Origin of the sequence: Hoeflea sp. TYP-13, assembly GCF_040932035.1 — a bacterium.
Taxonomy (GTDB): Bacteria; Pseudomonadota; Alphaproteobacteria; order Rhizobiales; family Rhizobiaceae; genus Hoeflea_A.
On sequence record NZ_JBFRBB010000003.1, the window covers coordinates 61,256 to 118,926 of the forward strand.

Consider the following 57,671-nt stretch of genomic DNA (forward strand, 5'->3'; position numbering starts at 1 on the left):
ACGGCCGTTCTTGCGAGCGGCGGCTGAAAAGCCTTCCGCCTCGACAACGTCGATAAAGGCGCGGATGCGTGTCAGCGTGTCCATCGGTTCATCCCGTCTTTTGCAATTGTGTTGATGATTTCGCGGCCGATTGCGAGCAGCGCGAGATCGGATCCCTTCGGGCCCATGAGCGACAGGCCAAAGGGGGCGCCATCGACCGATGCGACCGGCAGGGTCAGTTGTGGATGTCCGGTGAGGCCGGACAGACACAGGAGCCGTAAAGCCCGTTCGCGATAGTCCTGGACGTCGTCAAACGATGCTGACGCCAGAGGCGCGGCGCCGGGCACAGTGGGCATGATGATCAGACCGTCATCGCCAATAAGTTCTCCAACTTCATCCGCAAAACGCTGCCTGTTTGCACTTTCCCGCTTCAGGTCGGCATCGTTCATTGCCTTGCCATAGGCGAAACGCTCTTTCACACCCGGACCAAGATTGCGGTTTCCGGCACTTATCCAGGCGCCGTGCGCCTGCCACGCCTCATAGGACTGGATTTTGCGGAAGCACCAGTATCGCTGTTCGATATCGAGCGAGGAAAGTTCCGCCTTGGCGGCTGTGCCGATTATGTCTTCCGCAGCCCGGGCGGCGGCCTCGTAGGCGTTGAGCTCGGCGGTGCCGGCCAGCAACGCCTCCTGTTCGGGAAGCCGCAGGACACGGTCAGGCACGGCGCCCGATCTCGGCAGAAGGAGCTCCGCGATCTCGATATAAAGATCGATGTCACGCGCAAACCAGCCGAACGTATCGAAACTTTCCGCCAGCGGCATAGTGCCTTCAAGCGATATCAGGCCATGTGTTGCCCGTAGTCCGACAAGGCCGCAATAGGATGCCGGCGCCCGTATTGAACCGCCTGTATCCGAGCCGGTTGCCATGTCGGCAAGTCCGCCCGCGACCGCTGCGGCGGAACCGGAGGACGAACCGCCCGTCATCCGGTCGGGCGCCGCCGGATTGATAGGGCGCGGATAATGGGCGTTGTCGCCGGTCAGTGAAAAAGCGAGTTCCTCGGTCTGGGTCTTGCCGATGAATTCGGCGCCGGCGTCCAGCAGGATCTGGATCGCGGCTGCGGTTTTGCGTGCCGGCTCGGCTTCGGCGAGTTTGTGCGGATTGCCGCAGCCGGTTCTGTAGCCGGCTACATCAAAGATATCCTTGACCGCCAACGTGCGGCCCGAGAGCGGCCCGTCCGGTCTCGGCTCAATAATCGGGCCGTCGGCGTCAATGAACGCGTTAAACTGATCGGTTCGCACCAGATTCATGTTTATTGTCTCATGTTTATGAACTTAACCGTGGAAGTTGTTCATTTTTTCGTAAATACACACGCTTGTCCATACAGATTGGATAAAAAGCGCTTGATTGTGACGGCCTGAAGCCTTATGTGGCTGTTGCCCAAAGTCGCACGTGCCTGTGGGTGTCCGCCGACCCTCGATAAGGTGAGGGTATCGGTAAGGTACCTGGAACTAACCCCTCCAGTCGGTTTGTCGGCCAACCGCCAAATCGAGGACATCTTGAAGCAACGACGGTGCGGGCCTTTATGGTGTCTGCCGGCTGTCCAAAGGCCGGGGTTACTGCAGAGGCACACCCTCATTGCCGGAAGTGCGGATGGGAACTCCCAACCAATCCAAGGCAGACAAAGCAGGAGCGCGCGGACCGTTAAAGGCCCGTGGTTCCATCGTCGCATCGAACATTCGTTGCGGAGCCGGTTTTTCCACCAACCGGGTCCCTGGCAGGTGATCGAATGCCCTTTGTCATCCGGAGAAATCCGGATCTGATTGGGAGAACCCGATGACTACTGAACGCATTATCGACTTTCTGAACACCCGACGACCGGATGGTCCTTGCCTCGTTGTTGACCTGGACGTTGTCCGCGACAATTTCACCGCATTCAAGCGGGCACTGCCCGGCAGTGCGATCTACTATGCGGTGAAGGCAAATCCGTCGCCGGAGATCCTGCGCATGCTTGCTTCCATGGGTTCCAATTTCGATGCCGCCTCCGTGACGGAAGTCGAAATGGCGCTTGAAGCCGGCGCGACGCCGGACCGCATTTCATTCGGAAACACCATCAAGAAAGAGCGCGATATTGCCCGCGCCTTTGCACTCGGTGTGCGGATGTTTGCCGTCGATTCGAAAGAAGAGGTGGAGAAGGTTGCCCGTGCCGCACCCGGCACGCGCGTATTTTGCCGTGTGCTGACCGATTGTGAAGGCGCCGAATGGCCGCTGTCGCGCAAGTTCGGCTGTGCGCCCTCCATGGCGTCCGACGTTTTGCGCTTTGCCCATGCGCTCGGGCTCGAAGCCTATGGCGTTTCCTTCCATGTCGGCTCCCAGCAGACTGATCTTAATGCATGGGACGGGGCGCTTGCCGATGCGCGCGGCGTATTCGACAGCCTCGCCTCCGACGGAATCATACTCAAAATGGTCAATATGGGCGGCGGTTTTCCGACCCGGTACCTGAAGGATATTCCGACGGCGGAAGCCTATGGCCAGGCGATTTTTCAGGCGCTCAGCCGCCATTTCGGCAACCAGATCCCCGAAACCATCATTGAGCCGGGCCGCGGCATGGTGGGCAATGCCGGTGTGATCAAGGCGGAAGTGGTTCTGGTGTCCCGCAAGGCCGACAACGACAATCTGCGCTGGGTCTATCTCGATATCGGCAAGTTCGGCGGTCTGGCTGAAACGATGGATGAGTCCATCCGCTACCCGATCCGCACGGCGCGCGACAATGACCGCTTCGAGCCTTGTGTTCTTGCCGGACCGACTTGCGACAGCGCGGATGTGCTCTATGAAAAGACGCCCTATCCGCTGCCGGTGTCGCTGACGATTGGCGACGAGGTGCTGATCGAGGGAACGGGCGCCTATACGACGACCTATTCGTCCGTGGCGTTCAACGGTTTCGAGCCGCTGAAGAGTTACGTCATTTAGTCCTCACTGCGGCGCCCTCGCGGGCGCTGCCTTTTATTGTCCTCACGCATGAGCGCGGCTTGGCCGCTGTTTTTCGCTCGCGGCCGTACGCCGCTGCGCGGCTGGCCTGCGCGGGGCGCGCCGCATTTGCGGAGACGGCCGGTCGGCCTTGCGAAGCGCTGTGCGCTTCGATCCTTGTTTTCGCTTAAGGCTGTCACGGGAAAAGACTACGGTGCGTAGCACCGCAAGCGTGACCGCGCGTCGGGCCATGTGGCCCGCCCCGTCCGGAGCCAGCGCCGAAGGCGCGTTCGGCGTGAGGACAGAAACAACGACGGCAGGCTAGCCGCGAGCGAAAACAAAGGACGAAGGCGCGTTCGGCGTGAGGACAGAAATAACCACGGCACTACAACCGCGAGCGATAAAAACTTTTCTGCCGCTGGCGCAATCACTGCGATGTAAAATCGCCTCCGGCCTGGACGCCGAGCTGCCGCTTGACGGCATCGATATCGCCGAGAACCCAGAGTTCGGTTATCTGCTCTCCGTCGGTCGTGAAGAAGGCGGCACCCGACCAGGTGATTTTTTTGCCGGTTGGAGCGATGCCGTAGAATGTCCCGTTGTGCGTGCCGACAAATTCCATGCGGGCGACTGCGCGCTGTCCTTCGGTCACGATATCCTGGATATTGCAGATGAAATCCGGCAGGGATTTTCGCACCGCGCGCAGATAGAGAATAAAGCCTTCCGGTCCATTGTGTTCAGGTCCCAACGAGCCGCGAAAAACAAAATCCGGGTGCAGAATCTGCCGCGCCACGAGTTCGTTGCCCGTATTCCAGACTTCAAGATAGAACCGCTCTATGAGCCGCGTGGGTGTCGTTGTCATGCCCTTTGCCCCAAAAATTCTCCGCTCAAGCGGACAGATCGACGATACCGCAATCGCCGGTTTCTGTTCCAAATGCCAGTTGCAGACCTTTTTTATTCCAATTCAGGCAAGTAACAGCACCCTTGCCGCCGCGGCGAAGCAGGCCTTCCTTCTTGTCGGAAAACCGGGCGGCCAGGATCATGCCATCCGAATAGCCGATGGCAACAACATCATCGGCCGGGTGGCAGGCAACACAGGTCACCATGGAATCACCGCGTGTTCCGAGTTCCAGCGGGGCCTTGCCCATCGGGCCGTCCTTGCCGGTAAACGGCCAGACGATCGCCGCCGGTGCGCCGGAAGAAGCAAGCCACTTGCCCTTGGCGCTCCAACTGGTCGATTTCACCTTGGCGGGATAACCGGACATGCGCATGTGCTTGCCGTCCTTCAGGCGCCAGCCATGCAGCGCATTTTCCTGCATGCAGGAAACGACATAATTGCCATCGGGAGAAAAGACGACCTGGGTGTGCGCTCCTTTCCATTCGAGATCGAGCGGAGGCGCGCTGGCGCCTGCCCAATGCAGTGAAACGCCATTGTAGCGGGCAGTTGCTATGCGCAGACCCTTTGGCGCGAAGGCAAGGCCCTCAACGGTTCGTTGTTCCTGAAATTCGGCAAATGAGCCGTCGCTCCTGCGCACAATCGCAGTTCGCCCGGTGGCGTAGGCGACGGCTCCTTGCGGCCCGGCGGCAATGCAGTTGATCCATTTTCCGGGGTTTTCGGCCAGCGTCTCGGTGTTGCCGTCTGCCGTCAGCCGGCAGATTTTTCCGTCTTCGCCGCCGGTCAACAGTCCGTCGCCCTGGAGGTCGCGCGTCGCGCATAACAGGCCGTCATGCGGTTCGGCGGATTTGTGCCCGTGATCGAGCCAATGCACGGACCCGTCGGCGAGTGCAAAAAAGGGAACGTCGCCGAGAAAATCGGCGGCTATGCAATGACCCTCAAGGTCCAGCGGTGCGATTGTCGGCATCTCGCTCTAGGCCTGACAGGCTTCAAAAGTGCGTTTCAGCTTTTCATCGTCGAGATCGCGGCCAATGAAAACGATGCGGCTTTCGCGTTTCTCATCGGGCTTCCACTGGCGTTGATGATCGCCTTCGACGATCATATGGATTCCCTGAACCACATAACGCTCATCGTCATCGTCAAAGGCGATGATGCCCTTGAGCCGCAGGATGTTCGGTCCGTCAATCTGGGTGGTCTTCTGGATCCAGGGGAAAAACAGGTCCGGTTTGAGCGGGCCGGCCTTCAATGAAATGGATTGCACGGTGGTGTCGTGTATGTCGGCGGCGTGGCCATGATCATGGTGATGATGGTGGTCGTGATCATGGTCATGGTCACAGCCGGGGCCACAGGCGTGGTCGGGATGATCGTGATCGAGAAACTGCGGGTCGTTATCAAGTGCCCGCTGCAGATCGAAGGCGCCGCGGTCCAGAATGTCAGCAAGGGCGACGCCAGCCCGTACCGTCCTGTGAATGCGGGCAGACGGATTGATCGCGCGGATGGTTTCCTCGAGGCCGAGCAGTTCGTCCTCGGTTACAAGATCGGTCTTGTTCAACAGAACCACATCGGCAAAGGCAATCTGGTCTTCCGCCTCGCGACTGTCTTTCAGACGCAGTGGCAGGTGCTTGGCATCGACCAGCGCGACAACGGCATCAAGCCGTGTTTTTTCGCGCACATCGTCATCCATGAAAAAGGTCTGTGCAACCGGTGCCGGATCTGCAAGTCCCGTGGTTTCGACGACAATGGCGTCGAAACGCCCGGGGCGGCGCATTAGGCCCTCGACAACGCGGATGAGATCACCGCGTACCGTGCAGCAAACGCAGCCATTGTTCATCTCGTAGATTTCTTCGTCCGATTCGACGATCAGGTCGTTGTCGATGCCGATTTCGCCGAATTCATTGACGATGACCGCATAGCGCTTGCCATGGTCTTCAGACAATATCCTGTTCAACAGCGTCGTCTTGCCCGAACCGAGATAACCGGTAAGGACCGTGACCGGGATGGGATTGGCGGCTTCGCTCATGTGCGGCTCCTGGAATTTGCAACCGCATATAGGTTATTGCAGACGCAGGCGCCAGCTATTTGGCGCATGCGTTCAATCAAAATGACCGAGATCGAATGCGTGAACGTCCTCCAGCAATTCAATCAAACCCTCAACGCTATGGTCCAAGAGCGCCTTGCCCTTGTGCGCCGTCGCCGAAAGGGCGTTCCCGGTTGCGCCTTCTTCGTTGAGATCGGACATTTTCCAGCCGAAGGCGTGCGGACCATAGGCGCGCAAATGGGTGGCGGAACGGGCCAGTGTTTCCTGGAAGGAGCCAAAATCCGCCGCTTTGGCGATATCGACCAGGTCCGGATGCAGAGCCAGCATGACGGATGTCTCGATTTCGCCGGCGTGGATCCCGATGGCTTTTTCATGCGATGAAATCGTGCTTCCAGGCAATCCGAACCGGGTCCAGCTGGTCGCCACCGCCAGCATGTTGAAACGGATCCGCGCTTCCGTTGCAACAATCGTCATGAGAGGCGAGTTGCCTCCATGCGCGTTGAGCATGACGAATTTTCTGATGCCTTTCCGGTTCAACATTTCGGCAATGCCGATCCAGCGGCTGACAGCTTCGTCCCAGGTCAGCGTTCGCGTGCCGGGGACATCCATATGTTCAACCGAATACCCCACCGGTTCCGCCGAAAGGAAGGTGACGGGAAGATGATCCGGTAATGATGCAGTACACGCATCCACAATGCCTTGCGCAATCAGCGTGTCGGTCTCAAACGGCAGATGCGGGCCGTGTTGCTCATGGGCACCGAGTGGCAGGACGGCGATCCAGCCCCGGCGCTCTTCTGCTGCAAGGTCAGGATCGTTGTCGTCCCAATATCGGGCGGGAAATACCATTGAGCGGTCGGCCTCCGGAGGTTCCTCGAAAACAGGCAGGGCATGTGGATCCGGTATTGATCCTGAAATGCAGCCTATTTCGAACCGGCGTCCGTTTCAAACCGTGAGCGGTGTGTTTTCGGGCGGATTGCGCAATGTTCCAAATATTGCGTTCCAGTCGTGCGGCCGGCATGAGATCGCATCGTTTTGTTTCGGCGACACCAGGCTCCGGGTAGTGTGATTTTGAATTAAGGCCTCCAGGCGCTATATTTAGTTGCCTGACTATCCCTGTGCGCTGCAGGTGGATAAGGAGGCCGCCATGGCCAAGAAGAACAAAGCCAATGATGACAAGAAGAACTCGGAAGATAAGCTTGAGCTTTTCTCCCAGTTGGCGGCTTCGGCGCGTTATTCGCGAACACTGTTATCCCGGCAACTGCTGTCCAGTGGCCTATATGCCGGTCAGGATGCTGTGATTCTCGCGCTGGATGCCCAAGACGGGCTGTCTTTATCTGCAATCGCCGATCAGCTTGGCGTGCGTGCGCCAACGATGACCAAAACGATTAACCGGCTCGCAGCGCAGGGCTTTGTCGACAAAAAGGAATCAAAGACGGATGCGAGGCTGTCGCATGTCTATTTGACCCCCGCCGGCCACGAGGCGGTGAAATCCGTGCGCAAGGCGATCAGGAAATCGCAGAAAATAGCTGTCCAGGAAATGAGCGCAAAGGACGTGAAATCCCTGATCAGGCTGTTGAAGAAAGTGGAACAGAATATCGCTTCCGCACTTGGTTGAGTGTGTGCGGTACCCCTCTCTTTAAAAATTTTAATTTTCAATTTAAAACAGGCAAAATGGTCAAACGCGGACGCGGCGATGTGCCCGGCCGGATTGCCGAGGGGTGTTTTACTTGGGCCAGAAGGTCAAACTTTCGACGATTGCGGACTCGCTGGGTCTTTCAACCGCAACGGTTTCGCTCGCACTGCGTGACAGTCCACTCGTTGCCGATACGACACGTGAGAAGATAAAGGAGCAGGCACAGGCTCTGGGTTATATCTACAACCGCCGTGCCGCCAGCCTTCGAACCTCGCGCTCCGGAATTATCGGTGTTGTCGTTCATGACATCATGAACCCCTTTTATGCGGAGATCCTGCGCGCCATCGAGGGCGAGCTTGATCGCAACCGGCAGACATTCATTTTGTCCAATCACTACGATTCGGTCGACAAGCAGCGCAATTTCATCGAAACGCTGCTGCAGCTCGGTGGCGACGGCGTTATCATGTCGCCTGCCATCGGCACGCCAAGGGAAGACATAAAACTTGCCGAAGACAACGGTATGCCGGCAATCCTCATCGCACGGTCGGTCGACAATGTGAGCCTGCCGACTTATCGCGGCGATGATGCCTTTGGCATCGCGCTGGCGACAAACCATCTGATTGGCCTTGGTCATCGTTGTATCGCCATGGTTGGCGGTACCGACCAGACATCGACGGGCCGTCACCGTTATCAGGGTTATGTGCAGGCGCTTGAAAAGGCCAATATCGATGTCGATCCTGACTTGCGCATTCCCGGACCGCGTACAAAGCAGGCGGGTTTCGAGGCTGCGGTCAATTTCCTCTCACTGCCGCAAAAACCAACGGCAGCCGTTTGCTGGAACGATCTTGTCGCCATTGGCCTGATGAACGGCATTGCTCGTGCCGGTCTTGTGCCGGGCAAGGATATTTCGGTAACCGGCTATGACGATCTGGAAGAGGCTTCAATCGCAACGCCTTCGCTGACAACCGTGTGGAACGGACAGGCGGAGGTTGGACGCATGGCCGCACGGGCTTTGCTCGACAAGCTTAACGGCTCGTCCGATCCGGACGGCCTGCACCTCATCCGGCCGGAAATGCGCATTCGTCAGTCGACGTCACCGCTCAAATAGAGTTCCACCGGCGTTTGCTCGCCGCATGGTCCCGCACCGCATCGCCAAATGCTTCGAATAGACGCTTTGAGGGATTGTCCGATTGCGCCCAATATTCCGGGTGCCACTGGACACCGACGGCAAAAGCCCTGGCGCCGTCAACCGTCACGGCCTCAATGACACCATCCTCGGTTCGCGCCTCGACGCTCAGGCCCGGTGCCAGTTCGCCTATGGCCTGCCGGTGCAGAGAGTTCACTTTCGCCGTTTCCCCGCCCAGAACGCCAATCAGACAGCTGTCCGGTTCCATGAATATCTCCTGGCGGATGCCGAAACGGACATCAGCATCATCGCTTTCCGGCCGGCGATGATCGAGATTGCCGGGCAAGTCCTGGATTTCAGTCGCAAGTGTTCCGCCAAGCGCGACGTTCAGTTCCTGAATGCCGCGGCAGATCGCCAGAAGCGGGATTCCGTGCTCCAGCGAACGGCGGATCAGCGGCAGGCTCGTCGCATCGCGGGCCGGATCGTAAGGGCCGTTTTCTGCGTTTTCCGCTTCGCCGTAAAGTGTCGGGCTGACATTGCTGCGCGCGCCGCTGATCATCACACCATCGACACGGTTCAAAACGGCGTCCATGTCGCCATCGCCCCACAGGTCTGAAGCGAATGCCGGCACGATCATCGGAAGCACATCGGCAGCCTTGAGCGCGGCTGTGGCATATTGGTCGGGACTTGCATGCCAGACATAGCCGTCCATTTCTCGCGTGTCGGCTGGAATGGCGATTATGGCCCTTGTCATGACGGCTCCCGATTTCGATGGTGTCTGGCGCTATTTAGTGCATCGGGATTTACTTGCAAACCATTGAGTTGCAGACCCTTCACATACTTGTGCGATTCACTGGCAAAACTGTCGCCTTCGATCCCGATCGCGGTCACGAAAACGGGAACCGGCGAAGCCGAAAAATCTATGCAAATCATTTGCATGAGCAATGACAAAGTGTAGTCTGAAAACGACTTATCCGGCTTTTTTCCAAGTGATATGGCCGCTCGCAATTTCCAACGGGAGGATGATTATGGACCGTCGCTCATTCATCAAGAGGGCGGGTGCGGCAGGCACCGGCGCAGCTGCGTCAGTGACGCTTGCGGCGCCGGCGGTGGCGCAGGAGATGCCAAGCATCAAATGGCGCCTTACTTCGGGCTATCCGAAACTGCTTGATACGATTTACGGCAGTGCGGTCATTTTTGCCGAATCCGTGCGTGCAGCAACGGATGGAAAATTCGATATTCAGGTCCATCCGGCCGGCGAAATTGCCGGCGCGCTCGAGGGGCTCGAAGCCGTGCGGGACGGGACAGTCGAGATGGCAAGCACCGCGTCAAACTACTTTTGGGAGACAGACCCTGCATTTGCATTCGGTACCGGGGTTCCCTTCGGCCTCAACCAGCGCATGATGAACGCCTGGTTATACGAGGGTGACGGTCTCGAGCTCCTGAACAAATTCTACAGTAAATTCGGCATTATCGGATTTCCGACCGGCAATACCGGCGCGCAGATGGGCGGCTGGTTTCGCCGTGAAATCAACTCGCTGGACGATCTACGGGGATTGAAGTTCCGGATTGGCGGTTTCGGCGGCAGGATCATTGAAAAGATCGGCGTGGAGCCGCGGAACCTTCCGGCAGAGGAAATCTACAAGGCGCTTGAAACCGGCAAGATCGATGCGGCCGAATTTGTCGGTCCCTATGACGACGAAAAACTCGGTCTGAACCGCGTGGCGAAATACTACTATTACCCAGGCTGGTGGGAAGGCGGCGTCGCGCTGATGAACCTGATCAATCTTGAAAAGTGGGACGCGCTGCCCAAATCCTATCAGGCGGCGATCCGGAGTGCCTCGGCGCTCGCCAATTCGGTGATGACGGCCCGATATGACACTCTCAATCCGCCGACGCTCAACGCCCTCATTCAATACGGAACCGTTTTGCGGCCCTATTCGCACGACATCATGACCGCATGCTTCAATGCGGCCGAAGAAACCTATGCCGAGATTTCGGCCGAGAACGCGGATTTCAAAACGCTGCACGATTCCTATATGGGCTACCGCCGCGACGCCTATCTCTGGTTCCAGATGTCGGAATATGCCCAGGATGCGTTTTTGATGCTGCAGCAGCGGGCCGGACGTCTGTAATTATCGGGCGGGCGGCCTGGGTCAGATCCGCGGCCGGTCATGTGCACCGCAACAATCTATCGCATTCAGGCCGTCCGGCGCATGAATGCATCCTTTGGCCGCAATCCACTGCGGTGCACAATCGAATTCATTTGACGCACTGCAATGGAAAATCAAAATAGGCGCCTTACTGCCGAACAACGGATCGGCACCGGCCATTTCAAGCCTGTGCCGCGGAGGACTGGATGACACTGCATGACGTCACGCTGGACGACAAGTTTGATCTGACAAAGAACCGGATTTTTGTAACCGGTACACAGGCGATTGTCCGGCTGCTGCTCATGCAAAAGGAGCTTGACCGCAGGGCAGGACTGAACACGGCGGGCTTTGTATCAGGCTATCGCGGGTCTCCCCTTGGCGGCCTTGATATGCAGCTCTTTCATGCCCAAAACCTGCTTCAGGCAAGCGATGTCGTCTTTCAACCGGGCATCAATGAAGAGCTTGCCGCAACGGCTTGCTGGGGAACACAGCAGGCCGAGCTCGACGGCAACGGCAAATATGACGGTGTCTTTTCCATCTGGTACGGAAAGGGGCCCGGCGTTGACCGGTCAGGCGATGTATTCAGGCATGCCAATCTTGCCGGGAGCTCCAAACATGGCGGCGTCCTTGCACTCATGGGCGACGATCATACGGCGGAATCGTCAACCAATGCCCATCAGACGGAGTTTCTGTTCGTCGACACCATGATTCCGATCCTCAATCCGGCCGGGGTTCAGGAAATAATCGATTACGGACTTTATGGATTTGCCCTGTCTCGCTTTGCCGGAACCTGGACGGCGCTGAAATGCGTCAAGGACAACATCGAATCGACCAGTTCCGTCGAAGCCGGTCTCGACCGGCTCAACATCGTCTATCCCGAGTTCGACATGCCGCCTGGCGGGCTGAATATCCGCCTGGGGGAAATGGATATGCTTGGCCAGGAAGCGCGCCTGCACGAATACAAGAAATCCGCAGTCAGTGCCTTTATCCGCGCCAACGGCCTCAACCGGATCGTATGGACGGGAGGTGCCGGTGCAAAGATCGGCATCATCAGCGTCGGCAAGAGCTATCTCGATGTGCGCCAGAGCCTTTCCGATCTGGGGATTGATGAGGAGGAAGCAAACCGGCTCGGTGTGCGGCTGATGAAAATTGCGGCGCCCTGGCCGCTCGGGTTCGAGGATTTCCGGGAATTCGTCGCCGGCCTCGAGATGGTGATTGTCGTTGAGGAAAAACGATCGCTTATCGAGACGCAGCTCCGCGAGGAACTCTACGGAACGGCGCATCAGCCGATTGTCGTCGGCAAGCGTGACGAGCATAATAACTGGCTGTTTCCGGCCAAGGGTGCACTCGATCCCAACGATATTTCCGTGGCTCTTGGCGAGCGCATATTGCGTGTGATCGGCCATTCCGAGGAGATTGACCACCGCGTCAAACGAATCCGCCAGTTTCAGGCAATGCTGACGGATATTTCGGATGTTGCGGTGCGCACGCCCTATTTCTGCTCCGGTTGCCCGCACAACAGCTCGACCAAAGTGCCCGAGGGATCAAAGGCCGCGGCCGGCATCGGTTGCCATTTCATGGCCATCTGGATGGACCGCAACACGCAGGGTTTCACCCAGATGGGCGGTGAGGGTGCTCAATGGGTCGGTCAGCAGCCCTTTAGCCAGACCGGACACATATTCCAGAACCTTGGTGACGGCACGTACAACCATTCCGGCATATTGGCGCTGCGATTTGCTCTCGCCGCACGCGCGAATGTCACCTACAAAATCCTCTATAACGATGCCGTGGCCATGACCGGCGGGCAGCATCATGAAGGCGGGCTGACTGTCGATGCCATAGCCCGCCAGGTTCGTGCCGAGGGCGTGGAGCGCATCGCCATCGTTTCAGACGAACCTGACAAATACCCGTCCGGAATGGACTGGCCGGCACGCGCAACATTTCACCACCGCTCCGAAATGGATGCCGTTCAGCGCGAGCTGCGGGACATCGAAGGGGTAACCGTCCTGCTGTACGACCAGACCTGTGCAGCGGAAAAGCGCCGCCGCAGAAAGCGTGGCACATATCCCGACCCGGACCGACGCGTCGTCATCAACGAGCTTGTGTGCGAGGGATGCGGCGATTGCGGCGTTCAGTCCAACTGTGTCTCGGTGCAGCCGGTCGAGACCGAATTCGGCCGCAAGCGCCGGATCGACCAGTCGAGCTGCAACAAGGATTTTTCCTGTGTCGAAGGGTTCTGTCCGTCTTTTGTCAGCGTTCACGGCGGCAAGATCAGAAAAGCCGGCGGGATTGCACACAGCAGTGATCCGCTCGACGGCGTGCCGGATGCGCCGGTAGCGTTGCCCGACGACGGATGGGCCTGCGTCATTACCGGGGTTGGTGGAACGGGTGTCGTCACGATCGGCGCCGTATTGGGAATGGCCGCGCATCTGGAAGGCAAGGGCTGCGGGATGATCGACATGGCGGGGCTAGCGCAAAAGGGCGGCGCAGTCTTTTCCCATGTGCGCATTTCGGCGCAACCTGAAGATATCACCGCCATTCGCGTTCCCGCCGGCAAGGCCGATCTCATCCTCGGTTGCGATCTGGTGGTTTCCGGTTCGCGCAAGGTGCTCGCATCCGTGCGAGAGGGCGAAACGCTGTTCGTTGCCAACACGGCAGAAATCATGCCGGGGGACTTTGCCCGCAATGCCGATTTCTCACTGCCGGTCGAGCGCTTGAAGAGAACGATCCTCAATTCCGCCGGGGAAGATCAGACGATCTATTTCGATGGCACTAGGGCTGCAACGGCGCTGTTCGGCAACGCCATTGCGGCCAACATGTTCATGCTGGGTATTGCCTGCCAGCGCGGCGGTTTGCCGGTTTCGGCCGAGGCGGTTGAACACGCTATCGGGTTGAACGGACAAGCGACCGAAATGAATATCGGCGCGTTTCGCTGGGGACGCCGCGCCGCGCAGGATCCGCAGACGGTTCGCGACCTGATGGACGCGGTTCACCAGCCGAGCAGGGCACAGCAGCTTTCGCAAACCCCTGACGAGGCCATCGACCGCAGGCACCGTTTTTTGACCGCCTATCAGAACAGGGCGTATGCGGACCGGTTCGCACGCGTGATCAACAGGGTTCGGGCAGCCGATGAAAAGCTCGCCGGAAAAGCCGCGGCACTGACCGATACGGCCGCACGAAATCTGTTCAAGCTGATGGCGGTCAAGGACGAATACGAGGTGGCGCGCCTGTACAGTGACGGTAGTTTCCTGGCGCAGCTGAAGGATCAATTCGAAGACTGGGACAGGCTGGAATTTCATATGGCGCCGCCTGTGCTGTCAAAACGGGATGAAAACGGTCATCTGCATAAACGCACATTCGGACCGTTCATGATGAAGGTGTTTCCAGTCCTTGCATCGCTGCGCAGCCTGCGCGGCTCGATGTTCGACGTCTTTTCCTATCAATCCGAGCGGCGCGCCGAGCGCCGGCTACTCGCGGATTATGAAAGGCTCATTGACGAGGTTTGCAAAAAGATCACGCGCGACAACTACGAAGCGGCCGTTGCGCTGTTGAGTTATCCGCAGCACATACGCGGCTTTGGACACGTAAAGCAGCAGAATATAGACATAGCTGAAAGCGAACTGACGACCCTGAAAGATGCGTTTGTAAGTGGCGCAAAGGTGATATCCCAGGCTGCAGAGTAAGCAACGGTTTACCAACACATTCGATACCGAAACTCACCTTCGAGCCTGCAACCTGCTGTTTAGGTCGGGCCACACTAAAATTGCAATCTCTAGTTTAATTTTTCTAAAACCTTCTTTAAGGCTTTTGGGGTACGTCTCATAGCACCCGCAAAGGATTGGTGTTAATGGGCGAAAATCAGCAGGGGCAAATACCGACAGACGTTTATCTGTCGTTTGTTCGTTCGCTTTACGGAAATCGAATGACGCTGCGCGCCGGCATGGTAGCGCACGTTACCGTTAGCATATTGCTCTACATCAAAGTCAGAGACCCTGCCTATATAGCGTTCGGCTGCGCGATCCTCGCGAACTGGATGGTGCGTTTTTATTCGATGACCCGCTTTGACCGGGTCCGGTTTTCGACAGACGATCGAGCGACGATTGCCTGGTGGGAACGGATGTCCATCGTCGGAGGCGGGATGACCGCCTTTCTGCTCGGTGTGATGTGCGGCTACGCATTTCTGGTCACGCGCGACACGTTCGCGGAAATTGCTGTTTTGTCCGTCACCTTGAGTTTGATGGTTTCGGTCGTCGGGCGGAATTTCGGCACTAAAATCACCGTCTACGTCGTGACCCTTGCAGCCTGCCTGCCGATCATGATCAGCCTGCTTCTGGTCGGCAATATATATATGGTGGTTCTCGCGCTGCTGGTCCTGCCGCTTGCGGTTACCACTATTTCCATGGCCAATGGCGTTCGGGAGTTCCTTTACGAGAACGTGCTCAGTCGCCGTGAGATCGCCCTCATCGCCGACCGGTTCAACGCTGCGCTCAATAATATGCCTCACGGGCTGTTCATGCTCGACGAAAACAGCCGCATCGTCGTTGCCAACAAGAAGGCTGCCGAGCTACTGACCGCTCCCAGCCGGGACATGCTGCGCGACCATTCGCTGATGGCCGTTCTCAGATACGGGGTACGCAGAGGCGTCATTACGCCCGGTCGCGCCAAAATTATCCAGCGGCAGCTCAAGTCGCTGATCGACGGTGATGAGTCGCGAGCGCTGGTGTATTTTACCGACGAACTCTATCTCGAATTCAGTGCAAAGCGTCGCAAGAGCGACGGCGTTGTTCTCATCTTCGAAGATGTGACGGCGCGCATCAAGGCCGAAGAAAAAATTGTCCATATGGCTCGCTACGACAGCCTGACAGGTCTGTCGAATCGCGGCTATTTTTCCGAGATCGTCGAAAATGCCGTTCGCAATATGCGTGACGACGAGAAATTTGCGTTGGCCGTTGTCGATCTCGACGACTTCAAACATGTCAACGACACAAACGGGCACATGACCGGCGACCGACTACTGTGTGCCATATCGGCGCGGCTGGCCGGCATGGCTGATGAAAGCATGACGCTGTCGCGGTTTGGAGGCGATGAATTTGTCTTGTTCATCCGCGATGTCAAAGATACCAACCATGTCGACGAAATCATGTCGCAGCTGTTTGAAACGCTGCGCGGCACGTATCTTATTAACGGCAACAAGCTTTTTGTGAGCCTGAGCGCCGGCGTCGTCATCGGATCAAAAGCCGATTTCAAGCTCGACGACCTGCAGATCAAGGCTGATCTGGCGCTTTACGAAACCAAGCATCACGAAAAGGACAGCTGGGTCATTTTCGCTGAGGAAATGGACGAGAAATACACCAAGCGTCAAAAGCTGAAAACAGCGCTGCGTGACGCCGTACGCGAAAAATCATTCACTGTCGTCTATCAGCCGATGTTCACGGCAGATACCATACAGGTTGCCTGCTGCGAGGCGCTTTCACGCTGGTTCCATCCTGAATTCGGCGCCGTGTCGCCAGCGGTCTACATTCCGCTTGCCGAAGAAATGGGCATTGTGGGTGAATTGACCCGGCACATGCTGCAGGTTGCATGTCGCGACTGTGCCGGCTGGAAAAACGGCGCCGCCGTTTCCGTCAATCTCTCAGCCAATGACCTGCGCAACAAGGACATTGTCACCATGGTGACGGAGGCGCTTGATGCTGCCGGCCTCGACGCAAAGCGCCTCCAGGTCGAAGTTACGGAAAGCGCTTTTGTCCAGGACGCAGCCAAGGCCAAGGCCATCCTGCGGGAGTTGCGCGCCAAGGGCGTGACCATCGCAATTGACGATTTTGGTACCGGCTATTCGAGCCTGAGCTATCTCAATGTCCTGCCGCTCAACAAGATCAAGATCGACCGCTCCTTCGTATCGGACATTACAAATGACGAGCGGACGCTCAAACTACTGAAGGGTGTTGTGCACCTCTCGCGCGAGCTTGGCCTGGAGATTGTCGTCGAAGGCGTCGAGACCGAGGAGCAGCTCGAGCTGATCCGCTCGACCAACAGCGCTGATCTCATACAGGGCTTTATCTTTGGAATGCCCATGCCGAGCAGCGGTATTTCAGAACTGACATCGGGCATGTCCGCAGGCATGGGCCACGCGGCGATATTGGCTGCCGGTTCCAAGTGAGGACAAGGCACAAGTCAATTCAATGCGTCGGGGAACACAATACCAAAATGATGGCCGGTGGCGCAGACGAATCCCGTCCATATTCGATTATTTATGTCCGGCCTATGATTTTTGGAAAGAACCTGCCGGTTGTAGCAGCGTAGCTTGCATACTCTTCCGCCATTGCCGTTGAGGCGAATTTTCGTTCTTCACCACGCGCAGCGACCCAGTAAGCGACCACAATCCCGGTCAGCGGTACCAGTGCCCAGATGTTCCAGGTCGATATGGCCCAACCGGTCCATAGCAACAGGTAGGACGTGTAGAACGGGTGGCGGACATAGGCGTAGGGTCCGGTCCGCAGCAAGCTGCCAGGCAGCTTTTCATCAAATGCCGCAAGAAGATTCGCTCGGGCTGATTCACGTATCGTTAACCAAAACAGGCCGGCGCTGGCGATCAGCATGATCAGTCCGATCAACTGAGGTGTGAGCGGTTGTGTGCCGATAAAAGTAAGGAATATCATGAACAACAGGCTGGCCAGGACCAGCATCGATAACATGTTCATGCCCTTGGGCATCTGTTTCAGGTCGACATCAAAATGATATCGCATCGACCAGACATGCGAGCCTAGGATTCCCAAGGCTGTCAAGCAAATGATTCCGTCCAGCAACACGTTTCAACCCCCTCCTGCATCCCAGCTTGGCTTCAACCGCAGATAGAAAAAATTGGCTCGTCTGTCAAACTGGCAACCTATCTAGCGAATAAAATGAATCTTGCAAGCTTAGGCTTTTTTTAAGCCGTGATGGCTAATATTGGCAAATAGCAGAAATCCGTATGCCAATCACTGGCAGGAGAATGAACTTGGAACCGAAGACGCCAATAGTCGATCACAGCGATGAAGGTGCGCTTTCCTACATAGAGCGGGCTGGAGACAGGATGACTATCGTCTTTCTGCACGGTTCCGGATTTTCCAAGGAAGTTTTCAAACAGCAGTTTACCAGCCCATATCTGGCGGATCACAGGCTGATAGCCGTCGACCTTCCGGGACATGGCGCGTCTCCGAATGCCGCGGACCCGAAGGCTACTTATACTTATGAGGGATTGGCCAGAGCCGTCACCGCATTCATCCGAAAACTGGGTATTGATCGTTGTATTGTGGTTGGCTGGTCGCTGGGCGGGCATGTCGCATACGAAATGCTTGATACGGTTCCGCAGGTCAAGGGCGTGATGGCTTTTGGTGCGCCACCGGCTGTTGGCGGCCCGCTTGGGATAGTTCGTTCGCTGCATATATCGAAAAACCTGCTGTTGATCTCCAAGGCAAAGTTCTCGCGATCCGACGCCGAGCATTTTGAGCGGACCTGTTTGAACGGCATGCGGCAGGGTGAGTTTGTGGAAACGCTGATGCGCACAGATGAAAAAATGCGCCCGTGCCTTTCCAGAAGTGTCATGAGCAGTTCCGGCCGGGGCCATAAAGAACGCGTTGAAACATCGCAAACACCAGTTTGTCTGCTGCAGGGCGCGCAGGACCCGATAGCCCGCAGCAATTACGTACAGTCCATAACCGGAGCTTCTCTGTTTGCTGGACGCGCCATCATATTCGAAGAAGCCGGCCATGCGCCGTTTCTCGATTCACAGGTAAGGTTCGACCGTCTGTTGAGCCAGTTCAGCGACGCGGTCGAGTCCGGTCGGACCGTCACGAGCCTGACAGCAAAGCCGAATTACGCGCTCGCCGGCTAAGGTGTGACGCCCGGATCGTTTGCCTTTCTATTTCTTCCTGCAGAACGTTTAAAGTGACGGCTGGCCGCGAATTTTCAGGCAACCGGCTCTAAACCTATACTTTCCAAGTCACAATAAACCTTCATCGCCGCTGCCAGGTGCATATTTGGGAGGGGCGTCAGTTTTGAGCCGCCGACCGCTGTTAACCTTAATATCAAGTTAACGGCCGATCCATATTGATTTAACTTTAATAATTCCAATTGTTCCGCTACCGTTAAACAATTGTTAACCAGTGTCAGGGGCGGAAAATGACACCGACAAACGGCATGTCCAGCTTCAACAGTAAGTTGTTCGACGTAATGGACAGGATTGAGTATCGCCGGATTATAAGTGCGGAAGATTTCGAGGATGTATCCAGCTTGCGGAGCAAGGCCTACAAAAGGGCCAAGATGCATGTGCCCTCCAACAATGGCCTGTTTGTCGACGATGCGGATTTCGATCCGCAAGCGTATGTATTTGGGATCTATTGCGACGAGCAACTGATCAGCACGCTTCGCATTCATCACGTAACACCGGATCATAGAGACTGTCCGTCACGCAATCTTTTTCCCAAAGAGGTCGATGCCTTTTTGGATGCCGGCATGACGCTTATCGATCCGGTACGTCACGCGTCCGATCCGGATGTTTTCGACGATCTGCCCTCGCTGCCTTATCTGACGCTTCGCATCGCAACGATGGCAATCGAGTATTTCGATGCCGACCGTTGCCTGTCATTTGTCCCGCCACGACACACTGCCTTTTATCGCCGCGTCTTCGGCTCCAAGCAGGTTGCGGGTCCGCTATTGAATTGCAAGGGTTACGATATCGACTTTTCGCTTTTGGCTGCCGACGTGCCGAACGAACTTCCAAAAGTGTATCGGCGCTACCCGTTCTTCCGGTCGCAGCCCTTTGAACAGCGCATGATGTTCGCATCGCCGGATGAGCTGGGCACCATGCCGCTGACCATCCGACCCACGGCCCGTTACCTTCAGGCGGCCTGAGCGCCTGTGACGACTTGCCCTGCCGGGCTGCATTGTGTATTCGATGCAGATATGTCAATTGCCTGTCCGGAGAATTGTGTTTCCGGTGTGGAATGCAATTGGATTTGAGGGAATGTCCGCACGATAATTCGGACACCGCCGGCTGGGCAGGGGAGTATCTTTATGGCCGAACAAAATACCGGACCCGTCGAAACGGGCGCCGACATGGACTACGCGGAACACGAAAAAACCTACAAAATGTTCCTGTCGCTTGCCAAATTCGGAACGCTGGGCTGCATCGTCATCATGATCGGCATGGCAGTCGGGTTTTTCACGGCCGCCGGCTTCATCAGCGCTACGCTCCTGACAATCATCCTTTTCGCAATCGGGTTCTACTTTCTGAGGTAGAACTTCAGCGACCGATTTGAGACGCGCCCCTGCCGCATTGTCGCGGCGGTCACCATCGCGGCGCGATTCCAGACCATGAGGAGTGAAGTGTGGCCAGCACTGTTTTCATTGCAAAAGAGACCCATTCCGACGAATCCCGCGTTGCCGCATCCGTAGATTCGGTGAAAAAGCTCATTGCGCTCGGCCTGGAAGTCGTCGTGCAAAAGGGCGCTGGTGCCGGTTCGCAGATACCCGATGAAGCCTATGCCGAAGTGGGCGCAAAGCTGAGTGCCGCGACCGGAGCGAAAACGGCCGACGTCGTGCTCAGGGTAAGGCGGCCAAGCGATGCGGAAATCAAGAACTACAAGAAGGGTGCGGCGGTCATTGCGATCATGGACCCTTACGGCAATGACAAGGCGCTTGCAGCGCTTGCCAAGGCCGGGCTTTCAACATTTGCCATGGAGTTGATGCCGCGTATTACGCGTGCGCAGGTCATGGACGTTTTGTCTTCACAGGCAAACCTCGCCGGTTATCAGGCGGTTATCGATGCCGCGCACGAATTCGATCGCGCCATGCCGATGATGATGACGGCCGCCGGAACGGTTCCTGCGGCAAAGATCTTTGTCATGGGCGCGGGTGTTGCCGGCTTGCAGGCCATTGCAACGGGAAGGCGTCTGGGGGCCGTTGTCTCGGCAACCGATGTCCGGCCGGCCGCCAAGGAGCAAGTGGCTTCGCTCGGCGGCAAATTCATTGCGGTTGAAGACGAGGAATTCAAGGCGGCTGAGACAGCCGGCGGCTACGCCAAGGAAATGTCCAAGGAATATCAGGCAAAGCAGGCTGCGCTCGTCGCCGACCACATAGCCAAGCAGGACATTGTCATCACCACGGCACTCATTCCGGGCCGCCCGGCGCCGAAGCTGGTGAGCAAAAAAATGCTCAAATCCATGAAACCCGGTTCGATATGCGTTGATCTTGCAGTTGAGCGCGGCGGCAATGTCGAGGGCGCGAAAGCCGGAGAGATCGCCGAGGTCGAGGGTGTGCGTGTGATCGGATACAACAATGTGCCCGGCCGCATTGCCGCCAGCGCGTCGCAGCTCTACGCCAAAAACCTTTTGTCCTTCCTCGAAACGCTGATCAACAAAGAAGACAAATCGCTTGCGATCGATCCCGAGGACGAACTCGTGAAAGCCACCATGCTGACCCATGGCGGCAAGATTGTGCACCCGAATTTCGGCGGTGCCGATGATGCAAAGGGAGATGCATGATGGCAAATTCCGCAGTCGACAAGGCGCTGGACAACCTTGAATCTGCAACCGAAGCAGTCGTCAAGGCCGTTTCCGAACTGCCTGAGGTGGCAGACGCCGCGGGTGCTGCCGCCCACGGGGCAACCGGCGGAATGATCGATCCGTTCGTTTTCCGCTTCGCAATTTTCGTGCTGGCGATCTTCGTCGGCTACTACGTTGTATGGTCGGTGACACCGGCCCTGCACACACCGCTCATGGCCGTCACCAACGCAATCTCGTCGGTGATCGTCGTCGGGGCGCTACTTGCGGTGGGGATCTCCGCAAGCGGGCTTGCGACCGGTTTCGGCTTCATCGCCCTGGTGCTTGCATCCGTCAACATCTTCGGCGGCTTCCTCGTAACGCAACGCATGCTTGCCATGTACAAGAAAAAAGAAAAGTGAGGGGCTGATTGATGTCTGAAAGTTTTGCGGCCTTTCTCTATCTGATTTCCGGCGTTCTGTTCATTCTGGCACTGAGGGGGCTTTCGCATCCGACAACCAGCCGCCAGGGCAATGTCTATGGCATGATCGGCATGGGCATCGCCATCGTGACGACGCTGGCTCTCGCGACGCCGTCTGCCGGCGGTATCGGCCTTATCATCATTGGTCTTGCAGCCGGTGGCGGGGTTGGCGCGGTCGTTGCACGGCGCATCCCGATGACAGCCATGCCGCAGCTTGTTGCGGCGTTCCACTCGCTGGTGGGTCTTGCCGCGGTCATGGTTGCCGCCGCCGCGCTTTATGCGCCGTCGTCCTTCGGGATCGGCGAAATCGGCGATATCCATGCCCAGGCTCTGGTGGAAATGTCTATTGGCGTCGCCATCGGCGCGATCACCTTCACCGGTTCGATCATCGCGTTTTTGAAGCTTGACGGGCGTATGTCCGGCAAGCCGATCCTGCTGCCGATGCGCCATGCCATCAATGCAGGACTGGCGATTGCGGTTGTTGTTCTTGTGGCCATCCTGGTGATGAGCGAAAGCACGGCAGTCTTCTGGCTGATCGTCGCTGCCTCGCTGCTGCTGGGCGTTCTGATCATCATCCCGATCGGCGGAGCGGACATGCCGGTTGTGGTATCGATGCTCAACTCCTATTCGGGCTGGGCTGCGGCCGGTATCGGCTTTACGCTCGGAAACCTGGCACTGATCATCACCGGCGCACTGGTCGGCTCGTCCGGTGCGATCCTGTCCTACATCATGTGTAAGGGCATGAACCGGTCCTTCATCTCGGTCATCCTCGGCGGCTTTGGCGGCGAGACTGCCGCTGCCGCCGACGATGACATTGACCGCAATGTCAAGCTGGGCTCGGCCGAAGATGCCGCCTTCCTGATGTCGAATGCGTCCAAGGTCATTATCGTTCCCGGATACGGCATGGCGGTTGCCCAGGCACAGCACGCGCTGCGTGAACTGGCTGACTTTCTCAAGGAGGCCGATGTCGAGGTCAAATACGCCATTCACCCGGTGGCGGGCCGCATGCCCGGTCACATGAACGTGCTTTTGGCGGAAGCCAATGTGCCTTACGACGAGGTGTTCGAGCTGGAGGACATCAACTCCGAATTCGCACAGGCCGATGTGGTCTACGTGATCGGCGCCAACGATGTCACCAATCCGGCGGCGCGCGACGATCCGTCATCGCCGATTTACGGCATGCCGATCCTTGAGGTGGACAAGGCCAAAACGTGCCTGTTCGTAAAGCGCTCGCTCGGTTCAGGCTATGCCGGCATCGACAATACGCTCTTCTACAAGGAAGGCACGATGATGCTGCTGGGCGATGCCAAGAAGATGACGGAAGATATCGTCAAATCGATGGACTGAGCGGATCTGACTGCTCAAAAGAACCCGCCGTAGTGGCGGGTTTTTTGTTGGCCTAAAAGAACTAGCGAACGCGCGACAAACCGTCCTTGGCCGGCTGATATTTCGGATCCAGCTGGGCGGCGCGCGCGTAGGAATTGCGTGCCTTTGTGGTTTCGCCGCGGCGCTCATAGATCAAGCCCTGGTTGACCCAGGCTTCAGCAATATTCTTGTCGAGTTCCAGCGCCTTGTTGATATCGGTGAAGGCGTTTTCCTCGTCGCCGAGCGCGAGATAGGACAGGCCGCGATTGTTATAGGGCAGCGGCGCATTGGGCGACAGCGAAATGGATTTTGAGAAATCCTCAATGGCCTGTTTGTGCTGGCCTCGCTGCTGATAGATCAGTCCGCGATTGTTATAGGCACGCGGGTCCGTGGTATCGAGATTGATGGCGCGCTGATAGTCGCTGAAGGCGTTGTTCGACTGGCCGGCCTCGCGATACATGTTTCCGCGGCCGATATAGGCAACGTCATAGCGCGGATTGATTTGAAGCGCCCTGTTGTAGTCGTTCGAAGCGGCCTTAAGATCTCCCATGCCCCGGTAAATCAGAGCGCGGTTCGCATAGGCCTGATAGAAATTCGGATTGAGCTGGATCGCGGTGTTGAAATCCTTGAGCGCCTTGCTGAAGTCGCCGGCGCGGCCATAGGCGCTGCCGCGCACATTGTAGGCCTTGGCATCGTTCGGGTTGTTGCTGATAACCTGGGTGAGCGAGGCAATATTGCCTTCCGAGCCCTGCGCCCTATCAATGCTGATGACGCTTTCAGGATTGGTTGCCTGGCAGGACGCAAGGGCAATCGTCGAAACAGCGAATACCAGAACTACCGGAAGGCGTTTCATGCTTACGCCTGCTGTCTTATGCACATTCACCCGTTAGTCCCTCGTATTATGAACCGGCCCGAATTACCCACAAATAAAGGCGGCGGCGATTCAATCGCCCCGCCTCAACAAAACGCATTAATTGCGTTTGAATAATGGCAGATCTTAGCGGCCGCCGCGGCCGACCAAAAGACCTTCACGCTGCGCGCGCTTGCGTGCCAGTTTACGGACACGGCGTACGGCTTCGGCTTTTTCGCGGGCACGCTTCTGAGACGGCTTCTCATAGAAGTCGCGCATCTTCATTTCGCGGAAAATGCCTTCGCGCTGCATTTTCTTTTTCAACGCGCGAAGCGCCTGATCAACATTGTTGTCGCGGACAAGTACCTGCACCTGATCCCGTTCCTTCCGGTTTAGAGTTGTGCCATCGCGTCAATTCGATGATATCCGATGGCAAATACATTCTGGTTCGCGAAAGTCATCAGACTTCACGGCTGCACCGGCACTAACAGAATTCGTGAGCCAAGTCCAGAGTTTCGCGCATGATTTGATTATTTTGCTGCGGTACGGCCGAAAGATGGCTATAGCGGCGAACGGCGCGGCGTTATGCGTCGCAATGAAACAATTGCCCGTTTCTCAAATCTGCCATCTAGTAGCCCATCATTCGATTATTCTAACCAGGAGCCAGTCACACCCATGCGGAAATATTCGATTTTCGCCGTTGCCCGCGAAGCAATGCGCGGCCACAAGGGATGGCCGCAGCAGTGGACGTCGCCGGAGCCGAAAAAACAGTATGACGTCGTCATCATCGGCGCCGGCGGGCATGGATTAGGCACAGCCTACTACCTTGCCAGGGAACACGGCATCACCAATATCGCGGTTGTCGAGAAGGGCTGGCTGGGCGGCGGCAATACGGGCCGCAACACCACCATCATCCGCTCCAATTATCTCTATGACGAGAGCGCCGGTCTCTATAACCATGCCATGAAGCTGTGGGACGGGCTGAGCCAGGAGCTCAACTACAACATCATGTACTCGGCGCGCGGCGTGATGATGCTGGCCCACAATGTGCACGATGTGCAGGGCGCCCAGCGCCACATTCACGCCAACCGGCTGAACGGCGTGCAGAATGAATGGCTGACGCCCGAACAGGCCAAGGAATACTGCCCGCCACTCAACATATCCCAGACTGCCCGCTACCCGGTCATGGGCGCGGCGCTGCAGCGTTGCGGCGGCAATGCGAGGCACGACGCCGTTGCCTGGGGCTACGCGCGTGCCGCTGCCGACAGGGGTGTCGACATCATCCAGAACTGTGCGGTCACGGGCATCAAGCGTTCCGCGAACGGTGCAGTCGAGGGCGTCGAGACAACGCGGGGCTTCATCGGCGCCAAGAAGGTGGGTGTTGTCGCTGCCGGGCACAGTTCCGTGCTGATGGAAATGGCCGGCGTCAACATGCCGCTTGAGAGCTATCCGTTGCAGGCGCTGGTGTCCGAGCCCGTCAAGCCGGTCTTTCCGTGCGTAGTCATGTCCAACACGGTTCACGCCTATATATCGCAGTCGGACAAGGGCGAACTCGTGATCGGCGCGGGCACGGACCAGTACACGTCCTATTCCCAGGCTGGCGGCCTTCACATCCTTACCCACACGCTTGACGCCATTTGCGAGATGTTCCCGATCTTTTCGCGCATGAAGATGCTGCGTTCGTGGGGTGGAACCGTCGACGTTACCCCAGATCGCTCGCCGATCCTGGCGAAGACACCGGTTGCAGGACTTTACGTCAATTGCGGCTGGGGAACCGGCGGCTTCAAGGCGACGCCCGGATCGGCCAATGTCTTTGCCCACACGATCGCAAACGACGCGCCGCATCCCATCAACGCACCCTTTACCCTCGACCGCTTCCGCACAGGCCGTCTGATCGACGAAGCCGCCGCTGCGGCCGTTGCGCACTAACACTTTATGGGGCTTACACCATGTTATTGATCCACTGTCCCTATTGCGATGAAGAGCGGCCGGAGCTCGAGTTCCGCCACGCCGGGGAAGCCCATATAGACCGGCCGACCGACATTAAGTCGATCAGCGACGACGAATTCATGCAGTTCTTTTTCCTGCGTGAAAACCCGAAGGGCGTCGCCTATGAGCGCTGGCGGCACATTCATGGCTGCGGCCGGTTCTTCAATGCGGTGCGCGATACCGTGTCGGACAAGTTTGTTGTGACCTACGAGGCCGGCAAACCCCGGCCGGACGGGGCCGCGTTGCAGACAAAATCGAAGGAAGCGGTCAAATGAGTGGGGCAAATCGCATTGCCGGCGCCGGTCGGCTGACTCCGGCAAAAACGGTCCGTTTCACGTTCGACGGCGAAATTTACACGGCATTGGAGGGCGACACGCTTGCCTCCGCCCTGATCGCCAACGGCGTTCACCTGATGGGCCGTTCGTTCAAATATCACCGCGCGCGCGGTGTCCTGGGTGCCGGCGCAGAAGAGCCGAATGCGCTGATGGGTATTGAGCGTGATAGCGCACGCAAGCAGCCGAATGTCCGTGCAACGGTCCAGGAAGTGTTCGAAGGCATGAAGGCGGTCTCGCAGAACCGCTGGCCGTCGCTCGCCCTCGATGTGGGTGCGGTGAATGACTATCTGTCGCCGCTCTTCGTTTCCGGCTTCTACTACAAGACTTTCATGTGGCCGAAGGCCGCCTGGCAGAAACTATACGAGCCGATCATCCGAGGTGCCGCAGGCCTCGGCATTTCGCCGGACCAACCGGATGCGGATCATTATTCCAGCCGCTATGTCCATTGCGATGTGCTCGTCATCGGCGGCGGCGTTTCGGGACTTTCCGCGGCGCTGACGGCAGCAAAATCGGGCGCCAGCGTCATTATTTGTGATGAACAGGCGCAGATGGGCGGAGCGCTCAGCTACGAGGCCGGGGTCACCATCAATGGCGAAGCCGGTTTCGACTGGGCGAGCGCAACGGCCGCCGAACTTGGCGGCATGGACAATGTCAGGGTGCTGACCCGCACCACCGCTTTCGGTTATTATGTGCAGAATTTCGTCGCGCTGGCCGAGAGGGTAACGGACCATCTTGCTGACCCTGATCCGGAACAGCCGCGCGAGCGTCTGTGGCAGGTGCGCGCCAAAAAGGTGATCATCGCGACCGGCGCCATCGAGCGGCACATGGTTTTCGCCAATAATGACCGCCCGGGCATCATGCTTTCCTCGGCGGCGCGCACGTTCCTCAATCATTATGGCGTAGCCGTCGGAACGAAGGTCGGCGTCTATACTGCCAATGACTCAGCCTACGAGACAGCGTTCGATCTTCGCCGTGCCGGTGTCTCGGTCGAGGCCATTGTCGATTGCCGCGACAATCCGGGCGAGGGGCTTTTGTCGACCGCCGCCGATCTCGGCATCAAGGTAATGACGGGCCATTCGGTGACCAACACAAAGGGCGCGCGCCGTATTTCCTCTATGACCGTCGTGCGCAATGGCGGTGGCGGTGCAAAGACGATCGCCGTCGATGCGCTGATCATGTCAGCCGGCTGGACACCTTCGGTGCACATGTTCTCGCAGTCGCGTGGCAAGGTCGCATGGGATGCCGAGACGGAGCGGTTCCTTCCCGGCGAATATGCCCAGGATTGTGTCAGCGTTGGCGCCTGCGCCGGCACGGATGATCTTCAGGCAAGCATCGATGAGGCTATTGCGGCCGGCACCTCTGCCGCAAAAGAAACCGGCGGCAAACGCGCCGCCAAGCTGAAGATCAGCGGCGAGGGCGCCGGCAACTGGTCCGGCGGCGTGGCCGGCAGCGCCGCTGGTGCTGGACCCGACACGACGGTCAAGGCCTTTGTCGATTTCCAGAACGACGTCACCGCCAAGGATATCCGCCTTGCGGTGCGCGAAGGCATGCACTCCATCGAACACGTCAAGCGTTTTACCACCAACGGTATGGCGTCCGATCAGGGCAAGACCTCGAATATTCACGGCCTTGCGATCGCAGCCGATGCGTTGAGCAGGGAAATGCCCGCCGTTGGCCTGACAACGTTCCGCCCGCCCTATACGCCGGTGACCTTCGGGTCCATCGTCAATCACGGGCGCGGGCAGTTGTTCGACCCCACCCGCAAGACGCCGATGCATGACTGGGAAGAAGAGCACGGTGCGGTCTTTGAGGATGTCAGCCAGTGGAAACGCGCCTGGTATTATCCGCGTGTCGGTGAGGACATGCACGCTGCCGTTAACCGCGAGTGCAAGACCGTTCGCGCGGTCGCGGGCGTCTTTGATGCCTCGACCCTCGGCAAGATCGAGGTCGTCGGGCCGGACGCGGCGAAGTTTCTCGATCTTATGTACACAAATGGTTGGCAGAAGCTGAAGCCTGGCCGCTGCAAATACGGCATCATGCTGCGCGAGGACGGCTTCATCTATGATGACGGCGTTGTCGCAAGGATCGCCGAGGACCGCTTCCACGTGACGACGACCACAGGCGGTGCGCCGCGTGTACTGCATCACATGGAAGATTATCTTCAGACTGAGTTCCCGGATCTGAATGTCTGGCTGACTTCAACAAGCGAGCAGTGGGCTGTCATTGCCGTGCAGGGTCCAAAGGCACGCGAGATCATCGAACCGCTTGTCGAGGGTATCGACCTGTCGAACGAGGCAATGCCGCATATGAGCGCCCGCGAGGGCAGCATCTGCGGCGTGCCGACGCGTCTCTTCCGGGTCTCCTTTACGGGTGAAGCAGGCTACGAAGTCAATGTCCCGGCCGATTACGGACGTGCCGTGTGGGAAGCCATCTGGGAGCGGGCCGAGCCGCTTGGCGCCTGTGCCTATGGTACGGAAACCATGCATATCCTGCGTGCCGAAAAGGGTTTCATCATCGTTGGTCAGGACACGGACGGCACAGTAACGCCGCAGGACGCAGGGCTTTCCTGGGCGATTGCCAAGAGCAAGCCGGACTTTGTCGGCATTCGCGGTCTGATGCGTCCGGATCTGGTGGCCGAAGGCCGCAAGCAGCTTGTCGGCCTCAAAACGAAGGATCCGAAAACGGTGCTCGAGGAAGGTGCGCAGATCGTTGCTGATCCGAACCAGCCGGTGCCGATGAAAATGCTCGGTCACGTGACATCGTCCTACTGGTCGGAAAATTGCGGCCACTCGATTGCGATGGCGCTCGTCGCCGATGGGCGGGCGAAAACCGGTGAAACTCTGTATGTGCCGATGCCGGACCGGACCATTGAAGTGGAAGTGACGGGAACGGTTTTCTTTGATGAAAAGGGAGAGCGGGTCAATGGCTAAGCCAGAAGCGGTACAGCCGCAATATCCTCTCGAAGGTCTTGTCGGCGGCTCGGCTTTCGTCAACGTGACGCCGGCGGAGCCGGCCAGTCGTCTTGCCCTGCGCGCAAGACCGGACGCTGTTGCCTCCTTGTCAAAGGCGCTTGGTGTCAAGCTTCCGGAAAAACCGAAGACGTCGACCAAAGCAAAGGGCCGTTGCGCACTATGGATCGGGCCGGATGAATGGCTGATCATCGACGAAAGCGGGGCCGACCTGATGGCTGCCTGCGAAGGTGCAACGGGCCTGTTCTCGGCGGTGGATGTGTCGAACCGCAATACGGCGATCATCGTATCAGGCGCGGGCGCCGAGGCAACGATCAGTGCCGGATGCCCGCAGAATCTGTCGGTCGATGTTTTTCCGGTTGGGGCCTGTTCCCGCACGCTGCTCGGCAAGACCGAGATCATTCTTCTGCGCGAGGCCGAAGACGTATTTCGGGTTGAAGTATGGCGGTCTTTCTCGGCCTATGCGTTAGCATTTCTTGCCGAATCCGGCCGCGCGCCGATGATGTGACGCTAATTTGGAGGCGGCTTAACCGGCCGCTTCCGGCTGTCTTTCGGGATGGTCTTTCGGATCAAACTCGATGATGGTCAGCCATTCGGCGGTTAGCGCCGGCTTTCTCTCGTTTTCAATCTCAACCGTCACGGCATGGGTCAGCATGACCATGCTTGCACCGCGATACCGTCTGTTCGTCAGGATGAAGCGACCGCGCACGCGCGCTCCGCTTTTAACCGGCGTCATGAAGCGGACCTTGTTGAAGCCGTAATTGATACCCATGCGCTTTTCGCGCACCTGCGGAACGCACTCGTAATTCATTGCAGACAGCAGCGAAAGCGAAAGAAAACCATGCGCGATCGTTCCGCCGAACGGTGTTTCGGCCTCTGCCCGTTCCGGATCGACATGAATGAACTGGTGGTCGTGTGTGGCGTCGGCAAACAGGTCGATCATCGTCTGATCGACGGTGACCCACTCCGACAGACCCGTTTGCTTCCCGACCAGATCGGTGAGATCCGAAAGAGAGATGATGCGCGCCATTGGTACCTATCGCCTCCGATACGATTGCAGAATGCAGTCAATATACGCTAAAGGTCCGTTAGAAAAGGGCATTTTGTCCCGCCAATCATGACAATTTAATGGACAAGGTCTGGTGCGGATATCAGTTACGCACATGATGAACCGGCACGCATTGCGGGTATTTTGGGCGGCGTGCCGTCATCTGCAGCCTTCCTTGTCGAGAATATCGACGGTTTCGCGATAAAGACGCTCGGCCTCCTCGTGACTGTTGCCGACGCAAACCATGCCGAGTTTGCCGAACTCGGAAAGCGCTCCGATCAGATGGAACACGACACCACGCTGGGCGGCACCGTGAAAATGGATGTCGTGCCTGACGGCGATATCGATGAGGTCTTCCGGCGTCAGGCCGCGATAGCGCTCCGATTCCAGATTGTCGGTGGCGTAATAGTAGCGTGCGTGTCCGCCCGGTGTCCTGAAGAGGCCTGTTTCGGCGTCATAGGTGCCGTCGGTTAGAAACTGCAGCATGATAAAGGGATGCGTTGTGCCGCCCTTGCGCAGGTTGATCTCCGATGCATAGTGGCGCCAGCCACTGTCCTCACGCACGGAAATGAAATCGATGCCGAAGCGCCCAAGCACTCCCTGCTCATGCAGCAGGCGGGCCGCGGCCATCCCGCTGTTCTGAACGTCGAGACGATAGTCTTCATTGGCCGGAAAGCTGCAACCGAGAAACGCCTGACCCTCGTCGCCGCCCAGAAGCTGATCGTGGGTAGAGACCGGATGCAGGTTTCCTGTTGGATCGATGCGGTACTGAACCGAGGGCGAGCGCTTGTCTGTCCCGCTGATATAGGTTTCAACGACGCAGCCCATTTCGTCGATCTTCGAGCGAAAGAGCTCCCAATCCATGTCGTTCGCAATAAATTCGAGGTTAGGCAGGCGGTCCGCTATCCAACCGCCGGTGACAGAGCTGCCCTCGGCGCCGTTAAATGAAAAAACGGCATTGCCCTCGCCTGAAAATCCTTCATTGAGCTTGATGACCGCCCGATCGAGATCGGGATTGCGTGTCTTCAGGTCCACCAGCGCTTGAATCAGTTCCTGCTCATCGGCAAGGTCTTCGAAGCCGTCCGCAACCAGCAGGCCGGCTTCGCGAAACAGCTTCCGGCTTCCGCTTTTCGAGCCGAGGTGTTGCAGTTCCGGATCACAGCCATAGATGGGAACCCCCAGCGTTGCCGCAAGTCTGCGCTCCAGCGGCGATACGTTGAAGCAGGTCATGTGGGCCAGGGACCGATTGCCGAGAACGGCTTTAATGCGCGAAAGCAATCTTGGGCGATCGAGAATTTTTTGCGTCAGAGCACGGCTCGAACCGTCATAACAGGACAAAAGTGTCAGTCGCTCGCGCGCGTGCTGGTGAGGAACGCCGGGCAGGAGGTGCAGGTAGTAGTCGACAATGCACTCCGCGATCGGCTGGCTGGTGACGTAGATAACCTTGGTATTCGGCATGCGCAGAAGCTGCAGCATGCAAAGCATACGCTCTTCATAGTGGTGGGCGCCGGTCACTTTGGACAGTACCTGCTCATCGAGTGTCAAGCTGGGGACGACCAAAACGGTACGCGGATGCAGGCGGTCCGGAAAAACGTTTCTGAACAGGTCGGGCAAACCGGACTGCAACCGGGCGAAGACTTCGATCTCGTTTTCAGCGTTCTGATTCCGGCTTTTGTCCGTCACACCTACCTCGATAGTTTCCGTCAGCGCCTGTGCATCGCGCGGTATCGGGTATGATATCGCAGTCGCCTGAATGTTAAAGCCCGACAAAACATCCGTAATTTGCAAAAGCCGGCGGTTGTCCGTCATTTTGTTGCGCTGGTTCGGCGACGTTATCAGACGGGAGCCGGTCTCTGGTGCACTGCGAAATGACTTTTCCCGCTTACGGCCCATAAATGACAATTCATTGTCACGATGTCCGCGCATATAGAACCTTGTTGTTTCAAATAGTACCAAAAATGGTTCAGTCTTGGTGCCAAGATCAACCGGGGTAAAACCATGCAATCCGGACAGGCAACTATTCAGGACAAGGCGCTTGATGCCGACTATGCGGCAATGACGCTTCAAGAGCGGCTGGCGTATGTGTCCAAGGGCCGCAAAAACCCCGTTTTTACGACCAGCCTCGGTATTGAAGACCAGGTTCTGACGGCCGCCCTTGCCGCTGCAGCGCCCCATGTGCGTATTGTCACGCTCGAAACCGGTCGCCTGTTTGAAGAAACCGTGGCGCTGATTGCCGAGACGGAAGAGCGGTACGGTATAGAAATCGAGCGCTTCCGGCCCGATGAGGCAAAGCTTGCCGAATATGTCGAGCAGTACGGCATGAACGGCTTTTACGAAAGCGTCGAGGCCCGTCACGCCTGCTGCGGCGTGCGCAAGCTGGAGCCGCTGGCAAGGACGCTGGACGGCGCCGATCTTTGGATCACCGGGCTAAGGCGCGGCCAATCGGGCAATCGCTCGAACGCGCCTTTCGTGGAATTCGATGCAAGCCGCGGCCTCGTCAAGGCCAATCCGCTGGCTGACTGGGATATTGAAGCCATCCGCACTTATGTCGACAAACACACGGTTCCGGTCAATCCACTGCATGCGCGTGGATTCCCCTCAATCGGCTGCGAGCCGTGCACCCGCGCCATCAAGCCGGGCGAGGACGAACGGGCCGGTCGCTGGTGGTGGGAAAATGATCAGAAGCGCGAATGCGGCCTGCATGTTCCCGAAACCGCCGAACAATCATCGCACGCAGCGCAATAACAACAGGAAAAAAACATGTCTGAGACAAAGCCGCCTCTTGATCCGAACCTCAAGGCGCTCGAAAGCGAGGCCATCTACATCTTCCGGGAAGTCGCGGCGGAATTCGAGCGGCCGGTCATGCTTTATTCGGTCGGCAAGGACTCCTCAGTCCTCCTTCACCTGGCGCGCAAGGCGTTCTATCCGGGCAAGATTCCGTTTCCGCTGCTGCATGTGGATACGGGCTGGAAGTTTGCCGAGATGATTGCTTTCCGCGACCGCATGGTTTCCGAGTTCGATCTCCATCTCATCGCCCACACCAATCCGCGCGGCAAGCTTGAGAACGTGTCGCCCTTTTCCCACGGCTCCTCGGTCTACACCAATATCATGAAGACCGAAGCACTGCGCCAGGCGCTCGATGCCGGCCAGTACGATGCGGCGTTCGGTGGCGCACGGCGCGACGAGGAAGCCTCACGCGCCAAGGAGCGGATTTATTCGTTCCGCACGCCCGATCACCGCTGGGATCCGCGCAACCAGCGCCCGGAGCTGTGGTCGGTCTATAACGGCATGATCCGCAAGGGCGAAAGCGTGCGGGCCTTCCCGCTGTCCAATTGGACCGAGGTTGATATCTGGCGCTATATCCAGGCCGAGGATATTCCGATCGTTCCGCTCTATTTTGCCGCCGAGCGCCCCGTCGTCGAGCGCGACGGCATGCTGATTCTCGCCGAGGACAAGCGGCTCGAGCTGTTGCCGGGCGAGGTCAAGCGCAATGAGACGATCCGTTTCCGCACGCTCGGTTGCTTCCCGCTGACCGGTGCCATTCGCTCAACGGCGACGACACTCGACGACATTATTTCCGAGCTTGAAACCGCGACCGTATCCGAGCGGCAGGGCCGCGCCATCGACAAGGACGAAGCCGGATCCATGGAGAAGAAAAAACGCGAGGGCTATTTCTGATGACCGCCAATATCGAAGCCACGGCACAGACCGCCCTTGTCCCGGAGCCCGTGTCGCGCAATGCCCGTCCTTTGCGGCTGATTACCTGCGGCAGCGTCGATGACGGCAAGTCGACCCTGATCGGCCGGTTCCTGTGGGATACAAAGGCCGTCAAGGAAGACCAGGCCGACGCACTGGAGCGGGACAACCGCAACCAGCAGAACGAGCTTGGCCTGCCGGATTTCGCTCTGTTGCTTGACGGCCTCCAGGCCGAGCGGGAGCAAGGCATCACCATCGACGTCGCCTATCGGTATTTTTCCACAGACCGGCGGTCCTTCATTGTCGCCGACACACCCGGCCACGAGCAATATACACGCAACATGGCAACTGGCGCCTCGACCGCCGATCTCGCCGTGCTTCTGGTCGATGCACGCGCCGGCATTCTCGAACAGACCCGCCGTCATGCAACGATTGCGACGCTGATGGGCATTCGCCAGTTCGTTCTCGCCGTCAACAAGATCGATCTCATCGATTATGACGAAGCGACCTTCGACCATATTACCGCCGAATTCCGCCAGTTTGCCCTGTCGCTCGGTGTGACGGACGTCACCGCCATTCCGATGTCGGCGTTGCTTGGCGAGAATGTCGTGCATCCCGGTACCTCGTCGATGCCCTGGTACAGCGGCCCCGCTCTGGTCGAGGTGCTGGAACTTGCAACGCAGCGCACGGCGCAGACAGTCGGCTTCCGCCTGCCGGTTCAGCGCGTCAGCCGTCCGAACGAGAGCTTCCGTGGTTATCAGGGAACGGTCGCCGGCGGCTCCGTCAAACCTGGCGACAGCGTCGTGATCCTGCCGGCCGGAACGGTCGCCAATGTCAAGCAGATCGTCACTTTCGATCTGGTGCGAAACGCTGCCGTAGCCGGCGATGCGATTACTTTGGTGCTGGACCGCCATGTGGATGTTGCGCGCGGCGATCTGATCGCTTCGATCGACGCCGCACCGGCCGTAGGGCGTGCATTTGAGGCAAAGCTTGTTGCCCTGTCGGCTGACGGTATTACCGCCGGAAAGCGCTACTGGCTGAAATCATCGAGCCGGCGCCAGCGGGTCCGTGTGCAGCCGAGAACCAGGCTCGATCTTAAATCCGGACAATGGGAAGGCGCGGAAAGCCTGCCGCTCAACGCCATCGGAACAGTGCATCTGGATTTCGACGAAGCGGCGATGTTCGATCCTTATGAGACCAACCGCAACACGGGCGCCTTCATCCTGATCGACCCGGACACCAACAACACAGTGGCCGGCGGCATGGTTGTCGAGCGTACCACGCGGGTTGACGGCATCGATGCCGGCGGCGAACGGGATCATGTGCTCCTGTCGCTGCCCGAGGATCTTGCCGATCGGCTGATGGCGAGCGAAGCCTTCGCCGAATTGCGCGGCCATGTCGAGATCCGCCGGGTGAGCGGCGCACAGGCCGCCGCGGTTCTGCAGGACGTCGACTGAGCTGTCATCACCGGTTCCGGCAATCTATGCCTTCAATTTAGCTGGCATCACAGTGACCCGTGACCACCTCAGGTTCGTTCAATTGCGTTGTCGGCAGTTCAGTCAACGCTTTCAGGTGTCGGCGAATTGATCTTTGGCCGGTCTGAAATGAAATGGTAGCCGAGCCAGATCAGGGAAACTCCAACCGCGGGTGCGAATATTCTTGCGTCACCGGAAACGACCAGGGCGGCCAGAAGGATGCGTGTACCGACTTCCCACATCGGCAGTGGCTTGCGGTCGCATTTGGCCAGAGCGCTTGTCAGCAAATACAGAGCAAGTGCGACGCGTGCCATCAACGCCATCAGGGGCAACCAATGTATGACGCCGTCGTAACCCGGAAGATAAATCGTATGGGTTTTTGAGGCGGATGCGGGGTCGGTCACCGCTTCTTTGATAAGCAGCAATTCCGGATATGCGGCAAACACAAAGGGTATGACGAACAACACAATACCGGAGCGGACCGCCGAGAAGCCTGTTGCCATCGGTTCGGCCTTGGTGATTGTGGAAGCGGCAAAAGCCGCCAGCGCCACGGGCGGCGTGATGGCCGAGGCAACGGCGAAGTAGAAAATGAACATGTGCGCCGTGAAGACGGAAATGCCAAGCCCGGCAAGGACCGGTCCCATGAGGAGCGCCACATTGATATAGGCGGGCACAGCCGGCATCCCCATGCCCAACAGGATTGCAATGCACATGGTCACGAAGAGCGCAAGGAACTGGAACAACAGCGATCCGCCCTGACCAAGCTTCAGGCTTTGCAGCCACTGCAGGACGTCAAGTGAGATAAATGTCGGCAAACCGGTCAGCTTCAGACAGAAATCAATAATCGAAACCGCCAAAAACATCAGATACAGGGTCGAGATAAGGATCCCGGCGTCCGAAAACGCATCCAATAGCTTGCGCGGGTTCCGGCGAACCTTTGGATCGACAAAAAGCAGCCCCGTCAGGCAGGCGACAGCCCACCAGCCCGCACTGCCTGTATCACCAGCCGAGTTTTGCACGAGTTGCAGCAGCCAGGGCAGCCGAATGACTTCACAGCCGGTTGCGGTGATGATCCGTTCCGCCCCAAGAAGACCGCCAATCAACCCGCAGCCGACATCTTCCTTTGCAGTCAGCAGCAGCGTCAGGATCAACAGGATCGGCACGAAGATCATGACCAGATTCAGAATGTCCTGACGGCTCAGCAGCATGTCATCGGTCAGTTTCCCGATGGCACGGATATTCTGCTTGCGGGCCTGGAAAACTATCGAGAGAAAGAGACAGAAAAAGTAGGCAATCGCCGGGATGACGGCGGCGATGATCACTTCGGAGTATGGAATTGCGGTCAGTGACGCCAGGACAAAGGCCGCGACGCCCATAATGGGTGGCATGATGGAGCCTCCCGATGATGCGGCCGCTTCAACGCCACCGGCAAAAACCTTTGAAAACCCACGCTTCAGCATCATCGGGATGGTGAGGACACCGGTGGAAAGCACATTGACGATGGGCCCTCCCGAGATGGTGCCGAACATGGCCGAGGACACGACAGCGGCGTGTGCCGGCCCGCCACGGAGATGACGGGTCCAGCGAAAGGCAAGCTTGATGAGCGATTGTCCGCCGGCAGAAGCGCCGAACAGGGAACCCAGAACCAGATAAGGGAATATGGTGTTCAGCATGATGTCCATGAACCGACCCAGAAGCCCTGAGGAGTCGTTCACCAGAATGTCGTGAACCTTCGGACGTCCGTCAGACAAAAGCCGCGGCTCGCCGGCCAGTTTGGTCATCAGATATTTGTTGATGTCTTCCGGACCATGGAAATACCACACCAAAATCGTGCCGATCGTGTAGGCAACGACAACAAGCGCGACGACGACCAGGGGGAAACCCCAGACCTTTATGTTGTAGGCGAGAAAAATCATCACGGCGAGGCCGACGATCAGGACCAGGAAGCCTCCCGTATTGTTCACGCATTGCGGATCCTCAACCGATGTCGGTTCCGGCAATCCGTAAAGTTCGGCAATTTCCTTTTCTTTCTGAAGCGCCTCCGAAATCAGCCGTTCGCGGTCCCCGGTGAGTTGATCGATCAGGCAGATCGATTCAATTTCGATCACATATGTTGCAGAAATTGCCAGTGCCATGATCAGGAAGGCCGCATCCAGAACCAGACCGAACCGCCGGCGGGCGGGCAATCGGTTTCGCCAGTCCCGCCACAGGGAATGCTTCAATGCGACGCAGATCATGATCAGGCTAAAGGTGATCGGATAGAACCAGTCGGTCGGGAATCTGCGGACCGAAAACCAGTCAAGGCCGGTAGTGTTTCTCAGGAATTTGTCCAAGCCGGGAATGCCCGGCATGGAATTGAGCAGTCCAATCAGCACAACGCCAACCGACAATACAAAAAGAATCCTCAAACCCAGATCCGGATTCGGAGCATCACTGTCGGCATGTTCGGGCATGGCTTAGACCCGTGCGTTAGAAACGGTTGCCCGGACCGAAGCATCCTCCGGCCCGGCACGTGCCAGAACACGGGCTCAAGGTTTGGCGCAATCCGGAATCGTGTATCCCGCTTCTTCCCAAGCGGCGATGGCGCCCGGGTGGTACTTGACCGGCACTGCGCTGCAAAGACCCGTCAACGATGGATCGGTCTCACCCAGATAGATCGTCTTCATGAACGGTGTCTTGGCCTCGTAGACATCTATATTGTCCAGAAACGCCTTTGTCAGCGCCTTGGCCAATTCAAAATCCATGTCCTTTTGAACGATTTCCCCGCCAACCACACCAATGCCCCGGAACGTGTCGTCTTCCGAGACAACGCTGACCTCGTCGCCGAATAGGCCGTTTTTGGGGGCGGTCACACCGATCGTGCCAGGCGCATTGATGTATTTTTTGGTGGCCTCACTTTCATATTTGTCTTTGGGCATGGACCAGACGGTAATCGCGCCTGAGGCAAGGGCCTGCGTAATCCGGCCATCGGGAAAGTTCAGCGGCAGTACACTGGCGTCGGCCGATCCGTCGGTAATGGTCTTTACGGCCTGGCCCCAATTGACCTGAATGCCCGTGTAGTCTTCGCCCTCGTCAAGTCCGGTCGACAGCTTTACCAGCGCCCGTGCCACGTTCAGCGCTGCACCGCGAGGTGGTCCGTTGTAAATGGTGGCTCCTTCAATGGCATTCCAGCCGTCGAAGTTTTTGCTGTCGTAGGCTAAAAGGCCCCAGGTTCCCAGCCGATACGTGTAGAGGACCGAGAGATTGGAAGCGAGTTCCGCTCCCTTTTCCTCGCCGAGACTCGCGTAGGGTCCCGCTCCTTTCGACAGAAGAAACGTCATGAGAAAGGGCATGGCGGCGATGTCGGTCTTGCCTTCCGCAACATTCTGAACCGAATTTGTGAGCGTCTGGCCGGTGGCGACCTGAATATCGGCAATACCAGCCGCTGAAGCGACCTCCCCAAGTGTGAGAACGGCCTGGCCGGGCACCGATACGGGTGATGTGGTTTCCGCGGTGAGGTTGACCTGCGCATGTGCTGAAACCGCAAAGACGCATGCCGCAAGCAAGCTGGCAGTCATTTCAAGTTTACGCACGTGTTTTTCTCCCTGGATTGTTTTCGCGATGAAGCCCGGTTCGCTTTCGATTCATCGACAACCATGCTGGCGATTTACCTATGCCTTTTGCCGGATTTACCCGCGCGAATATTTCATCTTCCGTGTGACCGGTTTCGCATTTGCATGCCTTTTCATGTGGATCAGCATAGTATAGGATTGCATGCAATGTAAATGAACTAGGCCCCAAAAAGTGCTATTACCGCCCAAAATTGCAAGATAGGTGAGATATTGCATGCAATCTAACAAAACATCCATGGCCAGCAACACGGAAGCCGTTACGGCCCGTTTGCGCGAGCTTATCCTGACCGGCGAGTTGCCCCAGGGTGAAAGAGTGACAGAATCCGGTCTTGCCGCCCTGCTGGAAGTCTCCCGCACGCCGGTTCGCCTTGCCCTTGCCACTCTGGAACAGGAGGAACTGGTGGAGGGTGTGCCGAACCGCGGCTTTCGCGTGCGACGTTTCACCCTGGAGGACATTCGCGAGATCATCGAGGTGCGCGCCAACCTCGAGGGTATGGCCGCGCGATTGGCCGCCGAGAACGGCGCGACCCGCGAGCAGGAGGCCGTCCTGTCCCGCTGCGTGGATGAGGTCGACGAGATTATCGCCGAGAAAGTGTGCGAACGGGAGGTGTTTCGCCGGTTTTCCGATATCAATATCCGGTTTCATACAACGATTGCCAAAATCTCCGGCAATGCGACCCTCCAGCGGCTGCTTGAGCGGGTGACGACGCTGCCGTTCCTGATCGCGCCGCTTGTGTATGTCCTGCCGGACGAAGAGGCCTTCGGGACAATCATAGAAGGCCAGCGCGATCACATCCGTTTGCTCGAGGCGATCCAGCAGGGGCAGGGCGCTCGCGCCGAATTCCTCATGCGTGAACATGCGCTCATGCCCCTGTCGAGAGCCGCTCTCCTGCTCCAGCACACAGGTGCAAAATCATTGCCGCTGCGTCAGGCGGTCTAACCGAAAGGGAGCGTGATGGGGCGTAAACCGAATTTCCTGTTCTTCATTACGGATCAGCAGCGGGCGGACTGGCTCGGTTGTTACGGCCACCCGGTGCTCAGAACACCTCACATCGACTCATTGGCGGTGCGCGGCGCCCGTTTCGATGACTTCCACACCGCCATGCCGGTGTGCATGCCCAATCGCGCGTCCCTGCTTACCGGCCGTTATCCCTCAGTGCATGGTTTGAGGCACAATGGGTGCGTATTGTCCGAACGTGCAAACACTTTTGTCGAGGTTCTCGCCGCTGGCGGATACCGCACGGCAGCAATCGGCAAGAGCCACTTGCAGCCCTTCACCAGCAAACCGTCAACGGGTCAACCGGATCTCGAGCAGGGGCTGATCGAGGAAGCGTGGAAGCCCGACGGCGTTTCCTATCAAGAAGAAGAGCCCGCGTCCTATGAAGGCGAGGCGCCTTATGCGATCCACACACCCTATTACGGCTATCAGCATGTTGAGATGGTCACGGGCCATGGCGACAAATGCGGCGGGCATTACGGGCAATGGTTCCGCAGCGCGCATCCAGACTGGCAGGTTCTGCACGATCCGGTGAACGAACTGCTCCATTATTATCGATGCCCTCAGGCCTATCGCACGCCGGTGCCCGAGCAAAGCTATCCCACTGCCTGGATCAGGGATCGTGCCGCGGACTGGTTGCGTGCCCAGGCGGGACACGACACGCCATTTTTCGCGTTCGTCTCGTTTCCGGATCCGCACCACCCGTTCAATCCGCCGGGCCGCTACTGGTCGATGTACGGGCCCGAGCAGTTCGAGGTATTGCTGCCCTACGAGGCGCACCGCAACCCGCCGCCGCCTTTGCGTCATCTTCGCACCCAGTGGGAACGGAACAGGTCTGAATCCAATGCGCATGCGGCCTTTTGTGCGGATGAACAGTCGCTGCGCGAGGCGATGGCGCTAACCGCCGGCATGATGGCCATGATCGATGATGCGGTGGGTGAAGTGCTTGCGGCACTGCAGGAGTCCGGATGTGCAGACAATACCGTGGTGATTTTCACCTCCGATCACGGTGACTATCTCGGCGATTTCAATCTCCTGTTGAAAGGCGCTCTGCCGATGCGATCGGTCACCCGCGTGCCCTTCATCTGGACAGATCCCGAAGACCCCGAGCCGCGCACATGCCAGTCGCTCGCATCAACGATCGACATTCCGGCGACAATACTGGAGCGGGCGGGCCTGCAGCCCTACTGGGGCATGCAAGGCAAAAGCCTCCTGCACTGCATGAAACGGGGGCAGGGTCCACGCGATTCGCTCCTGGTCGAGCATCATGATAACGGCGCCCGCATGGGCTTTGCCGAACCTGCGCGGGTCCGATCGCTGCTTACTGACCGCTGGCGCCTGACGATCTTCAAGAACGAGAACTGGGGCGAACTTTACGATCGGCAGAATGATCCTCATGAGACATTGAACCTGTGGGATGATGCCGGGCACGCGGCTGTGCGAGCAGACCTTACAGAACGGCTGGTGTGCGAAATGATGAACGCCATGGAGGAAAGCCCGAGGGCAAAGCGTCTGGCTTGAGGTTTGATTTATGGCAATCGCGCCAAGCTGATTCCAGCGTTGGCGGGGACTAGAACGCGTCTTGTTTATACGGGATCATTTGATGGTGGAAAATCGGCACACTCGGCTAGGCGCGTCGCGCAGCGCGATGTGGTGCATCGGGCAAGCGGCGCAACAACGCCGATGGGCCGATTATCCGCCACCCTTGAAAGGACGATGCCGTTGACATTCATAGGTGAATGGGCCGGGCGATTTTGCCCGCTGACTGCGTTGGCTCGCGCTTGTGGTGGTTAAAGCGGGACCCAGATCCTCCACGGCACCATCAAGGTTCTGATCGATCTGCTTATGCGCGGAACGGATATTCGGCGTATTTTAGGCCCGCGCCACAAAGAACATGTTCGTCTGGCTCTTGATCGGCAACTCCTCGACACCGGAAAAACCCGCATCGCGCAGAAGCGACATTGCCTTTTCCGGTCCCATGCAGGTGCCCAGTCCCGGACCGCCTTGGGCGAGTGATTGGGTCATGCAGTGGAACAGGCTGAAGCCATAATAGACCGTGCCGAGCGGGTTTGAGTTGTCAGAAAGCCTGTCCGCGGCGCGGGGCTCCATAACCATCAGCGCCCCGCCGGGGGCCATGCGATCGCGTATTTCGAGCAGAGTCGCTTCAGGTTCGGCGAGATCATGCAGGCAGTCAAACATGCCGGCAAAATCAAAGATCGGTTCCGGCTGCAAATCCGTGATCAGCCCCTCGATGATCGTCACCCGATCCGCCCCGGCCTCAGCTGCCGCCTTGCGCGCCTTCGCAACCGAGTTGCCATCGGGATCGAACCCGGTGATCTGCGCTTTTGGATAGGCCTCCGCGAGGGCGAGAGAGACTTTGCCGACACCGCAGCCGATATCAAGCGCCCGACCGCCCGTCGCTAGCCGCTCGTCGATTTCAGGCAAATGCTTCAGCCAGTAACTCGCCAGCCTGTGCTGATAGGCTCCGCCATTCATCAGATCGAGCGCCTCAATCCAGTCGTTGTCGAACGCTTCAAAATGCACCCCGCCGCCTTCGCGAAATGCCCGTGCCACCTCGGAAGCCTGTGACAGCAGCGACGGCCCGGCCAAAAAGAGCCCGCCCATATAATGATCCGTTCCGTCCGAGGCGAGAAGGTATCCGTGTTCGGCCGGCATCGAAAAAGTGCCGGCCTCTTCGTCATGTTCCAGCCAACCGGCCGCGGTCATGCCGTTCAGCCATTCCTCCACATAGCGGTGGGTGAGTCCGGTCTGCTCCGACAGATCCCGGGCGCTGATCGGTGCACCGTCCTTCATAGCTTCAAACAGGCCCGATTTGAGACCCAGATAGCCCATTCCGATGGCCATCGCGCCCGCCATGTCGCGGTAGACGGCGTTGGCGAATGCTCCAATCCGGTCCTTGTCCATGACGTGCCTCCCTTCAATCTTGATGATGAAACGCCTCCGGTACCGCCACGTCATTGTAACTGGACTCCGGGTAATTGTCGTTCAAGACGCCAGAATGCTGAAATTTTGGCCTGTCACTCGCGGGCATAGCGCTGTAGCATTCGCCGCGGTTTGATTTGTCGGGGAACAATCAATGAATGAGATGTTTACGCAGATGGGCGCCTTCGGGCCGCTGCTTTACGGTGCCGCCAAGGCACTGATCTTCCTGGTCATCGGCTATATGGCGGCCGGCTGGGTTTCGCGGATGATCCGCAAACGGGTTCTGGCGGATCCCAATCTCGACGATACGCTCGGCGTCTTTTTCGCCTCGATTGCCAAATGGCTCATCCTTGCGGTCGTCGTTATTGCGGTTCTTCAGGTGTTCGGTTTCCAGGCGACCAGCCTTGTTGCGGTTCTGGGCGCGGCGACGCTTGCCATTGGTTTGGCGCTGCAGGGCACGCTTCAGGATATTGCCGCCGGGGTGATGATCGTCATTTTCCGGCCCTTCAAGCTCGGACAATATGTCGACATCGCCGGAACCGCGGGAACCGTCAAAAACCTCAACCTATTCGTCACCGAACTTGTGACGCCGGACAATGTTCAGATCGTTGTTCCCAACGGCAAGGTGTGGGGCTCGATCATCACCAACTATTCGGCCAACGACACGCGCCGCGTGGATATCACCTTTGGCATCGACTATGGCGACGACGCGGACAAGGCGATGGATATCATCCTGAAATGCGCTGGCGAGGACAAACGCGTGCACGGCAATCCCGAACCTTGGGTGCGGGTGGTCAATCTCGGCGATTCATCGGTCGATATCACCACGCGGCTGTGGTGCAATGCCGCTGATTACTGGGACCTGAAATTCGCCATGACCAAGACCGTCAAGGAAGCCTTCGACAAGGAAGGCATTTCGATCCCTTATCCGCATCAGGTTGAGATACGAAAGAGCGCATAAAAAAAGCCGCCGGAGTTTAAGCCGGCGGCAGTCCTGGGAGTATACACAGGAAGAAGTCTTCAGGCGGAAGGTCTATCTACATGCCGCCAGGCGTAGGAGCCGCTGGCGCGCGATGGTGTGGCCGACGGCTGATAATAGGCGCTGATGCCCGGAAGACGGCCTTCGGAAAGGCGTTTGATGGCGGTTTCGTTGGATACGACAAAACTGTCGACGCCACAGCGCAGCATCAATGGCACCTGGTCTATCAGCACATCGCCGGTGGCGCGCAGTTCGCCGCCAAAGCCAAGGCGCGAGCGCAGCAGCGAAGCCTGCGAATAGGCGCGGCCGTCGTTGAATGCGGGAAAGGTCACGGCAATCAGCGCCAGCTTGTCGAGATGCGGCTCAAGCTGGCTGACATCGTCGTCGGGTGCGACGATGACACCGGTGTTTTCCGGTGTTCGCTCGGTTTCGGACAGTTCGAGATAGCGGGCCAGCGGCACCAGCAGCCTGGCGTTGGATTCGATCACTTCAGGCATGTCCTCTTCGCCGACGATCCGCCAGGGATCATCCGCAACGAAGCCGCCGGTTTTCCAGAGTCTTGTTTCGCTCATTGTCATAATCCTCTGATCAGGCGGCTTTGGATGCTTCGCCGTAAAGCGCTTGCTTGAACGGAGCCGGCCCGACGCGGCGGTAGGCTTCAAGGAAGGTTTCTTCGGCATTTGAGCGCAGGCCCATATAGGTCTCGACGATGGTCTCGATGGCGTCGGTTATCTTTTCCGGCTCGAAACCGCGACCGATGATCTGACCGATCGAGGTCTGTTCGTCGCCGGAACCGCCAAGCGTGATCTGGTAGAGCTCGGCGCCCTTCTTTTCGACACCAAGAATGCCGATATGGCCGACATGGTGGTGACCGCAGGCGTTGATGCAGCCTGAAATCTTGATTTTCAGCTCGCCGATGTCCTTCTGGCGCTCGAGCGAGCCGAAGCGTTCGGAAATCTCCTGCGCTACCGGAATGGCGCGGGCATTGGCAAGGGCGCAGTAATCGAGGCCCGGGCAGGCAATGATGTCCGTTACAAGGCCGGCATTGGCCGTTGCAAGCTCGGCATTGAGCAATGCGCGATAGACGTTTTCAAGATCAGCCAGCGCCACATGAGGCAGAACGAGGTTCTGTTCGTGCGAGACGCGGATTTCGTCATGGCCGAATTTTTCGGCGAGATCGGCCACCACTTCCATCTGCGCGTCGCTGGCATCGCCCGGAATGCCGCCGATGGGCTTCAGGGAGATCGTCACGACACCGTAATCTGGGTGGCGGTGCGGCGTCACATTCTGCTGCACCCAGGACGCAAAACCGGAATCGGCCTTCTTTCCAGCGGCGATCTGCGCCCAGCCTTCAGGCCGGTCCTGCAGCTTTGGCGGCGCAAAATAGGCGGCAATCGCGGCGAGATCGTCCTCGGGCAGTTTGAGGACGGTTTCCTTGAGCTTATCCCACTCGGCTTCAACCTGGCGTGTGAACTCCTCTTCGCCGGTCTCATGAACGAGGATCTTGATGCGCGCCTTGTATTTGTTGTCGCGACGGCCGTGCAGGTTGTAAACGCGCATGATTGCCGTCGTGTATGAAAGAAGGTCGGCTTCCGGCAGAAAATCGCGGATCTTCTTTGCGATGATTGGCGTGCGGCCCTGACCACCGCCGACATAGACGGCAAAGCCGAGTTCGCCCGCATCGTTGCGCTTCAGATGCAGACCGATGTCATGGACCTGGATCGCGGCGCGGTCGCGCTCGGCGCCGGTAACGGCGATCTTGAACTTGCGCGGCAGGAAGGAATATTCCGGATGGTTCGACGACCACTGGCGCAGGATTTCCGCATAGGGACGCGGGTCTGCGACCTCGTCCGCGGCAGCGCCGGCAAAGTGGTCGGCCGAAACATTGCGAATGCAGTTGCCCGATGTCTGGATGGCATGCATCTCGACTTCGGCAAGCTCGTCCAGAATGTCCGGAGTGTCGGACAGTTTCGGCCAGTTGTACTGGATGTTCTGGCGGGTGGTGAAGTGTCCGTAACCCTTGTCGTAGTCGCGGGCAATGCGCGCAAGGCGACGCATCTGCTTGCCGTTAAGCGTGCCGTAGGGAATAGCAACCCGCAGCATGTAGGCATGAAGCTGCAGATAGACGCCGTTCATCAGGCGCAGCGGCTTGAAGGCATCCTCGGCAATCTCGCCGGAAAGGCGGCGCTCGACCTGGTCGCGATACTGTCCGACGCGCTGGCGGACGAAATCGTGGTCGAACTCGTCATAACGGTACATGGGTTACTCCTCAGGACGCTGCCCGGATTTTCGGGTGTCTTGTTGTTCTTGTTCGTCAGGCGGCGGTCGCCGGTCTGAATTCGGCCTGTTTGCCGAGATCGGTGCGGATTGTCGGGCCTGAGGCGCGGATGCGCTCGCGCAGGCGGATCGGGTAGATCTCGCCATCAACTTCCTGAACGTCGATCAGGTCGATATCGACGACGAGATTGTTGTTGAAGGCCGACTTGCCGGCTTCATCGAGTGCGTCGGCTGCTTCCGCATGGCGCGCGATCAGCGCCGTATCGATGCTTTCGAGCCATTCGCCATTGGCGCCGAGCCATACGGCGATGCCATCGGTGAGGCGGTTGGCTGTGAGAACTTTCATCATGACGGACATCCTTCTTCCTGGCGCTGTCAGGCAGCGGCAATCTGCTTTTCCAGTGCCGATAGCGGCGTGGAGTGTTCGAAATTCGCACCGGCAACTGCATCGCCGATGATCACCATGACCGGGCCATCCAGCTGTGTCTGGTTCTGGATTGCCGGCAGTTCCTGCAAGGTGCAGTGAATGAGTGTGCGGTTCGGCTGGCTGGCGTTTTCAACGACGGCAACCGCCGTGTCGCTGGCAAGACCCGCATCGATCAGACGCTCGGCAACGGAAGCTGCAACGGTGCGGCCCATATAAACAGCGATGGTTGCGCCGGATATCGCCAGCTTCGCCCAGTCCGGCAAAACATTGCTGTTGAGATCGTGGCCGGTGGTAAAGACCAGCGAGGATGCGACGCCGCGCAGGGTCAGCGGCAGTTCGAAATCGGCTGCGGCTGCGAAGGCCGAGGTGATGCCGGGTACGATCTCGTAGCCGATGCCCGCATCGCGCAACGCCGCCATTTCCTCGGCCGCCCTGCCATAGACCAGCGGATCGCCCGACTTCAGCCGCACAACGCGCTTGCCGCGACCGGCGAGATCGACCAGCAGGTCGTTGATCTGATCCTGCGATTTGGAGTGGCAGCCCTTGCGCTTGCCGACCGAAATGCGTTCGGCATCACGCCGGCCCATATCGACAATCGCTTCAGGCACCAGGGCGTCGTAAAGGATGACATCGGCTTCCATCAGCACGCGCTGAGCGCGCAGCGTCAACAGGTCTTCGGCGCCGGGACCGGCACCGACCAGCCAGACGTAACCTTCCGTCCTGCCGGTGTTGTGCAATAGCTGCGTTGCAGCCTGATGGGCGGCGGCAAGGTCGTGGTTTTCAACCTCGTCGCGAACACGTCCGGAAAAGAACCGGCGCCAGAACTGCCGGCGGGTGGCGCCGCGCGGCAGCACCTTGTCAACGGCACCGCGGTAGGCCTCGGCCAGTTGAGCAAGGGTGCCAAGCGAGGGCGAAAGCATCTGATCGATGCGCGCACGGATCATCTGGGCAAGGACCGGGCCGGCACCTTCCGTTCCGATGGCAACGGCAACCGGCGCACGGTTGACGAGAGCGGGCGTGAGAAAATCGCAGTACTCGGGCTGGTCGACGGCGTTTGCCGGAATGCGAAGGGCACGTGCGTCGGTGACGATGCCGGCGTCCAGCGCCGAATTGCCGGTCGCGGCAAAGACCAGCGTCGCACCATCGAGCTGTTCTGCGGTGTAGGGTTCGCCGACTGTCTGAATGTCCTTCTGACGCAGGAATGTGGAAAAGGCCGCTTCAGGCGCGTCGGCGTAAACGATGATCGTTGCCTGCGTGTTGGCAAGCAGCCGCGTCTTGGCAAAGGCCTCCTCGCCGTTGCCAAAGATAGCGACCTTGCTGCCGGCGACATTGAAGAAAGCCGGGAAGGTCGAAAGTTTTCGGTTGCTGTGCGTCATTAAGTAACCCTGAAGGCGCATTTGCCCTTTTGCGGGTTATTTTCCTGTTTCGGGCCGCAGGATTGAAGAAATGCTATTCTTTCGGGAAGCGCGCGGGGACATTTTTTTGCCCGGTGAGGGTTTCTGGGCGGATCAATAACCTAATTGCATGCGGATGGAGCTGACGGCGAACCTGTGAAATTGGAGCTTTCCACTCGCGCTGGTTAGGTGATGGCGAGGCCACGACGCGGTTGAAGCTCTGCTCTTGCAACCGGAATATCCAGACTGCTTCTAAGCGTCGATTTTTCCACAGCGGGGCTGTTGATAAGTCGCTAAAACATTAATGATTTGAAACTGGTAATCCTCCGTAGGCTGGGATAGCATCGCGCGATCTTTTTCCGACTGATGGAGGCTCGTTCATGTATTTATCTCGGCTTTTGCTCGCCGGATCGGTTGTCGCATTGTCCGCCGGGACGGCAATGGCGGATTACAAACTCAATATTGTCCATATCAATGATCTGCACAGCCGGATTGAATCGGTCAACAAATACGATTCCACCTGCTCGGCCGAAAACGAGGCAGAGGGTAAGTGTTTCGGCGGTATTGCAAGGGTTGCAACTAAGATCAACGAGCTGCGCGACGGTATCAAGAATGCCGGCGGCAATGTCATCGTGCTGGATGCCGGCGACCAGTTTCAGGGATCGCTCTTCTACACCACCTATAAGGGCGATGCTGCTGCCGAATTCATGAACAAGATCGGTTTTGACGTCATGGCTGTCGGCAATCACGAGTTTGATGACGGTCCGGAAGGCCTTTCCAATTTCCTCGACAAGGTGTCGATGCCGGTTATCTCCGGTAATACCGATGTGTCCGGCAACAACCTTCTGGCCGGCCGTATTCCCGCACACACCGTCCTTGATGTCGGCGGCGAAAAGATCGGCATTGTCTCGGTGCTGGCGACAGATACGGATGAGACCTCAGCGCCGGGCCCAAGCGTCAAGTTCGAGGACGAAATCGAACACCTGACGAAAAAGGTCGCCGAGCTCGAGGCCGCAGGCGTCAACAAGATCATCGCGCTGACCCATGTCGGCTTCAACAGGGACCAGGAAATCGCCGCAGCGGTGCCGGGTCTTGATGCGGTCGTCGGCGGCCATTCGCACACATTGCTGTCGAACACCAAGGAAGGCGCGCCGTCCTATCCGACAATGGTCAAGGGAACCGACGGTCGGGACGTGCCGGTCGTGCAGGCCTATGCCTATTCCAAATATGTTGGCGACCTGACGCTGACATTCGACGATGATGGCAATCTTACGGGCGCGTCGGGCGATACGATCCTTCTTGATTCATCTGTCAAGCCGGATGCGGAGATCCTCACCCGTGTGAAGGAACTGGGTGGCCCCATCGAGGCGGTCAAAAGCAAGGTCGTGGCGCAGTCCGACGATCTGATTGTCGGCGACCGCGCCGTATGCCGCGCCGGGGAATGCTCGATGGGTAACCTGGTGACCGACGCCATGCTCGACCGGGTCAAGAACCAGGGCATCCAGATCGCCTTCCAGAACGGCGGCGGATTGCGCGCCTCGATTGACAAGGGCGAGGTGACGATGGGCGAGGTGCTGACGGTGCTGCCGTTCCAGAACACGCTTTCGACCTTCCAGATCAAGGGACAGGGTCTCATCGACGCGCTAGAAAACGGCGTCAGCCAGGTTGAGGACGGCGCCGGACGCTTCCCGCAGGTGGCCGGCATGAAGTTCACCTGGGATGCGGCGGCCGAACCCGGCCAGCGTATCGTCAGCGTGATGGTGGAAGGCGGTAACGGCTATGAGCCGCTCGATCCGGCCAAGGTCTACGGCGTCGTTACCAACAACTATGTCCGTAATGGCGGTGACGGTTACAAGATATTCAAGACCGACGCCATGAATGCCTATGATTACGGCCCGGGCCTTGAGATCGTCGTTGCTGACTATCTTGCGGCCAACGGTCCGTACAAGCCCTTTGTGGCCGACCGGATTACCAAAAAGTAAATTCAAAAAAATAAACCCCGCCCGGATTGTTCCGGGAGGGGCTTTCGGTATTTCCGGGTGCGCGTCTTCCTATGCAATCTTTTGTATTTCCACGTCTTTTTCCGCCCAGCTCAAAAAATCCCTAAAGACCGAGTTGAACATTTCAGGTTCCTCCAGGAACGGCGCATGGCCGGCCGTGCCGATATTTTGCGGCGCGCCCAGCCAGATGTTCGCATAGGACAGTTCGCGGCAATATTCGTGGTTGATGAATGGATCAGCCGGGCCGTTGATCATCGCGAAGGGAATTTTTCCTTCGCGCAGCACGCGCATCTGACGGGGCCAGTCGACGGTCTTGAGTTTGGCAAACACCTGCTCACGCGCAAGGCCGTCGGTGCGCCACACCGCGCGCCGGGCCAGCGGTTCGGCCGGAGTATTTTCACCGATCGTATGGGTCGCATAGGCACGCTTTTCGTGGGGTGAGTGAAAGCGCTTTCCCGCCAGCTCCATGTGCGGGGTCGGGATATATCCGCGCGGCATGTCATCGGGAAATTTGTTGACCGGTGAGGTGCCGCAAATCGCCAGAGCCTTAATGGGATTTCCCTGCGCCGCATATTCGAGCGCTGCGTAGCCGCCAAGGGACCAGCCGAAAACGATTGGGTCATTCAGGTTCAGCCTGCCGACGAGATCGCGGATGATTTCCGCATAGGCTTCAACGGAATAATCCTCCTCCGGGTCGGCATTTGGCGAAACGCCATGGCCGGGCAAGTCGAATGATACGAGCCGGTATTGTCCGGCAAATTCATCAAATTGCCGGCGGAAGACCTCCTTGCAGGAGGAATTGCCGTGGACGAAGACGATCGCCTGGCCTTCCCCGCCGGTATCGCAGACCGAGGCCGGGCCGTGGATGGTCGTCAAAAGCCGGTCTTTGACGCCCATTGCCTGCCGCCGGGACCCGGCCTCGAATCGACGACGCCATGCGGCGATGGCATTGGTCCGCAGCCGGGTGGTTATTCCCCAAATCTCCTGCATTGCCGCAAAAAGCCCGCCCGGATAGACGACAACGACGGCAATGATCATCAGTGCGATGATGATATTTCGCCATGCGCCGTAATCGGCCAGGATTTCGGCAAATGCGGTAATGACAACGGCTGCGATCAGCGGACCCCAGATGGTGGAGACGCCTCCCAGCAGGAGGATCGACAGCGTGATCGTCAAAAATCCGAGGCCGAAAACGTCGGGTGAGGCGATGCGCAGATAGGCGCCGTAAAAAGCGCCTGCCAGTCCCGGAAAAATAGCAGAAGCGCATAGCGTGAGAAGACGGATCCGGCCTTCCGACACACCTCTTGAAATGGCGTAGTATTTGTTGTCGCGCAGCGCCTTGATGGCGCGACCGAGAGCCGAGCGTTCCAGCTTGTACAAAAAGATGGTTGAGAGAACGACCAACAGGAGAGACAGATAATAATAACCGACGCGGCCATCGCTCGACAGACGATAGCCGCCGATTTCAAGTCGCGGCAACAAGACCATACCGCTTGTTCCGCCGGTGTAGTCGCCCTGGCTGACGACCAGCTGGAACAGCAATTGTGCCGCCGCGATGGTCACCAGGATGACGTATATCCCCTCCAGCCGAAGGACGGGAATCGCAAGCAGCGCGGCAAAGGCCATTGCAAGGGTTGGCGCCAATAACAGTGCCAGCCACGGATCGAGACCGAAGATCTTTGCCGCAATGCCGTATGTGTAGAGGCCGATGGCGAAGAAGGCGATATGGGCGAAATTGACGATGCCGCCATAGCCCAAAGACAGATCCCAGTTGGAAGCCAGGATCGCATAGACGAAAATCAGAATGAGGATGTGTCGGACATAGGTCTCTGTAAAGAGAAGCGGCAAAGCGGCTGCGACGCATAATGCAATCGCGACGGGCCAGAAACCATTGGTGCGATGGAAGGGGGGCGCATATTTCAATGTTCAACCCGCCTACAATGTTCTGGTTTTGCGGCCGAAGAGGCCTTCAGGCTTGATCAGAAGCAAAATGATCATCATGGCAAAGAGCACCGCTGGCGCCCAGTAAAGGCCCAGAAAATAAGCAGAAAAAGCTTCAGCCATGCCGACGATGAAAGCCGCATAGATGGGGCTGGTGAAGCGCGTCACACCGCCCAGAATGACAACGATCAGCGATTTCATCAGCGGATCGGTGCCGACGGTCGGGCTGATGAAGCGCAGCGAGCCCACAAACACGCCGGCAAGGGCCGCAGTCGATGCCGACAGGCCGATGGTCATGGCAAAGAGCCGGGAAACGTTGAAACCCATGAGTTCGGCGGCTTCCCGGTTTTGCGCAACGGCACGCATTGCCCGCCCGGTCGTGCTTTTTCTAAGGAACAGGGCAAAGGCGAGCAGCGCGGCCAGCGCCACAGCGAGGATGACAAAATCATGGGTGCTGATCGCGGTTCCGAAAAACTCGATCTTGCCGGCGATTGGCGGTGTGATCTGCTTGTCCCTCGGACCCCAGGCGAGCAGGATGGAATTTTCTACGATCGACGCTGCGGCAAGCGTGGTGATGACCGCCAAAAGCACGAGATTGGCGTGGCGCTCAAAGGGCTTGACGAGCACATAGTGCATGGCAAATCCGAGACAGAACATGACCGCCACGGAAACCCCTGCACCGATCAGAAAACCGGCGCCGCCGGTAACGTATTGCGAGACCTGCCAGGCAATATAGGCGCCGAGCGCGATCAATGCGCCATGGGCGAAATTGAAGACACCCAACGTCGTCCAGACGACGGCAAGACCCGCGGCCATCAGGGCGTAGAGCCCGCCGAGCACCAAGCCTGAAGCAAGCACAAATGCCAATGTTTCCAGGGCCATCAGTGCGCCTCCCCGAACATCATTGTCATGACCTCCTCGTGGGACGGCATTTCATTGCCGTCGATCTCCTGCGTGATCGTGCCGTGGTCAAACAGGTAAAGCCGGTCGACGAGGCTTGTCAGGAACTCGACATTCTGATCGACCACGACAAGCGGCACATTGCGGGCACGGATTTTTGCAATTGCGTCGCACAGCTCGATGCGCAGCTTCGGTGAAAGGCCGAGTGTGGGCTCATCGAGGATCAACAGGCGCGGCAGGGCCAGAAGGCCGACCGCGATGGATACCATTTGCCGCTCACCGCCCGACAGAAAGCGGATTTTCGACCGCCAGCGCTCGCGCATGCGCGGAAAGAGTTCTTCGACAAGGTCGCGCATCTGTTTTGTACCCTTGCGTCCTCGCGCGGCCTGGGGGGCGATGTCCAGAACCTCCTCAACGGTCATTTCCGGAAAGAGAAGATTGCCCTGCATCACGTAAATCAGGCCCTGCCGGACGACGGCTTCGGCACTGATGCGGCGTTTTCGGAAGAGATCATAATTGAGGTGCCGGGATGTACGCGGACGCATCCTGCCTTCAGCATTCAGCCGATCACCGGCAAAGACAATGTCGCCGTCCCATGGATCAATCAGACCGGCGACCGTTTTCAAAAGTGTCGTCTTGCCATGGCCGTTCGGACCGAACAATCCGACAGCCTCACCTTCGCGGACCGTCAGATCGACACCGCGAAACACAGAAACCGGCGGATAACCGCCGCTGAGGTTGCGCAGTTCCAGAAGAGAGGCGCTCACGCCGGCTGTCCGAGGTAGGCTTCGACGACCGCCGGATCACGGGTGACTTTGCGGGGATCGCCGAGTGCAATGATATTGCCCTGTTCCATGACCAGAAGCCGGGTCGATACGGACATCAACAGCGGCAGGACATGTTCGATAAGCATGATGGTAATGCCGTTTGCATTCAGCCTTGATACGGTTTGACGCACCCAGTCGATTTCATTCTCCACGAGGGAAGAGGCCGGTTCGTCAAGAAGCAGCAGTTTGGGATTCTGGGCAACGGCCGTCGTCAACATCAGCTGTTTTTGATAAAACACCGGCAGAGTGGCCGCAGGCAGGTTGTGAAAGTTTTTGGGAAAATCGACCAGATCGCAGGCTTCGTCCGCCAGCCGTTCCGCTTCTTTACCCCGCGCACCGGTTGTCTGTTCGATCGCCACCAGGATGTTGTCGACGCAGCTCATCGATTGAAAGACCGCTTCGCGCTGGAACGTTCGGATAATACCGAGTTGCGCGATACGATGATCGGGCAGCCCGTCAATGCGCCGGCCTTCAAATTCGACCTCGCCACGGTTCGCGCCAAAGGGAATGCGGCTGATCAGATTGAAGAGGGTTGACTTGCCGGACCCGTTGGGTCCGGCAATGCCGAGAATCTCGCCCCCAGCCACCGAAAAGGAAAGGTCGTTTACCGCGACAAGTGCGCCGAATGATTTGGTCAGGTTCCTGATTTCAAGGAGCGATGCCACGGGACCTGCCTGCTGCTATTCAGACATCCAGACCGGTTTCTTGAAATCACCCGATTTGAACTTTTCCGGGCTGATCATGACGCCGGCACCATCCTGTATCTGGAAGAAGGTCACAGGCACATGGTCGTTGCCCTGCCTTGCGACATGCGTCGCCGGGTCGAACTCAAGGAAACCGGACGTGATGGGCCGTTTGGTCTCGCCTATGGCCTTGCCGATGGCTTCGTGGTCTGTCGGGTCTCCGACCTTTTCCAGGGCTTCGAAATAGACAGTCGTCATTTCATAGAGGCCGGTACCGTAGGCGCCGGACGCAACGCCATACTCGTCCTTGTATTTACGGGCAACCTCCTGGCCGCGCGGCCAGGCATCGACATCAAGGGTCGCGCCAATGGCGTTATAGAGGACGCCGTTGGAGTTTTCCTTCGTTAGCTCGACAAATTCAGGCACCAGCGGAGCGTATTGCAGGAAGACGACCGAATCCGTCGGGTCCTCGCGGAACTGGTTTGTAAACAGCGCCGCATTGGACGGAATATAGTCGGTATTGATAACCACATCCGGCGGGTTTTCCCGTACCTTGGCAAGGATAGGCCGCCAGTCGCCCACCGGTCCGAAGGGCACCAGCTCGTCCACGGTTACGGTCCAGCCGGCATCGCCAAAGGCGGTCTTCATACCCTCCGATATGGTCTTGGAATAGGGGTTGTCCGAAGAGATAATTGCAACGGTTTTGTTGTTGAGGGGAAAGTGGCCGGCTGCCGAAAGCGCTTCGATGGTGGGTGTCACATCGGTCTCGTATCCCTTGAAGTCGGCGGTGAATGACCAGCAGCAATCATAGGCGCCAGGGTCACCGGAAACGATTGCCGCAAATTGCGGCGATGGGCCGGCGGCAATATAGGGCATGTTTGCTTCCGCCATCAGTTCCACTTCGAACATCGACAGGCTCGCATAGCCCGTCAGGATGATATGCACGCCCTCGGTTCCCAGCAGCCGCTCCACGGCAGATGTGACATTTGCGGCGGAATGATCGACGACGTCCGCCGTGACGACCTCGAATGTATGACCGGCGATGCCGCCGCTTTCATTGGCCTCCTTTGCGGCGAGTTGAGCGCCACGCACGAATTCCTCGCCATCGGATGCGGTAGGACCGGTCAGCGGCGCAAGAACGCCGATTTTCACCAGATCGGCCATTGCCGCAGTTGAAGTGAAGGCGCAAAGGGCTGTTCCCAATGCCAAAATCCTTGAATACCTGCCCATCTCAATGCCTCCCGAACATGATTTTGTGGCCTGATGTTGCTTTCCAGCAAAGCTACAATCGGGGTTTGCGGGCGTTCAATTGCAAAGGTTTGCTAAAATCGAGCCGCCGGGTGTAATTTGGTCGGATTGGAGTTGGAACGATGATGAACTGGCTGGAGGAAAGCAGCTATCGCGAACAGGATGAAGCCGCGGACATAAACGGACGCATGGACACATTCGCGCGCAGCCTGGGGCTGGAGTATTTTTCCTATCTTGTGCTCAGTCCGCCGCGCAATGTGGCTTTCGAGATCGACCGTACCCTCAACACCAGCTACCCGGATGAATGGATCGAACGGTATATGGCGCTGCGTTATTTCGAGGTCGATCCCGTGGCCGATCTGGCGAAACGCATGACCCGGCCATTTTACTGGGGGCAGGGCCGCTTTCTAAGACGTTTCAAGAAGCCGCAACGGCGGGTCTTCGATGAGGCGAAGTCATTCGACATTACCTATGGGCTGGCTATTCCGGTACGGGGCCCGGACGGGGAACTCGGGGTGTTCAATGTCATTTCATCCAACAAGCAGCATCTCTTCGATGTCACACGCCAGGAACACAGCCGGCTGTTTTCGGCCGCGTTCGACACGCATGAGCTGGTGATGAAGGAGCAGTTGAAAAGACAGGAGCACCTGGATGCCGCTATTGAACTCTCAATCCGCGAGCGCGAGTGCCTTTCCTGGACCCTGGAGGGCAAGACCGCTGAGGATATTGCGGTAATCCTGGGGCTTTCCGTGTCGACGGTGAACCATCATGCCTCAACCGCCACCCACAAGATGAACGGCCTCAACAAGCACCATGCGGCCGTCAAGGCCTTGCGGCGCGGGCTTATTCACTAGAACGCGTGCTTACCGGCATCACCGGCTGTGACTGTCTTCGCATCTACCGTCGAAGGGAATACCGGCGCCGGCGGATCGACGCGCTCTGCCGCGGACGGGCCGGCAGCCTTGATTTGCCTAATTTGTGAGATCCTGAGCCAGCATCAATGCATTGCCGTCCGGATCGTAGAAAGTCGCAGTGCTCACCATCCCCTCAATGGTAACGGTTTCACCATCGAACTTAACATCGGCAGCTTCCAGGGCTCTTCGTGCAGCGGAAATGTCTGCCACCCCAAAAACCGGAACCGAGTTGCCCGGATTTGGTTCGGCTTGCTCACCCAATCCCAGGGTAACGCCGTCGGTCTTTGTGCTTAACTCGCTCCAGCCCGCATCGTCTGCGTGATAGAGAAGTTCAAAACCGAGTTTTTCGGCATACCATTGTGCACTGAGATGCCGATCCCGTACGGAAATTGCGATCGTGATGGTGTTTTCCAGTGAAACGATTGGCAAGGGCTTTGCTCCTGACATAAAGTATATATACTATACTTTATGGACATTGTGACGCTTGTCAAGCTGACATCAAGGGCCTGGTGCTTAAGTATTCTGGCGCAGATGGATCGTGGCGTGCCGGGGCGGCAGGCTGCCTTGATTTCGGCGACCGGCGCCGGACGGACCGCATTCAGGCAAAGCCTTGATCACCTGATCGATCTGGGGCTTATGGAACGCAATCCCGGCCATGGTCATCCGCTGCGATCCGAATTTCGGTTGACGGCTGAAGGTGCCCAAATCGCCGGGATTGCACACAAGATCGAGACCCTGGTGAAACAACCCTCCGAGCAGGTGCTTTTACGGCGTGCCTGGAGTTTGCCCGTTCTTGGCGCCAGCCGGGAGCCCCGCTATTTCGGTGAAATCAAGACCCAATTGCATCCCATCACCGATAGAGCACTTTCCCAGTCACTGAAGCTCCTGGAAACACACCGGTGGCTTCGACGTGACGTGGAAACTTCCGGCAGACCCTTCCGGGCCAGATACCAGGCGGCAAACACCGGAGCGGAAATCAGCCGCACGATCAGCTCGCAGAGCTTCAGGTGAGCGAATGTC

General features: G+C 58.0%; 50 protein-coding genes (1 of these 50 cut by a window edge). 25 read left to right on the forward strand and 25 right to left on the reverse strand.

Annotation, left to right across the window (positions count from 1 at the left end):
- A protein-coding gene (locus ABVT35_RS17430; RefSeq protein ID WP_368468007.1) for a LysR family transcriptional regulator crosses the window boundary here: on the reverse strand, positions 1 to 84 show its 5' portion. 825 nt of this gene lie to the left of the window's left edge; only the first 84 of its 909 coding nucleotides appear in the window; its start codon is at positions 82 to 84; the stop codon falls past the left edge of the window.
- Positions 72 to 1,286, reverse strand: coding sequence for an amidase (locus ABVT35_RS17435; RefSeq protein ID WP_368468008.1), 1,215 nt, complete (start codon positions 1,284 to 1,286; stop codon positions 72 to 74). The genes ABVT35_RS17430 and ABVT35_RS17435 overlap by 13 nt, the downstream gene beginning before the upstream one ends.
- A gap of 526 nt (positions 1,287 to 1,812) precedes the next feature.
- Between ABVT35_RS17435 and odc2 the strand changes: the two genes are divergently transcribed.
- Positions 1,813 to 2,946, forward strand: coding sequence for an ornithine/lysine decarboxylase (odc2, locus tag ABVT35_RS17440; RefSeq protein ID WP_368468010.1), 1,134 nt, complete (start codon positions 1,813 to 1,815; stop codon positions 2,944 to 2,946).
- Between the two features lie 424 nt (positions 2,947 to 3,370).
- On the opposite strand, the gene ABVT35_RS17445 is transcribed toward odc2, so the two are convergent.
- The 4 genes from ABVT35_RS17445 to ABVT35_RS17460 form a co-directional block, all read right to left on the reverse strand.
- Complete coding sequence (locus ABVT35_RS17445; protein WP_368468012.1) at positions 3,371 to 3,802, reverse strand: ester cyclase; 432 nt, start codon at positions 3,800 to 3,802, stop codon at positions 3,371 to 3,373.
- Positions 3,803 to 3,827: 25 nt separating this feature from the next.
- Positions 3,828 to 4,802, reverse strand: a complete 975-nt coding sequence (locus tag ABVT35_RS17450) for a WD40 repeat domain-containing protein (RefSeq protein WP_368468013.1) — start codon at positions 4,800 to 4,802, stop codon at positions 3,828 to 3,830.
- Between the two features lie 6 nt (positions 4,803 to 4,808).
- Complete coding sequence (locus ABVT35_RS17455; protein ID WP_368468015.1) at positions 4,809 to 5,855, reverse strand: GTP-binding protein; 1,047 nt, start codon at positions 5,853 to 5,855, stop codon at positions 4,809 to 4,811.
- 72 nt (positions 5,856 to 5,927) lie between these two features.
- Positions 5,928 to 6,719, reverse strand: a complete 792-nt coding sequence (locus ABVT35_RS17460; protein ID WP_368468016.1) for a creatininase family protein — start codon at positions 6,717 to 6,719, stop codon at positions 5,928 to 5,930.
- Between the two features lie 298 nt (positions 6,720 to 7,017).
- On the opposite strand from ABVT35_RS17460, the gene ABVT35_RS17465 reads away from it, so the two are divergent.
- The gene (locus ABVT35_RS17465; RefSeq protein ID WP_368468017.1) at positions 7,018 to 7,488 is read left to right on the forward strand and encodes a MarR family winged helix-turn-helix transcriptional regulator; all 471 of its coding nucleotides are present in this window, start codon (positions 7,018 to 7,020) and stop codon (positions 7,486 to 7,488) included.
- 112 nt (positions 7,489 to 7,600) lie between these two features.
- Positions 7,601 to 8,614 carry a LacI family DNA-binding transcriptional regulator gene (locus ABVT35_RS17470; protein ID WP_368468019.1) on the forward strand — a complete coding sequence of 338 codons (1,014 nt, stop codon included), beginning with the start codon at positions 7,601 to 7,603 and terminating at the stop codon, positions 8,612 to 8,614.
- Here the strand turns inward: ABVT35_RS17470 and ABVT35_RS17475 are convergent.
- A complete protein-coding gene (locus ABVT35_RS17475; protein WP_368468020.1) occupies positions 8,607 to 9,386 on the reverse strand; it encodes a gamma-glutamyl-gamma-aminobutyrate hydrolase family protein in 780 nt (259 codons plus the stop codon). The genes ABVT35_RS17470 and ABVT35_RS17475 overlap by 8 nt on opposite strands.
- 274 nt (positions 9,387 to 9,660) lie before the next feature.
- Between ABVT35_RS17475 and ABVT35_RS17480 the strand changes: the two genes are divergently transcribed.
- The 3 genes from ABVT35_RS17480 (at position 9,661) to ABVT35_RS17490 (ending at position 16,942) form a co-directional block, all read left to right on the forward strand.
- Complete coding sequence (locus ABVT35_RS17480; RefSeq protein WP_368468022.1) at positions 9,661 to 10,767, forward strand: TRAP transporter substrate-binding protein; 1,107 nt, start codon at positions 9,661 to 9,663, stop codon at positions 10,765 to 10,767.
- A gap of 224 nt (positions 10,768 to 10,991) precedes the next feature.
- Positions 10,992 to 14,468 (forward strand): indolepyruvate ferredoxin oxidoreductase family protein, encoded by a 3,477-nt coding sequence (locus tag ABVT35_RS17485; protein ID WP_368468023.1) that lies wholly within the window; start codon positions 10,992 to 10,994, stop codon positions 14,466 to 14,468.
- A gap of 164 nt (positions 14,469 to 14,632) precedes the next feature.
- Positions 14,633 to 16,942 carry a putative bifunctional diguanylate cyclase/phosphodiesterase gene (locus ABVT35_RS17490; protein ID WP_368468024.1) on the forward strand — a complete coding sequence of 770 codons (2,310 nt, stop codon included), beginning with the start codon at positions 14,633 to 14,635 and terminating at the stop codon, positions 16,940 to 16,942.
- A 91-nt stretch (positions 16,943 to 17,033) separates the two neighbouring features.
- On the opposite strand, the gene ABVT35_RS17495 is transcribed toward ABVT35_RS17490, so the two are convergent.
- Positions 17,034 to 17,567 (reverse strand): isoprenylcysteine carboxylmethyltransferase family protein, encoded by a 534-nt coding sequence (locus ABVT35_RS17495; RefSeq protein ID WP_368468025.1) that lies wholly within the window; start codon positions 17,565 to 17,567, stop codon positions 17,034 to 17,036.
- Positions 17,568 to 17,779: 212 nt separating this feature from the next.
- Here ABVT35_RS17495 and ABVT35_RS17500 point away from each other — a divergent pair, with 212 nt between their 5' ends.
- The 6 genes from ABVT35_RS17500 (at position 17,780) to ABVT35_RS17525 (ending at position 23,130) form a co-directional block, all read left to right on the forward strand.
- Complete coding sequence (locus ABVT35_RS17500; protein WP_368468026.1) at positions 17,780 to 18,655, forward strand: alpha/beta fold hydrolase; 876 nt, start codon at positions 17,780 to 17,782, stop codon at positions 18,653 to 18,655.
- Positions 18,656 to 18,942: 287 nt separating this feature from the next.
- Positions 18,943 to 19,674: a hypothetical protein gene (locus ABVT35_RS17505; protein WP_368468027.1), complete on the forward strand. Its 732-nt coding sequence runs from the start codon at positions 18,943 to 18,945 to the stop codon at positions 19,672 to 19,674.
- Positions 19,675 to 19,836: 162 nt separating this feature from the next.
- Entirely contained in the window at positions 19,837 to 20,061 is a 225-nt protein-coding gene (locus ABVT35_RS17510; RefSeq protein WP_368468029.1) for an aa3-type cytochrome c oxidase subunit IV, read from the forward strand.
- An 89-nt stretch (positions 20,062 to 20,150) separates the two neighbouring features.
- Positions 20,151 to 21,305 (forward strand): Re/Si-specific NAD(P)(+) transhydrogenase subunit alpha, encoded by a 1,155-nt coding sequence (locus tag ABVT35_RS17515; protein WP_368468030.1) that lies wholly within the window; start codon positions 20,151 to 20,153, stop codon positions 21,303 to 21,305.
- Positions 21,305 to 21,724, forward strand: a complete 420-nt coding sequence (locus ABVT35_RS17520) for a proton-translocating transhydrogenase family protein (RefSeq protein ID WP_368468031.1) — start codon at positions 21,305 to 21,307, stop codon at positions 21,722 to 21,724. The genes ABVT35_RS17515 and ABVT35_RS17520 overlap by 1 nt, the downstream gene beginning before the upstream one ends.
- A gap of 11 nt (positions 21,725 to 21,735) precedes the next feature.
- Positions 21,736 to 23,130, forward strand: coding sequence for an NAD(P)(+) transhydrogenase (Re/Si-specific) subunit beta (locus ABVT35_RS17525; protein WP_368468032.1), 1,395 nt, complete (start codon positions 21,736 to 21,738; stop codon positions 23,128 to 23,130).
- A 61-nt stretch (positions 23,131 to 23,191) separates the two neighbouring features.
- On the opposite strand, the gene ABVT35_RS17530 is transcribed toward ABVT35_RS17525, so the two are convergent.
- Both ABVT35_RS17530 and rpsU read right to left on the reverse strand, forming a co-directional pair.
- Entirely contained in the window at positions 23,192 to 24,001 is an 810-nt protein-coding gene (locus ABVT35_RS17530) for a tetratricopeptide repeat protein (protein ID WP_368468033.1), read from the reverse strand.
- A gap of 144 nt (positions 24,002 to 24,145) precedes the next feature.
- Positions 24,146 to 24,370, reverse strand: a complete 225-nt coding sequence (gene rpsU, locus ABVT35_RS17535) for a 30S ribosomal protein S21 (protein WP_136660797.1) — start codon at positions 24,368 to 24,370, stop codon at positions 24,146 to 24,148.
- A gap of 303 nt (positions 24,371 to 24,673) precedes the next feature.
- On the opposite strand from rpsU, the gene ABVT35_RS17540 reads away from it, so the two are divergent.
- From ABVT35_RS17540 to ABVT35_RS17555, 4 genes are read left to right on the forward strand one after another with little or no spacing between them, the layout of a single operon-like run.
- Complete coding sequence (locus ABVT35_RS17540; protein ID WP_368468036.1) at positions 24,674 to 25,927, forward strand: sarcosine oxidase subunit beta family protein; 1,254 nt, start codon at positions 24,674 to 24,676, stop codon at positions 25,925 to 25,927.
- Between the two features lie 20 nt (positions 25,928 to 25,947).
- On the forward strand, positions 25,948 to 26,262 hold the full coding sequence (locus ABVT35_RS17545) for a sarcosine oxidase subunit delta (protein WP_368468038.1): 315 nt from the start codon (positions 25,948 to 25,950) through the stop codon (positions 26,260 to 26,262).
- Positions 26,259 to 29,252, forward strand: coding sequence for a sarcosine oxidase subunit alpha (locus tag ABVT35_RS17550; RefSeq protein ID WP_368468039.1), 2,994 nt, complete (start codon positions 26,259 to 26,261; stop codon positions 29,250 to 29,252). The genes ABVT35_RS17545 and ABVT35_RS17550 overlap by 4 nt, the downstream gene beginning before the upstream one ends.
- Positions 29,245 to 29,799, forward strand: coding sequence for a sarcosine oxidase subunit gamma (locus ABVT35_RS17555; protein ID WP_368468041.1), 555 nt, complete (start codon positions 29,245 to 29,247; stop codon positions 29,797 to 29,799). The genes ABVT35_RS17550 and ABVT35_RS17555 overlap by 8 nt, the downstream gene beginning before the upstream one ends.
- Positions 29,800 to 29,817: 18 nt before the next feature.
- Here the strand turns inward: ABVT35_RS17555 and ABVT35_RS17560 are convergent, their stop codons facing one another.
- Both ABVT35_RS17560 and ABVT35_RS17565 read right to left on the reverse strand, forming a co-directional pair.
- Positions 29,818 to 30,321 (reverse strand): MaoC family dehydratase, encoded by a 504-nt coding sequence (locus ABVT35_RS17560; protein WP_368468042.1) that lies wholly within the window; start codon positions 30,319 to 30,321, stop codon positions 29,818 to 29,820.
- A 177-nt stretch (positions 30,322 to 30,498) separates the two neighbouring features.
- The gene (locus ABVT35_RS17565) at positions 30,499 to 32,148 is read right to left on the reverse strand and encodes a peptide ligase PGM1-related protein (RefSeq protein ID WP_368468044.1); all 1,650 of its coding nucleotides are present in this window, start codon (positions 32,146 to 32,148) and stop codon (positions 30,499 to 30,501) included.
- Positions 32,149 to 32,337: 189 nt separating this feature from the next.
- On the opposite strand from ABVT35_RS17565, the gene ABVT35_RS17570 reads away from it, so the two are divergent.
- The 3 genes from ABVT35_RS17570 to cysN are packed head-to-tail and all read left to right on the forward strand — an operon-like array spanning position 32,338 to position 35,492.
- On the forward strand, positions 32,338 to 33,084 hold the full coding sequence (locus ABVT35_RS17570) for a phosphoadenylyl-sulfate reductase (protein ID WP_368468046.1): 747 nt from the start codon (positions 32,338 to 32,340) through the stop codon (positions 33,082 to 33,084).
- A gap of 15 nt (positions 33,085 to 33,099) precedes the next feature.
- Positions 33,100 to 34,017, forward strand: coding sequence for a sulfate adenylyltransferase subunit CysD (cysD, locus tag ABVT35_RS17575; RefSeq protein ID WP_368468047.1), 918 nt, complete (start codon positions 33,100 to 33,102; stop codon positions 34,015 to 34,017).
- On the forward strand, positions 34,017 to 35,492 hold the full coding sequence (cysN, locus tag ABVT35_RS17580) for a sulfate adenylyltransferase subunit CysN (RefSeq protein WP_368468048.1): 1,476 nt from the start codon (positions 34,017 to 34,019) through the stop codon (positions 35,490 to 35,492). The genes cysD and cysN overlap by 1 nt, the downstream gene beginning before the upstream one ends.
- A gap of 98 nt (positions 35,493 to 35,590) precedes the next feature.
- On the opposite strand, the gene ABVT35_RS17585 is transcribed toward cysN, so the two are convergent.
- Positions 35,591 to 37,963, reverse strand: coding sequence for a TRAP transporter permease (locus ABVT35_RS17585; RefSeq protein WP_368468049.1), 2,373 nt, complete (start codon positions 37,961 to 37,963; stop codon positions 35,591 to 35,593).
- A 75-nt stretch (positions 37,964 to 38,038) separates the two neighbouring features.
- On the reverse strand, positions 38,039 to 39,082 hold the full coding sequence (locus tag ABVT35_RS17590; RefSeq protein WP_368468051.1) for a TAXI family TRAP transporter solute-binding subunit: 1,044 nt from the start codon (positions 39,080 to 39,082) through the stop codon (positions 38,039 to 38,041).
- A 253-nt stretch (positions 39,083 to 39,335) separates the two neighbouring features.
- On the opposite strand from ABVT35_RS17590, the gene ABVT35_RS17595 reads away from it, so the two are divergent.
- Positions 39,336 to 40,061, forward strand: coding sequence for a GntR family transcriptional regulator (locus tag ABVT35_RS17595; RefSeq protein ID WP_368468053.1), 726 nt, complete (start codon positions 39,336 to 39,338; stop codon positions 40,059 to 40,061).
- A 15-nt stretch (positions 40,062 to 40,076) separates the two neighbouring features.
- Positions 40,077 to 41,639, forward strand: a complete 1,563-nt coding sequence (locus tag ABVT35_RS17600) for a sulfatase (RefSeq protein WP_368468055.1) — start codon at positions 40,077 to 40,079, stop codon at positions 41,637 to 41,639.
- A 351-nt stretch (positions 41,640 to 41,990) separates the two neighbouring features.
- Here ABVT35_RS17600 and ABVT35_RS17605 read toward each other — a convergent pair whose 3' ends face one another.
- A complete protein-coding gene (locus tag ABVT35_RS17605) occupies positions 41,991 to 43,043 on the reverse strand; it encodes a trans-aconitate 2-methyltransferase (RefSeq protein ID WP_368468056.1) in 1,053 nt (350 codons plus the stop codon).
- Positions 43,044 to 43,215: 172 nt separating this feature from the next.
- On the opposite strand from ABVT35_RS17605, the gene ABVT35_RS17610 reads away from it, so the two are divergent.
- Positions 43,216 to 44,022, forward strand: a complete 807-nt coding sequence (locus tag ABVT35_RS17610) for a mechanosensitive ion channel family protein (protein WP_368468058.1) — start codon at positions 43,216 to 43,218, stop codon at positions 44,020 to 44,022.
- A gap of 59 nt (positions 44,023 to 44,081) precedes the next feature.
- Here the strand turns inward: ABVT35_RS17610 and ABVT35_RS17615 are convergent, their stop codons facing one another.
- Genes ABVT35_RS17615 through cysG form a run of 4 tightly spaced genes read right to left on the reverse strand, consistent with a single transcriptional unit; the run spans position 44,082 to position 48,120 of the window.
- Positions 44,082 to 44,612: a DUF934 domain-containing protein gene (locus ABVT35_RS17615; RefSeq protein WP_368468060.1), complete on the reverse strand. Its 531-nt coding sequence runs from the start codon at positions 44,610 to 44,612 to the stop codon at positions 44,082 to 44,084.
- 16 nt (positions 44,613 to 44,628) lie between these two features.
- Positions 44,629 to 46,299: a nitrite/sulfite reductase gene (locus ABVT35_RS17620; RefSeq protein ID WP_368468061.1), complete on the reverse strand. Its 1,671-nt coding sequence runs from the start codon at positions 46,297 to 46,299 to the stop codon at positions 44,629 to 44,631.
- Between the two features lie 55 nt (positions 46,300 to 46,354).
- Entirely contained in the window at positions 46,355 to 46,675 is a 321-nt protein-coding gene (locus tag ABVT35_RS17625) for a DUF2849 domain-containing protein (protein WP_368468062.1), read from the reverse strand.
- A gap of 17 nt (positions 46,676 to 46,692) precedes the next feature.
- The gene (cysG, locus tag ABVT35_RS17630; RefSeq protein ID WP_368468064.1) at positions 46,693 to 48,120 is read right to left on the reverse strand and encodes a siroheme synthase CysG; all 1,428 of its coding nucleotides are present in this window, start codon (positions 48,118 to 48,120) and stop codon (positions 46,693 to 46,695) included.
- Positions 48,121 to 48,518: 398 nt separating this feature from the next.
- Between cysG and ABVT35_RS17635 the strand changes: the two genes are divergently transcribed.
- Positions 48,519 to 50,120, forward strand: a complete 1,602-nt coding sequence (locus tag ABVT35_RS17635) for a bifunctional UDP-sugar hydrolase/5'-nucleotidase (RefSeq protein ID WP_368468066.1) — start codon at positions 48,519 to 48,521, stop codon at positions 50,118 to 50,120.
- Between the two features lie 69 nt (positions 50,121 to 50,189).
- Here ABVT35_RS17635 and ABVT35_RS17640 read toward each other — a convergent pair whose 3' ends face one another.
- From ABVT35_RS17640 to ABVT35_RS17660, 5 genes are read right to left on the reverse strand one after another with little or no spacing between them, the layout of a single operon-like run.
- Positions 50,190 to 52,061, reverse strand: a complete 1,872-nt coding sequence (locus tag ABVT35_RS17640; RefSeq protein WP_368468067.1) for an alpha/beta fold hydrolase — start codon at positions 52,059 to 52,061, stop codon at positions 50,190 to 50,192.
- Between the two features lie 12 nt (positions 52,062 to 52,073).
- A complete protein-coding gene (locus tag ABVT35_RS17645; protein ID WP_368468069.1) occupies positions 52,074 to 52,961 on the reverse strand; it encodes a branched-chain amino acid ABC transporter permease in 888 nt (295 codons plus the stop codon).
- Positions 52,961 to 53,746, reverse strand: a complete 786-nt coding sequence (locus ABVT35_RS17650; protein ID WP_368468071.1) for an ABC transporter ATP-binding protein — start codon at positions 53,744 to 53,746, stop codon at positions 52,961 to 52,963. The genes ABVT35_RS17645 and ABVT35_RS17650 overlap by 1 nt, the downstream gene beginning before the upstream one ends.
- Positions 53,743 to 54,471, reverse strand: a complete 729-nt coding sequence (locus ABVT35_RS17655; protein ID WP_368468073.1) for an ABC transporter ATP-binding protein — start codon at positions 54,469 to 54,471, stop codon at positions 53,743 to 53,745. The genes ABVT35_RS17650 and ABVT35_RS17655 overlap by 4 nt, the downstream gene beginning before the upstream one ends.
- 15 nt (positions 54,472 to 54,486) lie before the next feature.
- Positions 54,487 to 55,719, reverse strand: coding sequence for an ABC transporter substrate-binding protein (locus ABVT35_RS17660; RefSeq protein ID WP_368468075.1), 1,233 nt, complete (start codon positions 55,717 to 55,719; stop codon positions 54,487 to 54,489).
- Between the two features lie 140 nt (positions 55,720 to 55,859).
- Here ABVT35_RS17660 and ABVT35_RS17665 point away from each other — a divergent pair, with 140 nt between their 5' ends.
- A complete protein-coding gene (locus tag ABVT35_RS17665; RefSeq protein ID WP_368468077.1) occupies positions 55,860 to 56,591 on the forward strand; it encodes an autoinducer binding domain-containing protein in 732 nt (243 codons plus the stop codon).
- A gap of 117 nt (positions 56,592 to 56,708) precedes the next feature.
- Here the strand turns inward: ABVT35_RS17665 and ABVT35_RS17670 are convergent, their stop codons facing one another.
- Positions 56,709 to 57,080, reverse strand: a complete 372-nt coding sequence (locus ABVT35_RS17670) for a VOC family protein (RefSeq protein WP_368468079.1) — start codon at positions 57,078 to 57,080, stop codon at positions 56,709 to 56,711.
- Positions 57,081 to 57,119: 39 nt separating this feature from the next.
- Between ABVT35_RS17670 and ABVT35_RS17675 the strand changes: the two genes are divergently transcribed.
- Complete coding sequence (locus ABVT35_RS17675) at positions 57,120 to 57,662, forward strand: winged helix-turn-helix transcriptional regulator (protein WP_368468080.1); 543 nt, start codon at positions 57,120 to 57,122, stop codon at positions 57,660 to 57,662.
- Positions 57,663 to 57,671: the final 9 nt, after the last annotated feature.

Bases quoted from the DNA above. Each gene is read 5' to 3' on its own strand.
- ABVT35_RS17435 (WP_368468008.1), bottom strand. From the start codon at position 1,286: ATGAATCTGGTGCGAACCGATCAGTTTAACGCGTTCATTGACGCCGAC.
- odc2 (WP_368468010.1), top strand. From the start codon at position 1,813: ATGACTACTGAACGCATTATCGACTTTCTGAACACCCGACGACCGGAT.
- ABVT35_RS17445 (WP_368468012.1), bottom strand. From the start codon at position 3,802: ATGACAACGACACCCACGCGGCTCATAGAGCGGTTCTATCTTGAAGTC.
- ABVT35_RS17450 (WP_368468013.1), bottom strand. From the start codon at position 4,802: ATGCCGACAATCGCACCGCTGGACCTTGAGGGTCATTGCATAGCCGCC.
- ABVT35_RS17455 (WP_368468015.1), bottom strand. From the start codon at position 5,855: ATGAGCGAAGCCGCCAATCCCATCCCGGTCACGGTCCTTACCGGTTAT.
- ABVT35_RS17460 (WP_368468016.1), bottom strand. From the start codon at position 6,719: ATGGTATTTCCCGCCCGATATTGGGACGACAACGATCCTGACCTTGCA.
- ABVT35_RS17465 (WP_368468017.1), top strand. From the start codon at position 7,018: ATGGCCAAGAAGAACAAAGCCAATGATGACAAGAAGAACTCGGAAGAT.
- ABVT35_RS17475 (WP_368468020.1), bottom strand. From the start codon at position 9,386: ATGACAAGGGCCATAATCGCCATTCCAGCCGACACGCGAGAAATGGAC.
- ABVT35_RS17480 (WP_368468022.1), top strand. From the start codon at position 9,661: ATGGACCGTCGCTCATTCATCAAGAGGGCGGGTGCGGCAGGCACCGGC.
- ABVT35_RS17485 (WP_368468023.1), top strand. From the start codon at position 10,992: ATGACACTGCATGACGTCACGCTGGACGACAAGTTTGATCTGACAAAG.
- ABVT35_RS17490 (WP_368468024.1), top strand. From the start codon at position 14,633: ATGGGCGAAAATCAGCAGGGGCAAATACCGACAGACGTTTATCTGTCG.
- ABVT35_RS17505 (WP_368468027.1), top strand. From the start codon at position 18,943: ATGACACCGACAAACGGCATGTCCAGCTTCAACAGTAAGTTGTTCGAC.
- ABVT35_RS17510 (WP_368468029.1), top strand. From the start codon at position 19,837: ATGGCCGAACAAAATACCGGACCCGTCGAAACGGGCGCCGACATGGAC.
- ABVT35_RS17520 (WP_368468031.1), top strand. From the start codon at position 21,305: ATGGCAAATTCCGCAGTCGACAAGGCGCTGGACAACCTTGAATCTGCA.
- ABVT35_RS17525 (WP_368468032.1), top strand. From the start codon at position 21,736: ATGTCTGAAAGTTTTGCGGCCTTTCTCTATCTGATTTCCGGCGTTCTG.
- ABVT35_RS17530 (WP_368468033.1), bottom strand. From the start codon at position 24,001: ATGAAACGCCTTCCGGTAGTTCTGGTATTCGCTGTTTCGACGATTGCC.
- ABVT35_RS17540 (WP_368468036.1), top strand. From the start codon at position 24,674: ATGCGGAAATATTCGATTTTCGCCGTTGCCCGCGAAGCAATGCGCGGC.
- ABVT35_RS17545 (WP_368468038.1), top strand. From the start codon at position 25,948: ATGTTATTGATCCACTGTCCCTATTGCGATGAAGAGCGGCCGGAGCTC.
- ABVT35_RS17550 (WP_368468039.1), top strand. From the start codon at position 26,259: ATGAGTGGGGCAAATCGCATTGCCGGCGCCGGTCGGCTGACTCCGGCA.
- ABVT35_RS17555 (WP_368468041.1), top strand. From the start codon at position 29,245: ATGGCTAAGCCAGAAGCGGTACAGCCGCAATATCCTCTCGAAGGTCTT.
- ABVT35_RS17560 (WP_368468042.1), bottom strand. From the start codon at position 30,321: ATGGCGCGCATCATCTCTCTTTCGGATCTCACCGATCTGGTCGGGAAG.
- ABVT35_RS17565 (WP_368468044.1), bottom strand. From the start codon at position 32,148: ATGACGGACAACCGCCGGCTTTTGCAAATTACGGATGTTTTGTCGGGC.
- ABVT35_RS17570 (WP_368468046.1), top strand. From the start codon at position 32,338: ATGCAATCCGGACAGGCAACTATTCAGGACAAGGCGCTTGATGCCGAC.
- cysD (WP_368468047.1), top strand. From the start codon at position 33,100: ATGTCTGAGACAAAGCCGCCTCTTGATCCGAACCTCAAGGCGCTCGAA.
- cysN (WP_368468048.1), top strand. From the start codon at position 34,017: ATGACCGCCAATATCGAAGCCACGGCACAGACCGCCCTTGTCCCGGAG.
- ABVT35_RS17585 (WP_368468049.1), bottom strand. From the start codon at position 37,963: ATGCCCGAACATGCCGACAGTGATGCTCCGAATCCGGATCTGGGTTTG.
- ABVT35_RS17595 (WP_368468053.1), top strand. From the start codon at position 39,336: ATGCAATCTAACAAAACATCCATGGCCAGCAACACGGAAGCCGTTACG.
- ABVT35_RS17600 (WP_368468055.1), top strand. From the start codon at position 40,077: ATGGGGCGTAAACCGAATTTCCTGTTCTTCATTACGGATCAGCAGCGG.
- ABVT35_RS17605 (WP_368468056.1), bottom strand. From the start codon at position 43,043: ATGGACAAGGACCGGATTGGAGCATTCGCCAACGCCGTCTACCGCGAC.
- ABVT35_RS17610 (WP_368468058.1), top strand. From the start codon at position 43,216: ATGAATGAGATGTTTACGCAGATGGGCGCCTTCGGGCCGCTGCTTTAC.
- ABVT35_RS17615 (WP_368468060.1), bottom strand. From the start codon at position 44,612: ATGAGCGAAACAAGACTCTGGAAAACCGGCGGCTTCGTTGCGGATGAT.
- ABVT35_RS17620 (WP_368468061.1), bottom strand. From the start codon at position 46,299: ATGTACCGTTATGACGAGTTCGACCACGATTTCGTCCGCCAGCGCGTC.
- ABVT35_RS17625 (WP_368468062.1), bottom strand. From the start codon at position 46,675: ATGTCCGTCATGATGAAAGTTCTCACAGCCAACCGCCTCACCGATGGC.
- cysG (WP_368468064.1), bottom strand. From the start codon at position 48,120: ATGACGCACAGCAACCGAAAACTTTCGACCTTCCCGGCTTTCTTCAAT.
- ABVT35_RS17635 (WP_368468066.1), top strand. From the start codon at position 48,519: ATGTATTTATCTCGGCTTTTGCTCGCCGGATCGGTTGTCGCATTGTCC.
- ABVT35_RS17645 (WP_368468069.1), bottom strand. From the start codon at position 52,961: ATGGCCCTGGAAACATTGGCATTTGTGCTTGCTTCAGGCTTGGTGCTC.
- ABVT35_RS17660 (WP_368468075.1), bottom strand. From the start codon at position 55,719: ATGGGCAGGTATTCAAGGATTTTGGCATTGGGAACAGCCCTTTGCGCC.
- ABVT35_RS17665 (WP_368468077.1), top strand. From the start codon at position 55,860: ATGATGAACTGGCTGGAGGAAAGCAGCTATCGCGAACAGGATGAAGCC.
- ABVT35_RS17675 (WP_368468080.1), top strand. From the start codon at position 57,120: ATGGACATTGTGACGCTTGTCAAGCTGACATCAAGGGCCTGGTGCTTA.